The sequence below is a fragment of the Dehalococcoidia bacterium genome, assembly GCA_030648205.1.
Lineage (GTDB): Bacteria > Chloroflexota > Dehalococcoidia > JAUSIH01 > JAUSIH01 > JAUSIH01.
This window is the reverse complement of sequence record JAUSIH010000006.1, coordinates 1-57,671: the sequence shown is the minus strand read 5'-3', so window position 1 is coordinate 57,671 and position 57,671 is coordinate 1. Positions and strand designations below refer to the sequence as shown.

General features: G+C 65.8%; 46 protein-coding genes, 2 tRNA genes and 1 pseudogene (1 of these 49 running past the window's edge). 30 read left to right on the top strand and 19 right to left on the bottom strand.

Going from position 1 to position 57,671, the window contains the following annotated elements; translation table 11 throughout:
* Positions 1-647, bottom strand: partial view of a VIT domain-containing protein gene (locus Q7T26_00915; protein MDO8530720.1) — the start only. 1,798 nt of this gene lie to the left of the window's left edge; the window shows 647 of its 2,445 coding nt (coding positions 1-647); it begins with the start codon at positions 645-647; its stop codon lies beyond the left edge, outside the window.
* A gap of 313 nt (positions 648-960) precedes the next feature.
* On the opposite strand from Q7T26_00915, the gene Q7T26_00910 reads away from it, so the two are divergent.
* The 16 genes from Q7T26_00910 to Q7T26_00835 all read left to right on the top strand — a co-directional run bounded on the left by Q7T26_00910 (position 961) and on the right by Q7T26_00835 (position 26,246).
* On the top strand, positions 961-2,586 hold the full coding sequence (locus Q7T26_00910; protein MDO8530719.1) for an HD domain-containing phosphohydrolase: 1,626 nt from the start codon (positions 961-963) through the stop codon (positions 2,584-2,586).
* A 212-nt stretch (positions 2,587-2,798) separates the two neighbouring features.
* The gene (locus Q7T26_00905) at positions 2,799-6,116 is read left to right on the top strand and encodes an FtsX-like permease family protein (GenBank protein ID MDO8530718.1); all 3,318 of its coding nucleotides are present in this window, start codon (positions 2,799-2,801) and stop codon (positions 6,114-6,116) included.
* Positions 6,117-9,473 (top strand): ABC transporter permease, encoded by a 3,357-nt coding sequence (locus Q7T26_00900; protein MDO8530717.1) that lies wholly within the window; start codon positions 6,117-6,119, stop codon positions 9,471-9,473.
* Between the two features lie 4 nt (positions 9,474-9,477).
* Complete coding sequence (locus tag Q7T26_00895; protein MDO8530716.1) at positions 9,478-10,398, top strand: ABC transporter ATP-binding protein; 921 nt, start codon at positions 9,478-9,480, stop codon at positions 10,396-10,398.
* Complete coding sequence (locus Q7T26_00890; GenBank protein MDO8530715.1) at positions 10,395-11,162, top strand: ABC transporter ATP-binding protein; 768 nt, start codon at positions 10,395-10,397, stop codon at positions 11,160-11,162. Before Q7T26_00895 ends, Q7T26_00890 begins: the two co-directional genes overlap by 4 nt.
* Entirely contained in the window at positions 11,162-12,583 is a 1,422-nt protein-coding gene (locus Q7T26_00885; protein MDO8530714.1) for a M20/M25/M40 family metallo-hydrolase, read from the top strand. The genes Q7T26_00890 and Q7T26_00885 overlap by 1 nt, the downstream gene beginning before the upstream one ends.
* A 155-nt stretch (positions 12,584-12,738) precedes the next feature.
* Positions 12,739-14,487 (top strand): ABC transporter substrate-binding protein, encoded by a 1,749-nt coding sequence (locus tag Q7T26_00880; protein MDO8530713.1) that lies wholly within the window; start codon positions 12,739-12,741, stop codon positions 14,485-14,487.
* Between the two features lie 49 nt (positions 14,488-14,536).
* On the top strand, positions 14,537-16,285 hold the full coding sequence (locus Q7T26_00875) for an ABC transporter substrate-binding protein (GenBank protein MDO8530712.1): 1,749 nt from the start codon (positions 14,537-14,539) through the stop codon (positions 16,283-16,285).
* A gap of 86 nt (positions 16,286-16,371) precedes the next feature.
* On the top strand, positions 16,372-17,331 hold the full coding sequence (locus Q7T26_00870; GenBank protein ID MDO8530711.1) for an ABC transporter permease: 960 nt from the start codon (positions 16,372-16,374) through the stop codon (positions 17,329-17,331).
* An 8-nt stretch (positions 17,332-17,339) separates the two neighbouring features.
* Positions 17,340-18,242, top strand: a complete 903-nt coding sequence (locus Q7T26_00865) for an ABC transporter permease (protein ID MDO8530710.1) — start codon at positions 17,340-17,342, stop codon at positions 18,240-18,242.
* Positions 18,243-18,291: 49 nt separating this feature from the next.
* On the top strand, positions 18,292-20,277 hold the full coding sequence (locus Q7T26_00860; GenBank protein MDO8530709.1) for an alpha/beta fold hydrolase: 1,986 nt from the start codon (positions 18,292-18,294) through the stop codon (positions 20,275-20,277).
* Between the two features lie 403 nt (positions 20,278-20,680).
* On the top strand, positions 20,681-23,023 hold the full coding sequence (locus Q7T26_00855; protein MDO8530708.1) for a hypothetical protein: 2,343 nt from the start codon (positions 20,681-20,683) through the stop codon (positions 23,021-23,023).
* 505 nt (positions 23,024-23,528) lie between these two features.
* Positions 23,529-23,930 carry a hypothetical protein gene (locus tag Q7T26_00850; GenBank protein ID MDO8530707.1) on the top strand — a complete coding sequence of 134 codons (402 nt, stop codon included), beginning with the start codon at positions 23,529-23,531 and terminating at the stop codon, positions 23,928-23,930.
* 82 nt (positions 23,931-24,012) lie between these two features.
* Complete coding sequence (locus tag Q7T26_00845; GenBank protein ID MDO8530706.1) at positions 24,013-24,522, top strand: hypothetical protein; 510 nt, start codon at positions 24,013-24,015, stop codon at positions 24,520-24,522.
* A gap of 46 nt (positions 24,523-24,568) precedes the next feature.
* Positions 24,569-25,549 carry a D-2-hydroxyacid dehydrogenase family protein gene (locus Q7T26_00840; protein ID MDO8530705.1) on the top strand — a complete coding sequence of 327 codons (981 nt, stop codon included), beginning with the start codon at positions 24,569-24,571 and terminating at the stop codon, positions 25,547-25,549.
* 115 nt (positions 25,550-25,664) lie between these two features.
* Positions 25,665-26,246 (top strand): hypothetical protein, encoded by a 582-nt coding sequence (locus tag Q7T26_00835; GenBank protein MDO8530704.1) that lies wholly within the window; start codon positions 25,665-25,667, stop codon positions 26,244-26,246.
* Between the two features lie 136 nt (positions 26,247-26,382).
* Here the strand turns inward: Q7T26_00835 and Q7T26_00830 are convergent, their stop codons facing one another.
* Positions 26,383-26,685 (bottom strand): hypothetical protein, encoded by a 303-nt coding sequence (locus Q7T26_00830; GenBank protein MDO8530703.1) that lies wholly within the window; start codon positions 26,683-26,685, stop codon positions 26,383-26,385.
* Positions 26,633-26,857 carry an excisionase family DNA-binding protein gene (locus tag Q7T26_00825; GenBank protein ID MDO8530702.1) on the bottom strand — a complete coding sequence of 75 codons (225 nt, stop codon included), beginning with the start codon at positions 26,855-26,857 and terminating at the stop codon, positions 26,633-26,635. The genes Q7T26_00830 and Q7T26_00825 overlap by 53 nt, the downstream gene beginning before the upstream one ends.
* 523 nt (positions 26,858-27,380) lie before the next feature.
* Between Q7T26_00825 and Q7T26_00820 the strand changes: the two genes are divergently transcribed.
* Complete coding sequence (locus Q7T26_00820) at positions 27,381-28,187, top strand: hypothetical protein (GenBank protein MDO8530701.1); 807 nt, start codon at positions 27,381-27,383, stop codon at positions 28,185-28,187.
* A 283-nt stretch (positions 28,188-28,470) separates the two neighbouring features.
* On the opposite strand, the gene Q7T26_00815 is transcribed toward Q7T26_00820, so the two are convergent.
* From Q7T26_00815 to Q7T26_00805, 3 genes are all read right to left on the bottom strand, one after another.
* A tRNA-Arg gene (locus Q7T26_00815) sits at positions 28,471-28,547 on the bottom strand.
* Positions 28,548-28,643: 96 nt separating this feature from the next.
* Positions 28,644-28,719 (bottom strand) — tRNA-His (locus Q7T26_00810).
* Between the two features lie 226 nt (positions 28,720-28,945).
* Positions 28,946-29,920, bottom strand: a complete 975-nt coding sequence (locus Q7T26_00805) for a response regulator (protein MDO8530700.1) — start codon at positions 29,918-29,920, stop codon at positions 28,946-28,948.
* Between the two features lie 273 nt (positions 29,921-30,193).
* On the opposite strand from Q7T26_00805, the gene Q7T26_00800 reads away from it, so the two are divergent.
* Positions 30,194-31,507, top strand: coding sequence for a (Fe-S)-binding protein (locus Q7T26_00800; GenBank protein ID MDO8530699.1), 1,314 nt, complete (start codon positions 30,194-30,196; stop codon positions 31,505-31,507).
* Positions 31,508-31,605: 98 nt separating this feature from the next.
* Positions 31,606-31,824: a hypothetical protein gene (locus Q7T26_00795; protein ID MDO8530698.1), complete on the top strand. Its 219-nt coding sequence runs from the start codon at positions 31,606-31,608 to the stop codon at positions 31,822-31,824.
* Positions 31,825-31,851: 27 nt separating this feature from the next.
* Here Q7T26_00795 and Q7T26_00790 read toward each other — a convergent pair whose 3' ends face one another.
* Complete coding sequence (locus tag Q7T26_00790) at positions 31,852-32,748, bottom strand: CoA ester lyase (GenBank protein MDO8530697.1); 897 nt, start codon at positions 32,746-32,748, stop codon at positions 31,852-31,854.
* A 640-nt stretch (positions 32,749-33,388) separates the two neighbouring features.
* On the opposite strand from Q7T26_00790, the gene Q7T26_00785 reads away from it, so the two are divergent.
* The 8 genes and pseudogenes from Q7T26_00785 to Q7T26_00750 all read left to right on the top strand — a co-directional run bounded on the left by Q7T26_00785 (position 33,389) and on the right by Q7T26_00750 (position 39,530).
* Positions 33,389-33,511, top strand: coding sequence for a hypothetical protein (locus Q7T26_00785; protein MDO8530696.1), 123 nt, complete (start codon positions 33,389-33,391; stop codon positions 33,509-33,511).
* 33 nt (positions 33,512-33,544) lie between these two features.
* The gene (locus tag Q7T26_00780) at positions 33,545-34,078 is read left to right on the top strand and encodes a thiamine pyrophosphate-binding protein (GenBank protein MDO8530695.1); all 534 of its coding nucleotides are present in this window, start codon (positions 33,545-33,547) and stop codon (positions 34,076-34,078) included.
* 10 nt (positions 34,079-34,088) lie between these two features.
* A complete protein-coding gene (locus Q7T26_00775; protein MDO8530694.1) occupies positions 34,089-34,691 on the top strand; it encodes a thiamine pyrophosphate-dependent enzyme in 603 nt (200 codons plus the stop codon).
* Positions 34,692-34,959: 268 nt separating this feature from the next.
* The gene (locus tag Q7T26_00770) at positions 34,960-35,997 is read left to right on the top strand and encodes a D-2-hydroxyacid dehydrogenase (GenBank protein MDO8530693.1); all 1,038 of its coding nucleotides are present in this window, start codon (positions 34,960-34,962) and stop codon (positions 35,995-35,997) included.
* A gap of 2 nt (positions 35,998-35,999) precedes the next feature.
* Positions 36,000-37,133, top strand: a complete 1,134-nt coding sequence (locus tag Q7T26_00765; protein ID MDO8530692.1) for a cobalamin biosynthesis protein — start codon at positions 36,000-36,002, stop codon at positions 37,131-37,133.
* A gap of 122 nt (positions 37,134-37,255) precedes the next feature.
* Positions 37,256-38,032, top strand: a pseudogene (gene cobJ, locus Q7T26_00760) (precorrin-3B C(17)-methyltransferase).
* Between the two features lie 756 nt (positions 38,033-38,788).
* Positions 38,789-39,016, top strand: a complete 228-nt coding sequence (locus Q7T26_00755; GenBank protein MDO8530691.1) for a ribbon-helix-helix domain-containing protein — start codon at positions 38,789-38,791, stop codon at positions 39,014-39,016.
* 286 nt (positions 39,017-39,302) lie between these two features.
* Positions 39,303-39,530 (top strand): type II toxin-antitoxin system RelE/ParE family toxin, encoded by a 228-nt coding sequence (locus tag Q7T26_00750; GenBank protein ID MDO8530690.1) that lies wholly within the window; start codon positions 39,303-39,305, stop codon positions 39,528-39,530.
* A gap of 574 nt (positions 39,531-40,104) precedes the next feature.
* Here the strand turns inward: Q7T26_00750 and rmuC are convergent.
* Entirely contained in the window at positions 40,105-41,442 is a 1,338-nt protein-coding gene (rmuC, locus tag Q7T26_00745; GenBank protein ID MDO8530689.1) for a DNA recombination protein RmuC, read from the bottom strand.
* 141 nt (positions 41,443-41,583) lie between these two features.
* On the opposite strand from rmuC, the gene Q7T26_00740 reads away from it, so the two are divergent.
* From Q7T26_00740 to Q7T26_00730, 3 genes are all read left to right on the top strand, one after another.
* The gene (locus Q7T26_00740; GenBank protein MDO8530688.1) at positions 41,584-42,483 is read left to right on the top strand and encodes an amidohydrolase family protein; all 900 of its coding nucleotides are present in this window, start codon (positions 41,584-41,586) and stop codon (positions 42,481-42,483) included.
* 390 nt (positions 42,484-42,873) lie between these two features.
* On the top strand, positions 42,874-43,476 hold the full coding sequence (gene thpR / locus Q7T26_00735) for an RNA 2',3'-cyclic phosphodiesterase (protein ID MDO8530687.1): 603 nt from the start codon (positions 42,874-42,876) through the stop codon (positions 43,474-43,476).
* Positions 43,477-43,639: 163 nt separating this feature from the next.
* Positions 43,640-43,852, top strand: coding sequence for a hypothetical protein (locus tag Q7T26_00730; protein ID MDO8530686.1), 213 nt, complete (start codon positions 43,640-43,642; stop codon positions 43,850-43,852).
* A gap of 265 nt (positions 43,853-44,117) precedes the next feature.
* Here the strand turns inward: Q7T26_00730 and Q7T26_00725 are convergent, their stop codons facing one another.
* The 11 genes from Q7T26_00725 to Q7T26_00675 all read right to left on the bottom strand — a co-directional run bounded on the left by Q7T26_00725 (position 44,118) and on the right by Q7T26_00675 (position 57,393).
* Entirely contained in the window at positions 44,118-45,194 is a 1,077-nt protein-coding gene (locus Q7T26_00725; protein ID MDO8530685.1) for a Gfo/Idh/MocA family oxidoreductase, read from the bottom strand.
* Positions 45,191-46,303 (bottom strand): Gfo/Idh/MocA family oxidoreductase, encoded by a 1,113-nt coding sequence (locus Q7T26_00720; protein MDO8530684.1) that lies wholly within the window; start codon positions 46,301-46,303, stop codon positions 45,191-45,193. The genes Q7T26_00725 and Q7T26_00720 overlap by 4 nt, the downstream gene beginning before the upstream one ends.
* A 4-nt stretch (positions 46,304-46,307) precedes the next feature.
* On the bottom strand, positions 46,308-46,970 hold the full coding sequence (locus Q7T26_00715; GenBank protein MDO8530683.1) for an SRPBCC family protein: 663 nt from the start codon (positions 46,968-46,970) through the stop codon (positions 46,308-46,310).
* Between the two features lie 133 nt (positions 46,971-47,103).
* Positions 47,104-47,832, bottom strand: a complete 729-nt coding sequence (locus tag Q7T26_00710) for an HAD-IA family hydrolase (GenBank protein ID MDO8530682.1) — start codon at positions 47,830-47,832, stop codon at positions 47,104-47,106.
* Positions 47,833-47,880: 48 nt separating this feature from the next.
* On the bottom strand, positions 47,881-48,390 hold the full coding sequence (locus Q7T26_00705; GenBank protein ID MDO8530681.1) for an HNH endonuclease: 510 nt from the start codon (positions 48,388-48,390) through the stop codon (positions 47,881-47,883).
* Between the two features lie 4 nt (positions 48,391-48,394).
* On the bottom strand, positions 48,395-48,892 hold the full coding sequence (locus tag Q7T26_00700; GenBank protein ID MDO8530680.1) for a CvpA family protein: 498 nt from the start codon (positions 48,890-48,892) through the stop codon (positions 48,395-48,397).
* Positions 48,889-51,273 (bottom strand): endopeptidase La, encoded by a 2,385-nt coding sequence (gene lon / locus Q7T26_00695; protein MDO8530679.1) that lies wholly within the window; start codon positions 51,271-51,273, stop codon positions 48,889-48,891. The genes Q7T26_00700 and lon overlap by 4 nt, the downstream gene beginning before the upstream one ends.
* Positions 51,274-51,347: 74 nt before the next feature.
* Entirely contained in the window at positions 51,348-52,172 is an 825-nt protein-coding gene (locus Q7T26_00690; GenBank protein MDO8530678.1) for an inositol monophosphatase family protein, read from the bottom strand.
* 3 nt (positions 52,173-52,175) lie between these two features.
* Positions 52,176-53,165, bottom strand: a complete 990-nt coding sequence (trpS, locus tag Q7T26_00685) for a tryptophan--tRNA ligase (protein MDO8530677.1) — start codon at positions 53,163-53,165, stop codon at positions 52,176-52,178.
* A 171-nt stretch (positions 53,166-53,336) separates the two neighbouring features.
* Positions 53,337-54,347, bottom strand: a complete 1,011-nt coding sequence (locus Q7T26_00680; protein ID MDO8530676.1) for an LLM class flavin-dependent oxidoreductase — start codon at positions 54,345-54,347, stop codon at positions 53,337-53,339.
* A gap of 304 nt (positions 54,348-54,651) precedes the next feature.
* On the bottom strand, positions 54,652-57,393 hold the full coding sequence (locus Q7T26_00675; GenBank protein ID MDO8530675.1) for a CARDB domain-containing protein: 2,742 nt from the start codon (positions 57,391-57,393) through the stop codon (positions 54,652-54,654).
* Positions 57,394-57,671: the final 278 nt, after the last annotated feature.

Sequence of the window (57,671 nt, the reverse complement as noted above, 5' to 3'; positions counted from 1 at the left end):
GGCAGGGGGAAAGCCTGCGGAGCGCAGCCCAGACAGGGCCCCGGCTCCATGACCTCCCGAGGTAGAATGCGCGGCGACTTCAGCGGGTACACGTAGTGCGCCACGCCCGCGTCGGCGGGCAGCACCTGGGCGTACTCAAGCTGGATGCGGCGCTCCCCCTTCGGCGGTATGGGGAAGATGCGCGCCTGGAACGCACTGCGGCCCACGTACTCAAGCAGAGCGGGGTCGCGCTGCTGTCGGACGATGCTCTCGTATATCTGGCGCGCCTTCTCCTTGGGCAATAGCTCGCCCTGCCAGCGCTGGCCGTCCACGTACATGTCGAACGAGGAGATGGCGGCGTCCTCCGGCAGGGGGAAGAGATAGACCCCCTCCACGGGAAAGGAGCCGGTGTTGACGAAGAGCTGGTCAATTCGGGTTGTGGCGACCTGGCCGTCAATACTTACCTCGACGCGCTGGTACTTGACCTCCGGCGTCGGCAGGATGACCGGCATGCGTATCGGCGGCATGGGCGGCTGCGGCGGAAGCGGACGCACGGGCGTCACGCCCACGGGCGGCTCAAAGCCCTGCGCGAAGGCGGGACCAGCGGGACCCGCCAGCGTCCCCAGTCCAACGAGGAGAATGAGCAGCAAACGCGCTATCGTGTTCATGGCGTCCTCCAGTAATGACGTCCCGTGTTCCGGCCGTCACTATGAAGACGCCGACGGCGCGGGTTTTGTTCCCGAAGCCGCGGGCGACTGAGCGACACATAGCAAGTTGACAATAAACGAGGGGGGGGGGTAAAATGGTACTGCTGCAATCGGACGCATTCATTTCTGTTCATCTTTAGGCGCTCTGATTGAGGGAGGGGACGCCGCGCGGCGCGTGGCGTCCCCGTTTGTTGTGCGCCGCGCCGTGCGGCGACCGAACTGGTCACGACAGAGCGACCGTGAAGCGCCGCCGGACAGACGCAGGAGGCTGACTATGGGTGAGACTGGGGTTCTGGACACGCTTGACAGGCTGACCGCACGTGTTTTCACGTCCGCGGAGCCAGGTCGTACCGCGCGGATGGCCGCAGTGGGCGGCGCTTTCCTGGCGGTGGTGGCGCTGCAACTGGCGCATATGCTTGGCTTTGCCCCTGTGGCAGACGAGGCCTGGGCTGCCGCATCCATGCTGGCGGCCGCATTGCCTATTGCGCTGGCTGCGGCATATCTTGGCTGGAAGGCGGCGGCGATTCCAGGCCTCACCCTTGCACTCCTACATCTGATGGAGTATTTGTACACAGATATGGGAGTCGAACATCTCATTCATGCGATAGCGATCCTATTCGTGGGGTTCCTGATGAGTTGGGCTGTTGCACACCAGCGCTCGCGTTTTCTGGAGACGCATCGGCTGCTTGACGAAACGACCCGCCTCAATACGCAGTTAGATGCCCAGCGCAAAACGGCGGAGGCTCGGGCGCAGCGCCTGGAAGCCCTGAGAACGATCACGCAGGCTATCGCGTCAAACACAGAGGTGTCGGACGCCATGCGCGCCGCCCTGGAGAGCACCGCAAAGGCTCTCGGAATGGACGGCGGGTTCATCTACCGGTTTTCGCCGGAGACACAGACACTTCTGCTCATGCACTTCTACGGCGTATCTCCGGAAGCACTGGCGCGCATCCGGACTATTGCGCTGGGCGAAGGGTTGGTCGGGCACGTCGCGGCCACCAGGGAGCCTTACAGTATAGAAAACGTTGACACGCATACCGGTCAGGTCAAGCCGCTCCAGAACACACCCCTGGCGACGGGCGTGCGCGCCATTTCCCGCCTCAGTATCCCTCTTGTAACGGCAAGCGCTGAATTGCTGGGGGTCGTGACGCTGCTCAGCGCTCGTCCGCATCCATTCGCCAGCGAAGACATGAGTTTCCTGGAAATGGTGGGAAGCGAAATAGCATCCGCAATAGAACACGCGGGGCTTCTGGAGACGGCCACGCGAGAGGCGCGGCAGGCCGAGGCCCTGAGCCGCGCGAACAGGGAGACCGAGGAGCAAGTGGATGCTTCTCTCGCCAACTGGGCGCTAGAATACGGCCACGATCGCGTGGAGGCCCGTTTTCCCTTCCTGGCAGGCAGCACGAAACGGATACAAACCCTCGCAGACCGTCTCGCCGGAGACCTCTTCCTTTCCGAAGTCCACAGGAATGCGCTGGCGCTCGCGGTGAATTCAAGGGACGCCGGCCTCCTTGCTATTCCCGACGGAATTATCTCCAAGACCGGGCCTCTCACCGCCGAGGAGTGCGTCCAGATGCAGAAGCACCCCCAACTTAGCCTTCGGTTCCTCGCTTGCCTGCACCTGCTACGCAACCCAGCCCCGTCAGATGTCCTGCCGCTCATCGCGCACCACCACGAGCGCTGGGATGGAACGGGCTATCCAGACGGACTGCGCGGAGAGCAAATTCCACTGGGCGCTCGTATCATCGCCGTCACGGAGGCGTATGAAGCGCTGACGCACGACCGTCCCTACCGGCGCTGCTACTCCCATCAAGAGGCCCTGGCTATTCTGCATGAGGGCGCGGGAAGCCAGTGGGACCCGGCGGTCGTCAAGGCCCTGATTGACTCCTTCGGCGCATAGTCCTCTCCTTCGCCCTTGTCCTTTCGGTCCGCGCAGGCTTTCTGGCATGGGCCGCCATAGCCACCCACTCCCCACTCCGCGCGCGCACGCGTTGACACCCGCCTGTCACCGCCGATACACTAGACCGCACTCTCCGTCGTCTTTCGTTCGCTTTGCTTCGTTAAGTGGCAGCGCCCGCCGCCCGGACCGGACGGGCGAGAGGGAAACCCACCGTGGTGAAAACGCCGCGCCTGCCCTCTCTGGCCTACCTGGCCTTTCGACAGAGCCGCGCCCATGCCCGGCTGGTCGTGGGCGTCGCCCTGGGCATGCTGCTGGCCGCCACCGTCCTGGCCGCCATCCCGCTTTACCTGCGGGCCATCAGCGACCTGGGCCTGGCGTACGCCATTGACGAGCGCGGCGCCACCTTCCTGGACTTCGAGGCCGTCTCCTACAGCCGGCCCATCGCCCGCCGCGACTACGAGAAGGCGTTGGCCCAGGTGCGCCAGGCCATTCGGTCGCGTATCGGCGCGTTCCAGCGGGAGGAGCGACGCGCGGCCTATACCCCCAACTTCGTCATGGCGCAGCGCGACCCCCAGGGGCGCGAGACCGGCCCGGGCGAGCGCAGCCCCCGCGCCTTTTTTTTCTTCCTGACGGACATGCAGCGCCACATCCTGCTTCTGGAAGGGCGACCACCGGCGAACCCGCCCGCGCCCGGCGCGGACCTGGAGGCGCTGCTGGGCGTGTGGGCGGCCGGCGACATGCGCCTCCGCGCGGGCGATGTGGTCACCTTCCACCCCTTCGTCACGGACCCCCTGCCGAGCGTCCGGGTGCGGATAGCGGGCATCATCCAGCCGCGCGATATGAAGGAGGACTTCTGGCTGGGGCACCAGGAGTACTTCGTCGCCACTCGAGACTCGGGCGGACAATCGCGGACGTTCGCGCTCTACGTGCCAGAGGACCAGTTCTTCTCCGTGCTGAACGACCGCTTCCCGGTGCTGCTGGTCAACTACTGGTGGATCGCCACCGTCGAGCCGTCCAGAATCAAGGCGTCGGACGCCTCCCGCATCCGGCAGTCCATCACGGACCTGGAGGGAGACCTGAATCGCGCGCTCCCGCGCACCCTGGTGTTCACCGGCCTCAATCGGCTCCTGGATGACTACGAGCGCAAGCTGGTTTTCGCGCGCGTCCCGCTCGTCATTTTCGCCCTGCTGATGCTGGGAGCGGTCGTCTATTACCTGACGATGACCGCGTCCTTCCTGCTCCAGCGCCAGGCGCCCGACCAAGCGGTCCTGCGCGCCCGCGGCGCGAGCACCGGGCAACTGGTGGGAATCTTTGCGCTCCAGGGAGCGTTCGTCGCCATACCCTCCGCCCTGCTGGGGCCGGCGTACGCATACCTGCTCGTCGCGCCGCTGGGCCGGTTCAGCCCGCTGGCGGCGCGCACGGACGGACGGTGGCTCTCCCTGCCCTTCGCGCCCGAAATGTACGTGTGGGCGGCGGCGGGAGCGGCCATCGCATGGGCGGCCCTGCTGGCGCCCGCCGTCATCGCCGCGCGGCGCACCGTCGTGGACCAGCGCCAGGCCGCCGCCCGGCCCGAGACTCGCTCACCCGTGCACCGCGCCTACATAGACCTGCTGCTGGCCGCCGTGGCGCTGGTGATGTGGCTGGACCTGTCCCAGCGCGGCTCCTTCCTCGCCCAGCGCCTCTTCGGCCAGGGCCCGCTCGCCGACGGCGTGCTGCTCCTTACCCCCGTCGTCGCCCTCGCCGCCGGCCTCCTCCTGGCCCTGCGCCTGCTGCCGCTGCTGCTTGGCGTCATGGCGTCCCTCGCCCAGCGTTTGCCGTCGCCCGCTCTGCTTCTGGCCCTGCGCCACATGGCCCGCGAGCCGCTGCTGGCCGCGGGGCCTCTCGCTCTGCTGGCCCTGGTCACCGCGCTGGCCGTCTTCGCCGCATCCTTCGGCGCCACGCTGGAGCGCTCCTACAAAGAACGCGCGGCTTACGCGGCCGGCGCCGACCTCCGCGTGACCGCCTCCGCGGGCCAGGCCGACGCCCTTGCGCAGGCCCTGCCGCAAATGCCGTCCGTCCAGGCGTCCAGCCTCGTTCTGAGGGAGACGGGCCGCGTAGGCCCGGGCCAGAGCGCCCCCGACTACACGCTGCTGGCGGTGGAGCCGGACAAGATTCAGCAGGTAGCGTGGACGCGCCCGGACTTCTCCGCGAGTCCCCTCTCCGACCAGATGTGGCTTATCCGAGCGCCATTCGGGCGGCAGACGCCCAAGACGCTGCCCGGCGAGCCCCAGCGCATCGGCGTGTGGGTGCGACCGGACCGCGCCTACAACGGCCTGGGCCTGTCGCTGCGGCTGCGGGACGCGGGCGGGGACTACTACACGTACTTCCTGGGCCAGTTGGACTTTGACGACTGGCGGTTCCTGGAAGCCGACCTGGTGTCGCGCGGGCCGCCGTTCCCGCGCTACCCCGTATCCATCAACGCCCTCTACATGGCGGGTGGCCGCTTCAGCGCCATTGGCCCAACAGGCCGGGTCGTCTTCGACGAACTGCATGTGCAGCAGGCATCTGACATGCCCTCCGAGGTACTGGACAGCTTCGAGAACCCGGTCGGCTGGAGAACGCTGCCCATCGGAAACTTCATCCAGGACCAGGTGCGGGCCACGGAGGACGCCCGCCTTGACAAGGCGGCCATCGCCTTCGCCTGGACGACGTCCATCAGCAGCACGCCGCGCGGCATTTTCGTCGAGGACATGGACCTGCCAATCCCCGTCCTGGCCAGCCGCTCCTTCCTGCGCGCTTCCACCTACCGCGGCGGCGAGGAGGGCCTGGTGAGCATTGGCGGACAACTGGCGCCCGTAACAGTGCGCGGAACGCTGGACTACTTCCCCACGCTCGACCCAGCCCGCGAGCGCTTCATCATCGCCGACAGGGAGAAGCTGGCGGCCTACCTGCGGGCCGTCCCGGGCGCCGAGCCTCTGCCGCCCAACGAGGCCTGGCTGGCGCTGCGCCCCGGCGCCGACGCCCAGGAAGCGGACCGCCGCATGAGCGCCAATCTGCCGCCGGGCTTTACCATTTCGTCCGCCACCAGCTCCTACACCGTGCTGCGGAACGATCCCCTGGCCGCGGCGGGCTGGCGCGCATTCCTGATCATCGCTTACGAGGCGATGGCCGCGCTGGCGCTGCTGAGCTTTGCGCTGTACGCCCTGGTGTACACCCAGCGCCGCATGACGGAGTACGCCATCCTGCGGGCCTCCGGCTTCTCCCGAGGACAGGTGGCCGCAACCGCCGCCGTGGAGAGCAGCATTATGGTGACGCTGGGGCTAGCCCTGGGCATCGGCCTGGGACACCTGACCAGCGCGCTGGTGGTGACCTACCTGGATGTCACCGAGCGCGGCGCGCGCATCCTGCCGCCTTTCATCCCCACGGTGGACTGGGTACAGGTGGGCATAGTGGCGGCGGCAGCGGCGTTACTGGTGGCCGGGGCAACGGCGTCCGTGGTGCGCGCTCTGATACGCGCGCGGCTCCACCGGGTGCTCCGGGCGGGTGAGTAGATGTCCACCGTAAGCTTTGTGCTGGGCTTCCTCGCCAGGCGCATGCGCGCCCAGTGGCCTCTGGCCCTGGCCATCCTCATGGGCTGCCTCGTCGTGATCACGGCTATGGCCGGGGCCGTCCTCTACCCGGACGCGGTGGACCAGGTGGGACTGCAGCATACCCTGGCCCAGCGCAAGCCGGAGGACCTTCACATCCAGGTCAGCGCCTACTACTTCCCGCCCCAGCGCGACGCCTTCAATCAGACCAGCCGCCTGGTGGAAAGCGCCCTTCGCCGGGACGTCCCGTGGTTCTATTCAGGCGCCGTCCGCTCTGGAATCTCCGCTACCTTCTACGTGTCCCAGCCCGACGCCTCCGCGCCCCCGGACCAGAGGCCACGCGCCACTGTCGCGTACATAGCCGAGCCGACGCGCTACATCAGGGTCATCCGCGGCGCGGCGCCGGAGGTCGTCCGCGCCCCAGCCCGCCGCGGTGAGCCGAGCCCTTCCGTTGAAGGGGAGGTGCAAGCCCTGGCGTTCCAGGATGCAGCGGGGCGTTTCGGCCTGGACGCAGGGTCCGAGGTGACGCTGCTGCCCACCTGGGGATCGAACGAGCCGCCGCTGCGCGTCCGCATCACGGGCATCGCCGAGCGGCAGTCGCCCACGGACCCGTTCTGGACAAGCGCCGCGGCGAGCGCGGCGCTCCAGCCCCAGGCAAGCTACCCGCACCTGGCGCTGCTGACGCCGCAGGACACGTTCTTTGACACACTGGGGCCGAGCTATCCGGACATGACCGCCGACTACTGGTGGTTCCTGCCCGTGGACAGGGCGCAGGTGCGCCCGGCCAGCGCCCCGCGCATCCGCGACGGCCTGGAGACCCTGAACACGGAGTTGTCCGTGCGGGTGCGCCGCTCGCGGGTGGTTACGTCGCTGGACCGCGCCCTGACCGACTATTCCACCAAGCGGGAGTTCGCGCGCGTGCCGCTTGCCCTGTTCGCGGCGCTCGTCGTGGGCGCAGCCATGTTCTACCTGATTCTGGCGGCGTCCGTCTTCCTGGAGCGCCAGTCCGCCGAGATGGCCCTGCTCCGCTCGCGCGGCGCGGGCATCGGGCAGCTCATGGCGCTGCTGGCCGCGCAGGCCGCGATTATCGTCCTGCCCGCCGGACTGCTGGGGCCGCCCCTGGCGCTGGCCCTTGTGTCGGTGCTGGGCATGGCCGGCCCCCTGGCGGAGCAGACGGGAGGACAGCCGCTGCCCGTCGCCATGTCGTCCCAGGTACTGACAGTGGCCGAGGTGGGCGCAGCCCTGGTGTTCATGGTCGTGCTCATCCCTGGCATCAGCGCCGCGCGTCGCACCGCGCCCTCCCTGCGCGCCGCCCAGACCAGGCCGGGCGGCCGGTTCATCCATCACATATCCCTGGACCTGCTGCTGGCCGCCGTCGCGCTGGTGCTGTGGCTGGACCTCTCGCAGCGCGGCTCCTTCCTGGCCCGCCGCCTGTTCGGCCAGGGCCCCGTGGCCGACGCGCTGCTGCTTCTGGCGCCCGCCCTCGCCCTGGCGGCGGCGCTGGCGCTGGCCCTTCGACTCCTGCCGGTGCTGCTCAGCGCCCTGGCGTCCCTCGCCCAGCGCCTGCAGTCGCCCGCACTGCTCCTGGCCCTGCGCCACATGGCCCGCGAGCCGCTTCTGGCCGCGGGGCCTCTGGCGCTGCTGGCCCTGGCCGCCGCCATGCTGGTGTTCGCCGCGTCCTTCGGCGCAACGCTGGAGCGCTCGTACCGCGACCGTGCCGCGTACGAGGCCGGCGCCGACCTCCGCGTCGTCGGCCTGCGTGGCCCCTCCAGCGGCCCGTCGCAGCCGATTATGGCCGACATGGAACGTCTGGATGGCGCGGAGGCCACCTCCCCCGCCCTGCGCGAGCGGGGCGCCGTCCTGTCGGGTGGACTGGGCGCGTCGTTCAACATCCTCGGCGTGGACCCGCAGAGCTTTGCGAGCGCGGCGTACTTCCGGACTGACTTCTCGCCCTCCTCCCTGCAAGAGACCCTTGCCCCACTGGCGGCTGCGCCCACCGTGCAGGGGCGTTCGCTCCCGCAGGACGCGCGACGCCTGGGGCTGTGGGTGCGGCCCGCCGTGGCGCGAGCCGACCTCTCGCTATTCGTCCGCCTGTCCGACGCCAACGGCCACATCTTCAGCTTCCCGCTGGGCAGCTTGGGCTTCCGCGATTGGCGCTTCCTGGATACGGACATGACTCCCCGCCAGAGAGAGGATGCACGCCGTCCGCCACTGACGCCCGTGCAGCCCCTGTCGCTTCAGGCTATCTACATCGCAGCGCTGCGGGAGCCAGGGCTGGCCGAGCCGGGCGCCCTGTTCCTGGACGACCTGCGCGTCACAACGGGCGACGGGCAGGAGCTTGTGGTGGAGAGATTTGAGGATGTCTCACCCTGGCGGACGCTGGAGAACCCGAGCGTCCCGCAGAAGGACACCCTCACCGGCGCCGAGTCCGTCGTCCGCGAAGGGCGGGCCGCCGCCCTGCTGACGTGGGGGCCGGGCAGCCCCATATACGCCCGCGGCATCTACCTCGGCGGGGACGAGGCCCCTCTGCCGGTGGTCGCCAGCGACACCTTCCTGCGCAGCACAGGCTTCCGCGTCGGCGACGAGCCTGTCCTGGCGATCCGCGACGCTCCCATCCGCGCGCGCATCGTCGGGCGGACGCTCCTCTTCCCCACCATGTACCCGGGAGAGGACGGCTTCCTGGTGGCGGGACTCGCGCCGCTGGTGGAGCGGATGAACATGAAGACCACGAGCGGGGAGGCCCAGCCCGACGAGTTATGGGTGCGCGCATCAGACCCGGCCCGCGTCCGGGCATCTCTTCAGGCGCTGCGCCAGAGCGGCAAGGCGGAGTTCAGCGACATCAGAGAGAGAGAGAAGCTCGTGACCTCGTACAGAGCGGACCCGCTCATTGTCGCGGGATGGGCAGGCATGCTGGTCATCGCCTTCGCGGCGGTGCTGCTCATCGGCGCCACGGGCTTCGTCATCTACGCGGCGGCCACGGCGGAGCGTCGGAGCACCCTCTTCGGCGTGCTGCGCGCCCTGGGCTTCAGCCCCGGGCAGGTCCGCGCCATGGTCTGGGTGGACCACGGCCTGGTGGGCCTGCTGGGCGTGGCGCTCGGCACAGCGCTGGGCGCGGGCCTCGGCAGCTTCTTCCTGCGATTCATGGAGGTGACGGAGCGCGGCGAGCAGGTGGTGCCGCCCTTCGTCCTTCAAGTGGACTGGGCGGCCCTGGGCGCCGCCTATGTTATACTCGGGGCGGTCATAGGAACAGCCGTAGGCGTGGCCTCCGCGGCCTTCATGCGACAGGCCGTGGGACGCGCCCTCCGCTGGACCGGGGGATAGGCCAATGGGAGAACCGGCAGTGGCGGAGAAGCGCGCGGAAGGCCGGGCCTTCATCCTGTGCAACGACGTCTTCAAGATTTACAAGCGCGCCAACATTGAAGTGGTGGCCTTGCGCGGCATGGACCTGGCCGTCCAGCGGGGCGAGGTCGTAGCCCTTGTTGGCCCGTCAGGCTCCGGCAAGACCAGCCTCCTCAACATCCTCGCGGGCCTGGACAAGCCGTCCGCGGGCCAGGTCTCCGTCAACGGGCGCGACCTGCTCTCCGTAACGGAAGCCGATCTGGTCCGCTATCGCCGGGAGGACGTGGGCTTCGTCTGGCAGGACGTGGGGCGCAACCTCTTGCCCTATCTGTCCGCCGTGGAAAACGTGGCGCTCCCCATGGCCATCCAGGGCACGCCTCCGGTGGAGCGGCTGGAGCGGGCGCGGGGGCTGCTGGAGGCAATGGGCCTCGGCCCCAAGACTGGCCGGCGCCCGGCGGAGCTATCAGGCGGCGAGCAACAGCGCGTCGCCATCGCGGTGGCCCTGGCCAACCGCCCGCCCCTGCTGCTGGCGGACGAGCCCACGGGCGAGCTGGACGAGCGCACCGCCATTGACATCTTCGGGCTTTACAGCGAGCTGCGGAGGTCCTTCGGCGTCACCGTGGTCATCGTCACCCACTACCCCCGTATCGCCGAATACGTGGACCGGGTGGTGGCCATGCGGGACGGCCGCGCCAGCACCGAAACGATGCGCGTGCTCACCTTCCGCCCCGCGGAGCAGGCAGGCAGGGAGGAGGAGTTCGTGGTGGTGGACCGGGCGGGCCGCCTCCAGCTTCCCGCCGAGTACGTGGAGAAGCTTGGCCTGGGCGGGCGCGCGAAGCTCCGTCTCAAAGGCGACAGTATTGAAGTGCGGCGCTGGGAGCCACGTCAGGACGGCGAAAGGCCATGACCACGGGAGATAGCGGGCCGCTTCTTCTTGCTCAGGGCCTGGAACGCGCCTTCGAGAGTGGAGGCCAGCGCGTCCTCGCGCTCCGCGGGGTGGACGTGGCCGTCTATCCGGGCGACCGGCTCGCGCTGATGGGCCGCTCCGGCTCGGGCAAGACCACCCTCCTGAACCTCTTGGGCGGCCTGGACAGGCCCACGTCGGGCACGGTCTTGTTTCAACAACAAGACCTGGGGAGACTGCCCGAAGCGCATCTCACGAAACTGCGCCGCACAAGCATCGGCTTCGTCTTCCAGTCCTTCGGCCTCATCCCGCTGCTCTCCGCCTACGAGAACGTGGAGCTGGCGCTGCGCATCGCGGGGGGGCCCGCCAGGGAACGCGACGGGCGCGCGAAGGAGTGCCTGGAGCTGGTGGGCCTGGCCCATCGCATGAAGCACCGGCCCTATGAGATGTCCGGCGGCGAGCAGCAGCGCGTCGCCATCGCTCGCGCCATCGCCAACCGCCCTCGCCTCATCCTGGCCGACGAGCCGACCGGCGAGCTGGACTCCACCAACGCCGCCGCCGTGTTCGCCCTGCTGCGGGACATCGCCCTGCGCGACGGCGCAGCAGTGGTCGTGGCGACCCATGACCCGCTTGTGAAGGATGCGGGGTTCACCGTGCGCGAGCTGGTGGACGGCGCGTTCACCGACGGCTGGCGGCTGCCCCCGGCCTCCGAAGTTCCGCCAAACGCACCCGCGGCCCAAGCGGCGCCCGGATTCCGCAGGCGCTGATGTCCTGGCTACTGCCACCCCTCCGGGCACGGACCTTCGCCGCGCTGGGCCTGGCGCTGAGCGTGGCGCTGGCCGCCTGCGCGGTCCCTCAACCTCCTCCGCCTTCGTCGCCCACGTCTGCGCAGACGGCGCCACCCGCGCGGACACCCACCGTCGCGCCTCCGCCATCCGCCGCGCACGCCCTTCCCGCCACACCCCCAGCCTCCACCGCGCAACCAGTGGCGCCGCCGACTACGGTTTCCGCGCCTCTCTCCCAAGCCGACGCCGCGACTGGCGAGACGCTCGGCCAGTGGGCTTACGACTACGTGCGACATCTGAGCGTTGAGCTGGGCCCCCGGACATCCGGCACCGAGAGGGAGAAACGCGCCGCCGACTACATAGCCGCCGAACTGCGTTCCCTGGGCTACCAAGTGGAAATACCCCCGTTTCCAGTGCAGGACTACTCGGAGGCGTCCAGGCAGGTCGTTCAGGACGCGCCTGACCCGGCCTCCTACCGCGCCAGCCCTATCATCCTGTCAGGCCACGGCGCTGTCACCACGCCGCTGGTGCAAGCCGGACTGGGCCGGCCCGACGACTTCCCATCGAACATCACGGGCAAGGTGGCCCTGATGGAGCGCGGCGCGCTCACCTTCCAGGACAAGGTAGCGAACGCCGCGAAGGCGGGTGCGGCGGCGGCCATGATCTATAACAACGCGCCGGGACCGTTCCAGGGGAGCATGCAGTCCCGCAGCGCCATTCCCGCCGTCGCCGTATCCCGCGAGGACGGCGCGCGTCTTCTGGAGCTTCTGGACAGGGGCGGTGTGACGGTGACCGTCACCGTGCAGGTGGTCGAGTCTCCCAGCCAGAACGTCATTGGCGAAAAGCCGGGCGGCGACAGGGTCATCATCATTGGCGGCCACTATGACACGGTGGCCGCCTCCCCTGGCGCCAACGATAACGGCTCCGGTACTGCCGTGATGCTGGCCGTCGCCCGATACTTCGCCCAGCGACAGTTGCCGGTCACGTTGCGGTTCATGGGGTTCGGCGCGGAGGAAGCGGGGCTGGTGGGCAGCCGCGCGTACGTCCGGGCGCTTCCGGAGGCCGAGAGGAAGCGCATCGTCGGAGTGCTGAACCTGGACGCGCTGGGCACGGGCGCGCCGCTCCAGATGTACGGAAGCACAGCGCTGACGGAGCTGATGCAGCGCGTGGCCGACCGCATGGGGATCACCCTGCGCAGCGAGTCCCGCCCCACGGGCGGCAGCGACCACCTCAGCTTCATGCAGGCGGACATCCCCGCGGTGCACATTTCCAGCAGCGACCTGAGCCGCATCCACACGTCCAACGACCGCATTGAGTTCGTCGAGAGGGCCTTGCTGCGGGATGCCGCTCTGCTGGCCGTGGCCGCGGTGCAGGAATTGGCGACGGGCCCTCAATTACGCTAGCGTGAGAGGACCACCGCGCGCCGCCCGTCCGTGGGCCGTCACCCCGTCGTTTCCTTGACAATAGCCAATATCCGCCATATACTATCGCTACTTTTCCGACACGCCACGACGAATCACAAACTCTGGGCCACGTTAGCATTGACAGGAGTCTTGCCATGAACATAGTCCGGCCTCTGTCCTCCGCGGCCACGGTTCTTGCCTTGGCGCTGTCGGCCTGCGCCCCCGTTTCCGCGCCGCCTCCCCCTTCCGCACCCCAGGCGGCGCCCACCGCAGCGCCCCAGCCCGCGGCGCAACCCACAGTCTCCTCGCAACAGTTGCGCCCCACGCCGGTCCCCGCTACGCCCCGTCCGGCGCAGGCGACCCCTGCTCCAGCAGCCGCATCGGACGAGCCCAAACGCGGCGGCTGGCTGATCGCGTATGGGGCGAGTACGGAGCGCACGCTGGACCCCAACCAGGAGACCAGCATCTTCCCAAGCCAGTTCCTGACCGGCGCCTTCCATAGACTGGTCACGATTGACCCGGAGCAGCTCCCCAAGGAACGCGTCATGATAGGCCAACTGGCCGAGCGGTGGGAGGTGGACAAGAGCGCCCAGAAGTGGACGTTCTATCTGAAAAGCGGCTACACCTTCCACGACGGCCAGCCGCTGACGTCCGCGGACGTGAAGGCGACCCTTGAACGGATGCGCGACGCGCCGGGCGGCATCATCAGCCCCTTTAAGCAGGTAGCCTCCGCAATCGAGAAGGTGGAAACTCCGGACGCCACGACTGTCGTCATCACCACCAAGCGTCCGGCGGCATGGATGCTCACGTTCCTGGCCCAACCCACAACGTCCATCGTCCCGGCGCACATCGTCTCCAAGGACCAGAAGGCGCTGGAGAAGAGGCCGATTGGCAGCGGCCCCTTCAAGTTCAGCGTCCGAGAACCCGATGTTAAAGCCGAGTTCGTCCGGAACGACAAGAACAGAGACCCCAAGCTACCCTACCTGGATGGCATACGCTGGCTGACCATCCGAGAAGCGACGACGCAGTTCGCCGCCATCCGCACGGGCCGGGTCAACTTCACAGGCTTCGGCACGCGCGGCCTCAGCAAGTCAGAGGCTGACCTGCTGACCCAGCGGACTCCCGGAGTCAGGATATCGCGCTACGGGACCACCACCGTCCAGTTCCTGTGGCTCAACACGCGCGCCGGCCCATTCAAGGACGTCCGCGTCCGCCAGGCCGCGGCCAAGGTCATCGGACAGCAGGAAATCATTGACGTTGCTCATGAAGGCGCCGGTTTCAAAGGAGACTTCACCGGGCCCGCGGGGTTGACCTGGTCACTGCCGGAGGACAAGCTCAACACTCTTCCCGCGTACAAGGGCCCGACAGCAGCGGACGCCGCCGACGCCAAGAAACTCCTGGCCCAGGCGGGTTACCCGGACGGGTTCAAGGTTGAATGGCTTCTGCCGGATACGCCGGGCTACGAGTTCCGCCTGGCTGTGGAGACCAAGCAGCTTGCCAAGATAGGCATCACGGTGAACGCCAAGATATCCCGCTACCCTGTGGAGTGGGTGCCCGCGTTGCGTGAGGGCCGATTCACCCTGGGCGAAGGCCCCGGCGCGGACGTGTTCTACGACCCGGACGCCCTCCTCGCCATGTGGACCACGGGCGCGCTGGACAACCGGCCCGGCCTCAGCGACGCCCAGGTGGACGATCTGTACAACAAGCAAGGCCTCACCGTTGACCCGGTGGAGCGCAAGAAGCTCGTTGACCAGTTGCAGCTCCGCCTGTGGGAGCTGGCGCCCGCCATCCCCACGTACAACGGCATGTACCATCACGCCACGCTCCCTGAGATCAGAGGCTGGACACACCCTGGCATTCTGCGCGACAATTTCTGGTACGAGAAGGTCTGGATAGCCCCGTAGGCGCGCGGAGAGCGCCGTTAGATATCTGGGACACGGAAAGGGCCATCGTATGAAAGTCACGCGCCGTCTCCTGTCCGCGGTCGCAGCCGTGGGCCTGCTCGCCGTATCCTGCGCGCCCACACCCGCGAAGCCGCCCTCCGCCGCACCCCAGGCGGCGCCCACCGTGGCGGTCGCGCAGCCGTCGCCGTCTCCCACGGCCACCGCACGCGAGGTATTCCCGACTCCGGCCCCCGCCACCCGGCCTCCACCCGCCACGCCCACGCCGGCGTCCAGGGCGGATGCGCCAAAGCGCGGCGGCTGGATGGTGGCCTACATGACCAGCATTGGGCGCACGCTGGACCCCAACCAGGAGACCAGCGTCCTCCCCAGCGAGGCCCTGGCCAGCACGTTCCACCGGCTTACCGCGATTGACTCGCAGCGCCTGCCGAAAGAGCGCGTCCTCATCGGGCAGCTCGCCGAGAAATGGGAGTCGGACGCTACGGCCCAGAAGTGGACGTTCCGGCTGAAGACCGGCTTCCAGTTCCACGACGGCCAGCCCGTGACCTCCGCGGACGTGAAGGCGACGATCGAGCGCATGCGGGACGCGCCCGGCGGCATCATCAGCCCCTACAAGCGCGTGATGTCCGCCGTCGAGAGGGTGGAGACGCCCGACGAACGGACAGTGGTGATCATCACGAAGCAGCCGTCGCCGTGGATGCTGTCCTTCCTCGCTCTTCCCACCACGTCCATTGTTCCCGCGCACATCGTCTCCAAGGACCAGAAGGCGCTGGAGAAAAAGCCCGTTGGCAGCGGCCCCTTCAAGTTCAGCGCCCGCGAAGACGACGTAAAGCTTGAGTTCGTCCGCAATGACAAATACTACGACCCCCAGCTTCCCTATTTGGACGGCCACCGCTGGCTCGTCATCCGCGAGGCTGCGACGCAGTTCGCGGCGCTGCGGACGGGACGTGTGAACTTCACCGGCTTCGGGACGCGCGGTCTTACCAAGTCGGAGGCGGACCTCCTTGCGCAACGCGTACCGGGAGTGTCCATCGAACGCCACGGGACGACTGCAATCCAGTACCTGTGGTTGAATACGCGGTCAGGCCCGTTCAAGGACCTGCGGGTCCGCCAGGCGGCGGCCATGGTACTGAATCAGCAGGAGATTGTCGACATCGCGCACGAGGGTATTGGATTCAAGGGGGACTTCACCGGGCCCGCCGGCCTGACGTGGTCCCTGCCGGAAGATACGCTCAAGAAAATCCCCGCGTACCGCGGCTCCACGGATGCGGACATCGCCGCCGCAAAGAGCCTCATGAAGGAGGCGGGATATCCCGACGGCTTCCGTGCCGAATCCCTGCTGCCCGACCTCACCGGCTATGAGTTCCGTCTGGCGGTGGAAACCAAGCAGCTCGCCAAGATAGGCATCATCGTTACCGCAAAACTCACTCGTTACCCCGTCGAGTGGCTGCCCGCCATGCGCGAAGGGCGGTTCACGTTGACGGAGGGGCCCACGCAACCGGTCCTCTACGACCCCCAGGCGCTTCTGTCCGTCTGGACAACGGGTGATGAGGGCAACTACACGGGCCTCAGCGACCCGAAGGTAGACGAGCTCTACCAGAAACAGGGCTTGATCGTGGACCCCGTCGAGCGCAAGAAGGTCGTTGACCAGCTCCAGGAGCGCCTGTGGGAGATGGCTCCCGCCATTCCAGTCTACCAATCCATGTACATCCACGCCACTTTGCCGGAGGTCCGGGGCTGGACGCATCCCGGCATCGTAGGGGACAACTTCTGGTATGAACGGCTCTGGATCGCGCAGTAGGACCCACCCGGAGGCAGACTAGCAAGCTAATCTGCCTCCGGACGCTTCTCCCACTGACGCGCTCATGAAATGCTTCTGAGGACTCAATGCCGCAGTATCTGGCCCGGCGCTTCCTGCTCTTTATCCCCACCCTGTTGCTGGTGTCCGCCGTCATTTTCACCGTCCTCCGCGTGCTGCCCGGGGACGTGGCCGTGCTCATCCTTGCGGGACCGGAGGGCCAGGGCCGGTACACCCAGGCCGACCTGGAGAACGTGCGCACCCGACTGGGGCTGAACCAGCCTATCCATGTCCAGTACCTGTCGTGGATAAGCAACGCAGTGCGGCTGGACCTGGGCGATTCCCTTTTCACCGGCCTCTCCGTCCGCGATGAGATGGTCCGCCGCCTACCCGTGACGTTTGAGCTGGCGATGGTCACCCTGGCCGCGTCGCTGCTCATCGCGCTGCCTCTGGGCATGATCATGGCGCTGCGCCAGGACACGCCGCTGGACTATTTCCTGCGCATCTTCACCATCGGCGGGCTTACCATGCCTCCCTTCTGGATAGGCAGCATCATCATCCTCGCGCTGGTCCTCTTCTTCGAATGGATGCCCCCCATCGGCTGGAAAAGCATCTTCGCCGACCCCTGGGGCAACCTTCAGATCATCATCTTCCCCTCAGTGGCAATGGGCTACTTCTACGCCGCCGTGGTGAGCCGCATGACCCGCTCCACCATGCTGGAGGTGCTGCGCCAGGACTACGTGCGCACCGCGTGGGCCAAGGGCCTGCGCGAGCGGGTGGTCGTGTTGCGCCACATGCTGCGCAACGCCCTGCTGCCGGTCATCACCATCAGCGCGTTCCAGTTCGGCGGCCTGCTGGGCGGAACTGTGGTCATGGAGTGGCTTTTCGCCCTCCCCGGCCTGGGCACCGCGCTGGTCAGCAGCATACTGGACAGGGACTATCCCATGGTCCAGGCTATTATCCTGCTCATTGCGTTGTGGTTCATGCTCATTAACCTTGGGGTTGACCTGCTGTACGGGTGGCTTGACCCGCGCATCCGGTACAGGTAGCGACGCACATGCGCCTGGACAACGCGACAACCCGCACGACCGTCCCCGCCAACCCGCTCAGGCTGGCCGCCCGCGTACTGAGGAGCATCGCGTCCTTCGTCCGGCGAAAGCCCCTCGGCGGCGTGGGCGCGCTGCTGGTCATTGCGTCCCTGGCCACGGCCCTGCTCGCGCCCCTGCTTGCGCCGTACGACCCCTCCGACATCTTGCCGGGCAAGCTCTTCCTCTCGCCGCGGACCGGGTTTCCCGCCGGGACCGACAACCTGGGCCGCGACCAGCTCAGCCGCATCATCTGGGGCTCGCAGGTTTCCGTCTACGTGGGTCTCACGGCCGTCGCCCTCGGCACGACATTCGGCTCGCTGCTCGGACTCGTGAGCGCCTATCTAGGCGGCGGCTTCGACACCCTGTTGCAACGGCTCGTGGACGCGCTCATGGCGTTCCCTACTCTGGTGCTGGCGCTGATTATCGCGGCCACCCTCGGCGCGTCGGTGAATAACGTAGTGCTTGCCATCGCCGTGGTGCTCATACCCCAGTCCAGCCGCGTGGTGAGATCGGTGGCGCTCTCGGTCAAGGAGGCGCAGTACGTGGATGCGGCCCGCGCCGTGGGCGCCAGCCACGCCCGCGTCCTCTTCCTGCACATCCTGCCTCAGTGCACCGCTCCCTATCTGATTATCGCTACGGCGGGGATAGGATTCGCCATTGTCGTAGAGGCGTCCATCAGCTTCCTGGGCGCAGGCCCGCCGCCGCCGACGGCGACGTGGGGCAACATGCTCTCCGGAGCGGCCCGGCAGTTCGCGGAGCGCGCGCCGTGGATGGTGCTCTTCCCCGGCATCGCCATCAGCCTGACGGTCTTCGGGTTCAACCTGCTGGGCGACGCCCTGCGCGACGTGCTGGACCCGCGCCTGCGGAACTAGCCGCCGGAAGGGGCACTGGCCCCGCGCCAGCTTGTAGTACACTGGGCGTATGCCCACCACGCGCGTCACCTTCCCCAACCTTCGCGGCCAGACACTCGTGGGCCTTCTGGAGAAGCCCGACGCGTCCACCGGCAAGCTTCCCGCCGTCGTCCTCTGCCACGGCTTCACCGGCTTCAAAGAGGTCAAGTATCTGGTCCGGCTTGCCCAGGCCCTGCGCGACGCCGGTTTCGCATGCCTGCGCTTCGACTACGCGGACGGCATCGGCGAGAGCGATGGAAGCTGTGAGGACATGCTGCTCACCCATCAGATTGAGGACACCTTCGCGGCGATCAACTTCCTAGAGGCCGACCCGAACGTTGACGGACAGCGCATCGGCCTGGCGGGCCACTCGCTGGGAGGCGTGGCCTGCATCGCCGTCGCCGCGTCGGACACGCGCGTGAAGGCGCTGATGACCATCGCCGCACCCGCGCACCCGGACTTGCAGCACCTCTTCGAGCCCGACATGGTGAAGCGCTGGAAACGCCAGGGGGTCGCCGATATCCCCCTGTACCCCAAGGGCCACGTCCGCGTCCGCTACAACTTCCTGGAGGACTTCCGCAAGTACGACGCGACGGAGATCATCCGCCAGGTCCGCGTGCCCGCGCTCTTCGTCCAGGGCGCGCGGGACGATGTCGTCCCTCCGCGCAACACGCAGGCCCTGTACGACAACGCGGGCGGCCCCCGGAAGCTGGAGCTAGTACCGGGCGCGGAGCACCTCTTCCTGGACAACGCGAGCATCCAGCACATGGTCCGCACAGGCGTGGAGTGGTTCCGGCAGCGCCTGGCCCGTGTCCTTGCGCCACACCCACGGGCGGTGCTAGACTCCGAGCGGCCCATATACCCAACCCCAAGGAGGCACACCATGGAAGCCGAGGTCAAGCAAGGCACAGAGGCCAAAATCACTCAGGAGATGGTTAACGAGCTTCTCGCCGTCAAGGGTAAGGAGTTCTCCACCAAGGGACAGTGGAACGCCGAGGCGGGCAAAGACTCGATCCGCCACTGGGTTGAGGGCATCGGCGACATGAATCCGCTGTACCAGGACGAGGAGTATGGGAAGAAGACGCGCTTCGGCGGCGTCACCGCGCCGTTCAGCTTCCTGCTGAGCTGCGAGGGCAGGGCCGGCCGCGTGGGCATGCCGGGTATCCACGCCCTGCACGCGGGCGTCCGCTTCGTCAACTATAAGCCCATCCGCGCGGGCGAAACCATCGTCACCACCGGAGGACTGCATGACCTGGTGGAGAAGAAGAGCAGCAGCTTCGCGGGGCGGACATTCATCCAGACATGGTTCAAGAACTTCCGCAATCAAAAAGGCGATCTGCTTTCGACGCTGTATGAGTTCTTTGTTCGATCGGAGCGCAAGACGGCCAGCGATAAGGGAAAGTACCAAGGAGTCACCAAGCACAAGTGGACCGAGGCGGAGCTGCAGGAGATATGGAAGGGCATTGAGGCGGAGGAGGTCCGCGGCGCGACGCCCCGCTACTGGGAGGACGTCAAAGTGGGAGACGATCTGAGGCCGGTGGTCAAAGGCCCGCTCACCATGTCGGACGTCGTCGCCTTCAAAATGGGCTGGGGCAGCCAGCTTGTACACCATATTCGCGCCAACGAGGTACGCTACTGGATGATGAAGCGCCACCCGGGCATCCCCATCCGGAACAAGCTCAACGTGCCGGACTGCCCTGAGGCCGTGCACATGGACGACGATTTCGCCATCCGCATCGGATTCCCTGGCTGGTATGACTACGGCCCGCAGCGCGTCTCGTGGGTCGCCAACATCGTGACGAACTGGGTTGGCGACGACGGCTGGGTCAAGGAGTTCTACGCCGAGGTACGCCGCCCGAACATCGAAGGGGACGTGCAGTGGTGCAAGGGCAAGGTGACGCGCAAGTGGGTCGAGGGCAACGAGCACCTGGTGGCGTGCGACGTCTGGGCGGAGAACCAGCGGGGCGAGATCACCGCGCCGGGCAACTCGGTGGTCGTCCTGCCGTCGCGGGGCTAGGTAAGCGGAACGGTCCGCAAGGGGGGAGGCGTTGCGCTGGCTGCCATCGCCGTCCCTCAATCCTCGTGATAGAATTGGCCCCAGTCATGGGCAGGTCAGCGGGCTTGGGAGGGTGCGCCACGTCGTTGCGGGCGGGAGCGCCACGGAAAAGTCTCGCTCACGGTTCGACCCTTCGGCTCTGCTCAGGGCAGGCAGGCTCACCATGAGCGGAGCGTGACGACAAAAAGGAGGATGACAAAAGGCCGCCAGCAATAGGGAAGGGTGCGACCGGCCTCAGCGCCATAGTAGGTACTGCGTCGGGTAGAGTTAGCATCCATGCCGCGTCAAGGGCTGGTCTTAACAGCCCCGCGCGCACGGATGCGGGAAGCTGCCCAGGCAACATCGCCTTAAGAAGGAGGACGTCATGAGGTCGCACCACGTAGCCCTTCCCGCTCTTCTCGTGGTCCCGCTCCTGGTTCTGCTCGTCTCCGGCTGTAACCTTATCAAAATCGAATTCGGGGACGAGACCCCCGTGCCCGTGTCCCGCCCTGCGACTTCTGCGTCGCCCGCGCTGGCGCCAACCCCGACGCCTGCGCCTCCACCCACGCCTCGGCCCGCGCCCACTGCGGCTCCTGCGGCGCTTGTCCCACCAGCCCCTGCGCCCACCGCGGCCCCCGTGGCCCGCGCCCCAACGCCACAGCCTGCGCCGTCACCATCGTCAGGTCTCTCCCTGCCCGCGGCGAACGACCCTCTGCCCTCCTGGCCTGTTTCCCGCCCGCCCAAGCCACCGCCGCCCCCGCCCGGCACCCGCCAGTCCGCTACGGGCAAGATTACCGTCGGTCAGACCGTCACCGTAGCCTCGACGGAGGTGCCCCCGGCCGGCGGGCAGATCGAGTACACCCGCCCCGGTGACTCCGTGAATGGTCTGAAGGTGACCGTACCAGCCAACGCATATCCGGACAAGCGCGCCTTCAAGGTCTCCTACGCTCCCGTGATCGGCGTCACTTTCAAGGACTTCAAGGCCGCCTCACCGCTCATCACGGTGGACAACGGCGGCGGCTATTCCGGCGAGATGATGAGGTTGACGGTGCCGGTGACGCTGGCCCCGGGCGAGTTCGCCATGGGCTTCCTCTATGACGACAAGACCGGCAAGCTGGAGGGCCTGCCGCTCCTGGCGATGAGCGCCAGTTCAGTGACCGTGGGGACCTACCATTACTCGAATGTCATCATCAGTGTCATTGATTCCATACCGCTGAAAAAGGACATTGACAGCGGATTCCGCCCAGGGATTGACGACTGGCAATTCGTCAATCGCGGCTCGTACATCGAGCCCGGCGGCCACTGCGCCGGCCAGGCTCTCACCGCCCTCTGGTACTATGTGACCCAGCCGGACGGCAAGGACTTGACACTGTACGACCGCTATGACAACAACCGTCTCACCCCCGCTACGCCGGAGATATGGGAGGACGACAGCTACGGCTATCGTTTCGCCTCGGTCATTCAGAAGGACATCAACTGGGACAGCTTCGCCAACAAGCTCCAAGAAAACCTGGCTGGCGTGGATGACGAGTTGACCTTCAAGGCGTTCGCCTACTCCATGCAGCTCACCGGCGAGCCGCAGGAGGTAGGCCTCTTTTCCAGCAAGGGCGGCGGGCACGACATGATTGGCTACTGTATCAAGGACAACCAGATTTACATCGCCGACCCCAACTATCCGGGCGACAACGACCGGCGCATCGAGTTTGTGAACGGCAAGTTCAAGCCGTACAACTCGGGGGCGAACGAAAAGGAGATCAAGGCTGGCAGAGGCAAGGCCTATGAGACCATCCAGTACGCCGCCAAGACGGCCACCGTGGACTGGAGCCTCATCGCGCGCCGCTGGGCGGAGGTCAAGAGCGGTACCATCGGCAACGACCGCTTCCCGAAGTACACCCTGGGTTACGTTGACAAGGATGGCAACGTGCAGCCGCTGAATAACGGCACGGTGATCGCCATCAGCCCAGTGAGGATCGGCAACCTCGAAGAAGGTATAAGGATTGCTATCTATCGCGACGGGCAGAAGCTCAATCCGGATGCCTCGGGGCGCTTCACCCTCGTACCCGGCGATAACAAACTGGGGTTCGCTGTCTACGGCAAGGTCGGAAAGGACTGGGAATACGTGGACTTCCGGTACGTGACAGTCCGTTACGAATCGGGCACGCCAACGCCAACGCCAACCGCTACCCCCACGCCAACCACCGGCAGGGGCCCGCCCTGGGTGCTCAAGAAAACAGAAGCAAGCGTCGAAAAATTCCCCGAAGGTTACCGTGGACTTTCCGGTTTCCAGGTGAGCGGCGGGCTAACGGCAACGGGCAGCGCGAAGCAGGCAGATTTCTGCAATGGAAAGAATACCGAGATCGTGTATCAAAGCTCTCACTCCTTTTCCGCCGCGCCCCCTGGACGTCTGACGCCTGGTCAGATGGTACCGGTTACCGGAACTGCCAGTGTAAAGGCCGCGGGGGGGTGCATAGGGGTGCCAGGAAACCTGGAGTACACAGGCTATGTCTACACCGGCATATCGCTCCAATTGGCGTTCCAAAGCGCTAGTCCGTACGGGACCGTGGAGGTGCGCTACAACACAGCCACGCAACCCTCACCGCCCCCGAAATCACAAGCGATAGACTGGAAAGTGCCCAATGGCTCCAGAGGCCAGGAGATGGTCGTCACCTACAGTGCAGGGACGATTGGCGGCAATAGTAGCACGATGTACACGTACGCGTGGGAGTAGCTGGCCCGGTAGGACGGGGCCGCAAGGGGCGCACGTTGAAGGGCAGGCCGCGCCGAGTCAGGGGCTGGTCTCACAGCCCCGCGCGCCCGGACGCTGGAAGCTGCCCAGGCAACATCGCCTTAAGAAGGAGGACGCCGTGAGGTCGCACCACGTAGCCCTTCCCGCTCTTCTCGTGGTCACGCTTCTGGTTCTGCTCGCCTCCGGCTGTGACCGTATCAGAATCACAATTGGGGACGAGACCCCCGTGCCCGTGTCCCGCCCCGCGGCGACTGCGTCAGCGCCAACCCCGACGCCTGCGCGGCCAGCCGTGTCACCAACGCCCGCGCCCGCCGTTGCCCCGGCACTCCCAAACCGCTTGGCCGAGCTGCAGAAGGCTACGAGGTTCGCTGCTGTTGTCAGTGGCGCCAGCGGGCTCGGTGATGCTGTTATTGGTGGTGACGGCGCCTCCGATAGCATCTCAACACCCTTCGGCTATAGTGAAGCCGAGGTGAGGGGCGGGCGTTACTTGCAGACCATGCCTGCCATTACCTGGAGCGGGGCTACTTTCTCGTTCAAGGACTCCGTGCGCCAGGGGGAGTTCGGGTATACCCAGGACTTGACGGGCACGGTCTCCGCGGATGGCCAGACGCTCCTGTCCGCCACGTACACCTGGTGGCGACTTGACCGGCAGGGCTTTGATGACAACACGCGTAAACTCATCACCGCAAGGATGGTGCTGTCAAACGTTCCACTCCCGTCTTTCGCCAAGGACGGTCCCGACGTGCAGAAGTACGTCACCAGCATCGAGTACAAATACAAGTACACGAACCTCAAAGACCCCAGCAAGAATAGCGAGAAGACCTACGTTTCCGGCGACTGGTCCGCGCCCAAGACCAGGCTGTTTGTGGCGTTCACCGGGTACCCTTGAGGCTGTGGGGAAGCGACGACGGAAAGGCCGCTAGGAGACGAGGACCGCCGCTATCCCAATAGTCTGACATGAAGGTGAGATATTGGCCCCAAAGCAGACACCCGCGCGCTATGCGGGCGTTCGCAAGGCGCGCCGCGACCGCCCGCACGCGGGGCTGGGCACGCGGGATTTCCTGCGGCTCGTGGAATCGGCGGCGCTGGCCGCGCTCCCGCCCGGACTGGCGCGCAAGGCCGACTCCCGCATCCGCTTCAGCCTGCTTCAGCTCCACTTCGGCGACACGACGGTCCACTACGAGGTCTGGGTGCAGCGCCGCGGCCAACCCGCCGGACAGGGCGTCATCGAAGTCGGCCTCCACTTCGAGGGCCGGGACGGCGAGCGGAACCGCGCCCTGCTCGCGGGCCTCGTGGCGCACGCGGGCGAGCTGATGCAGGCGCTGGGGCCGCGCATTGAGCCGGAGGAGTGGACGAAGAGCTGGACGCGCCTCCACGAGACGCTGCCGCTGGACGCGCCGCTGGACGCGCGCCTGGCCGACGCCCTGGGCAGGCGCGTCGCGCGGTGGGTTGACGTCTGCGAGCCGCTTCTGCCAAAATAGGGGACGCCGCGGGGCCTGCGGCGCTAACGACCGAAGGAGTAACGCAATGGCGCGCATAGCTGTGCTCGACGACTACCAGAATGTCGCGCGGCGGATAGCCGACTGGAGCCTGCTGCGCGCCCACGAGGTCGTGTTCTTCCGCGACCACCTGGAGGACGAGGGCGCGGTCGCGAAGCGGCTCCACGACTTTGATTTCGTCATCGCCATGCGCGAGCGGACGCCGTTCCCCGACTCGCTCCTGAGGCAACTGCCGTCGCTGCGGCTGCTCGTGACCACGGGCCGCCGCAACGCTTCCTTTGACACGGATGCGGCGACGAAGCTGGGTATTGTCGTAAGCTACACCGGAGGGACGAGCACGAGCACCGCCGATCTGACTATCGGCCTGATGATTGCGGTGATGCGGCACATCACGAAGGAAGACCGCACCGTGCGGGAGGGCCACTGGCAGCGGACGGTGGGCGTGGCGCTCGGTGGAAAAACCCTTGGGGTCATCGGCCTCGGCACCATTGGCTCACACATCGCGCAAATAGCGCAAGCGCTGCGGATGCACGTCGTGGCGTGGAGCCAGAACCTCACGGCGGCGCGCGCCGCGGAGTGCGGCGCGAGGTTCGTGTCCAAGCTGGAGCTGCTTCAGACGTCAGACGTGGTCACCATCCACCTCCGGCTGAGTCCGCGCACGCGGGGCCTGCTGGGCGCGGACGACCTGGCGCTGATGAAGCGGACCGCCTACCTCATCAACACGTCGCGCGGGCCAATCGTTGACGAGGCCGCGCTGGTGAGCGCGCTGAACGACGGGACGATAGCGGGCGCGGGGCTCGACACCTTCGACCAGGAGCCGTTGCCCAAGGGGCATCCGCTGCTGACGGCGCGGAACACTGTCCTGACACCACACCTCGGCTACGTGACCGAGGATTCCTACCACACCTACTACACGGATGCGATCGAGAGCATCCTGTCGTTCGTGGACGGCAAGCCGCTGCGGGTGCTCAATCCGGAGGTGCTGGACTCACCCGCAAGGCGGCGGTAGGCGCGAGAGGCCGGTGAAGCCGAGATGTGAACTCACGACCGTCGGCTCCGAAAGGGACGCCAATCCCAGGCCTATTTGATTTCAGAAGCGGAGAAGACCAAAGGAGGAGAGAATCATGGCAAAGCCCGTCGCCAACGTTCCAGCGGACGCCAGGAAAGCCATCGGAAAGGCGTTTCCGGCGCTGGCGAAAATCAAGGACGCCAGCCTGCGAGAGGGAGTCGTCAAGACCTGGTACATGGCCTGGAAGGAAAGCTCCTACAAGCGCCTGGAGGACGCCCCCATGGGCGTCGGCAGGCCGGAGGACTCCCTGCTGAAGCACGTCAACGCGGTGACCGGCTCCGCCTACGCAATAGGCCAGCAGCTCCAGCAGGTGTACGGGACAAAGCTCAATTTCGACTACGTCATCGCCGGCGCTCTGCTGCACGACGTGGACAAGATAGTCATGTACGAAGGGACGGGCGACAAGGCCAAGCACTCCGCGCTGTCGGAGAAGATCGTCCACGGCGCATACGGGGGACACCTTGCGTTGCTGGCGGGGCTGCCAATGGACATCGTCTTTATCATCATGGCCCACAGCCCCAAGGTGGATGTGGAGCCGGACAGTCCCGAAGGCCAGCTCATCTGCCACGCCGACCTGGCCGTCGCGAGGACACCCAAAGGTGTCACAGACAAGCCGAGGGCCGGTTCGCCTCATTAGGGCCGCGCCAAGCCGGGACGGGAACCGGGCGTTGGAGAGACCGCGCATGAAGATGGTAGAGCGCGCTTCATGATGGAGCAGGCCTTGGCCGACACCTTGGCCGCACCGCAAGGCGACCATGAGCCGTTCGGCGTAACTAACGAGTGGCATCGGCATCATCGCCCGCCTTTGCAGACTCCGCCTGCCCCGTCCCGCCCTCCATAAGCCGCTCCACCTCGCGCCGCAACTCGCGCAGGTGCTCCCACGCCGGAGAGTCCGGCGGCAACAGGCCAGGCAGATACTCATCCAGCCACAAGAGGCAGTCCAGCGCCACGCTTAGGCGCTTGCGCGGCGTCATCCCGCCCAGTCGCGGCTCGTTGGCGGCCTCCTGCGCTGGAGCGGCCTCGTTAGGAGCGCCCATCGCTCCGCGCACCTTCCGCCCCGCTGCCCTGCGCCGCACCGCCGCCCGCCAACTTCGCCAGGAGGGCCGCCCTTGGGATAAGTATTCTGCGACCTACTTTGATTGAAGGTATTTGCCCGTTTTTTACCCCAGCGTAGGCTGAAGAGCGGCTCAGAGCGAGCAACTTGGCTGCTTCGTCCACGCTGATAACCAACTTCTCGGTATCTTCCATCACGACGGCCTCCTTAGGTGAGCTTCACTCGCTTCCAGTATCGCACCGTGTAACGGAGTGTGCTATACTTGTAGTGTCACGAAACGTAACAACAGAGGCGACGAGGAAGAACTTGCCTGCATTACCAGGATTTGTCAGAGGCCAATTCTCTTGCTCAGTGTTCGTGCCTAGAGCCGGTTTCGAGTGGACCGAGGAAGGCGTTCATCCATGGACACACGAGCATGCGGTGACTCTGTATTGTCCTTCGTGCTATCTATACGCGCCTCTCTACCCCAGAACCCCAGGTCATCCCCCGCTCGTCACGTACAAATCGCCACTTGGCGCAATAAACCTGGCCCCTCTTGGGAAGGACATATCAGACCCTACGGCACCCGGAGATTCCTGGAACCCAGTTTTCCCTCTCAGGGTCACGGACCTACATCATCGGTTTGCCGCACTCAGAACCGATGACTCCATCCTTCAATTTGCGAACCAATGGGGCTATCTCAGACACCTATTTCCGCTACACCGTAAAGAAGGCACAGTGGGAACTCACGAACCCGCACAACTCTGGCGAGTGGAAATCATGCGCATGCGTGAATTGCTGAAGTTGTGGAACATTGCTAGGGAGGCAAGCCAGGGAGACACGTCTAAACAAAGACAACTGATGCGGTACGTGACCTGGCCTTCCGAGAATGAAGTGCTTATATCTGACTCGCAGGGTCAGCAACAAGATAAGATTACATCAATATATCCGGCGAACAGGAATTTGCTTATCCCTTTCTATGAAATTAGCGACAAGCTTTCCTTAATGGAAAGGCTCGCTAAAAAAGGTGAGAACGCAGTAAGGTCTCCCGTGAGCGCAGTTTGGCAAAAAGGCGATGTTACGGGCCCGGCTTTGTACTACATATATGACATGATCAATATGCGCTTAGGAGGTGTGTGGGACCAGCTTGACCAAATCTCCGATGGGCACGTCAAACCCAGGCTTTTGCGATTCAGGGACGGGGAAATCTTGTTGGTTGCCGACTGCCTGTTAGCTGCTCTATATTGCCTGTTCGCTCTAGAAATAAGTGGTAAGACTCCACTGGCTCGAACGTGCGCGGCATGTGGCGAGCTGTTCAAACCGGAACATCGTCGCGATGCCCGGACCTGTTCACCAAGATGCCGGATGGCTTTTTCGCGGGCTACTCAAAGGGGTATTGACAAAGCGGCGAAGACGTTTCGTACGATTCAGACCGACAAACTTTTGAGCTTTGTCGCAAAGGGGATCAAAGACAGCATTGGAGAAGACCCCGCAAAGCTCAAGGAAGCCGGAGAGAAGTTGATGCATCTGCTCAACGAGCGTTAGCACAAACATGACCACCTCGTCGAGACGGACTACCGGAAAGCCAAGCCCTACGGCAACAGGACTTCACGCAGGTTCAAGAACTGGAGGGTGGGCACCATGACAGACAAGCTGAAGGAGGCCTGACCATGCGTGGCCACATTTGCAAACGGAGCAAGGCTACCCAAGGTCGCCGCAGGCAAGCCGCGGGCCAGTTCGCCTCATTAGGGCCGCGCCAGGCTGGGACGGGGTCCGCGCGGCGGAGAGACTCAGCATGGGGAGGTCTGGACAAGTTCCGTGGGGAGAATGGCGCGCCCGGTGGGATTCGAACCCACGACCATCGGATTCGAAGTCCGACGCTCTGTTCCGCTGAGCTACGGGCGCACGCCGTCATTATAGGCGCTGGGGTAGTCACGAGGCAAACCGCCCGGTGGCGATCAGCGGTCTGTGGGGTAGCTTGGATGGGAGTTGCGGTGAGGATGGGGTGAGCGGAGGGGTTCGAACCCTCGATCTCCTGGGCCACAGCCAGGCGCCTTAACCACTAGGCAACGCTCACCGCGTTTTCAGGACAGTGCCCAGTGTAGCATCCAGGCCACATACGGTCAAGGTAAGAGCCTATCCGAAAACCGGGGGTACTCATTCGCTCGCCCTTCGACGGGCTCAGGACGAGCGGCTTCGACTCGTCGCTCATGGTGAGCATGCCTGCCCTGAGCGAAGCCGAAGGGTCGAACCAGGGCGGCGAGTATCGGACAGGCTCCAGGCCACGCCCCGGCGGCTGCCCGCTACCGCTTCTGTTGCTCTATCGCACGGCGGAAGGCGTCAACGAGCGCCGGGTCAAACTGGCGGCCCGCCTGGCTGCGGAGTTCCGCCAGCGCCAGGCCCTGTGTTCGGGCCTGCTGGTACGAGCGGTCGCTGGTCATGGCATCATACGAGTCCACGACGGTCGTGATTCGGGCAACCATCGGAATGGCATCGCCCTTCAAACCGTCCGGATAGCCCTTGCCGTCCCATCGCTCGTGGTGATGCCGGATGGCGTCCAGCACCAGCGGATTGTCCACCAGAGGCCGGCAGATGTCGAAGCCCACGGCAGGATGCCGCTTGACCACCTCATACTCCTCCGGCGTGAGGGCGCCCGCCTTCTCCAGAATGGCATCGGGGACACCAATCTTCCCGATGTCGTGCAGCAACATTCCGAAGCGCATCTCCCGGAGCGAACGCCCGGAGAGGCCCACCTCCCGGCCCAGCATCTCGGCATAGGAGGCGATCCGCTCCAGATGTCCCTGGATATCCGGAGTCTTCGCCTCGACGGCGCGCGCCAGGACGAGGACGATGCGCTCCGTGCGCGTCAGGTCCTCTCGCAGACGGCGGAGCCGCAGGAGCGACCGTACGCGCGCCACCAGTTCGACCGCGTCCACGGGCTTGGTCAGCAGGTCGTCGCAGTCCGCCTCAATGCTTTCGACCTTGCTCACCGGTCCGTAGCGGGGTGTGACAAGCACGACAGGGGTCTCGCGGAACTGGGGCGCCTGGCGGAGCCGCTTGCAGACCTCCAGGCCGGACAGCCGGGGCATGGCCACGTCCAGAAGGACGAGGTCGGGAGTCCTGCTGAACGCCAGGTCCAGGGCCTCCTGGCCGTCCCGCGCGGTCAGGACCTGGTATCCCGCCAACGTCAGAATGCTCTGAAGACGCGTCCGATGGGCGGCGCTATCGTCGGCCACGATGATCGTGGCGCCGTCTCCTTCGGCGGGCAACTTCCCCATCTGACGCACAAGCCCTCCCCACTAATCATTCGCGATTATCCGGCAGTGTGGCAAATCCTACCAAAAGACTGGTGATAGCACAAGGCCGGATTCCGAGTCTTCCGGCGAACACTTCACGACTTATAGTACGATTTCACTCTTCAAATGCATGTGAACGCCTTCAGCGCTTTGCAAAATTGATGTTTTTGGTTGGTATCAGCTCCCTCACTGCGCGCGGTCTTCTCTATCAATGCATCGCCAGACGCCCTGAGCGTGCTATCATGAGACTATCGTATGGAGATAGCGCAACAGGCCCACGCCTCCGCAAGGCGGAGCACACAGGACGCGTTGACAGGCCAGTACGACAACATGCTGGCCTGCATCCGGTGTGGCCTCTGTCTCTCCGTGTGCCCCACGTATCAGGCGACCATGCTGGAAGAGGAGTCGCCGCGCGGACGCATCGCCATGGCCCGCGCTCTGGCTGAAGGCCACCTGCCGGTCACGTCCGACCTGCGCCGCCACGAGGCGAGCTGCCTGGTCTGCGAGGCGTGTACCGCCATCTGTCCCACCGGCGTCCGCATGGAGGAGATACAAATCGCGTTGCGCTCGGATGCGCCGCGAGTCTCCCGTCCGCCCGTGGCGGGCCGTCTTGCCCTGGCATGGGTGTTCCCCCGCATGGGACTCTTCCGCGCCGCCGCAGGGCTGCTGCGCTTCTACCAGCGCTCGGGCATCCAGACCGCAGCGCGCGCCACGGGACTCCTGCGACTCCTGGGCCTGGCCGCCGCCGACGCCCTGACGCCGCCCGTCCCCACGCACTTCCTCGTGCCGCGAGGGCAAGAGTGGGGCCAGGGGAAGCCCCGGGCCGCCCTCTTCGCCGGGTGCGTCATGAGCACCCTGTTCGCCGACACCGACCGTCGCACAGTCGACGTGCTGATGCGGTGCGGGCGCAGCGTGGAGGCGACCGACGGCCAGGGCTGCTGCGGCGCGCTGCACGCCCACGCCGGCGACGTGGCGCGCGCGCGACGCCTGGCGCAACGGAACATCGCCGCATTCGAGCGTTCGCCCGCCGACGCCATCGTTGTGAATGCGGCGGGATGCGGCAACATGCTGAAGAAGTACCCCGAGCTGTTCGAGGACGACGCGGCCTGGCGTGAGCGGGCGCGGCGTTTCAGCGCGCGGGTGCGGGACGTGACGGAGTACCTGGACTCCCTGCCGGACCGGCCAGCGCCGGAGCGCATGGACATACGCGCCGCCTACCAGGACGCCTGCCATCTGGCCAGCGCCCAGCGCATCACGGCGGCGCCGCGGCGGCTGCTCCAGAGCATTCCCGGGCTGGAGTTGGTGGAGATGCGAGAGAGCGCCCTGTGCTGCGGCAGCGCGGGCATCTACAACCTGACTCAGCCCCGAATGGGGTCCACTCTGCGCGAGCGCAAGCTGGACTGCGCGCTGGACACGCGCCCCGATGTGATCGTCACCGCGAATCCGGGGTGTCTCCTGCACATGCAGGCGGGCCTGGCGGAACGTAAATCGATCGTCCGCGTCATGCACATCATCGACCTGCTTGCGAAGGCGTATGAAAACAGTGAAGCACCTAAACAACCGCCCTGAGCGGAGCCGAAGGGAGAAGGGGGTGAGGTATCCACGCAAGCAAGCGCCGCCATCCATAGAATATCGCCCGTCCTGTGCGGGCTATTGAGGTGAACGCCATGGGAACATACAACTCGGCCATCAAGTGCATCGAGATGGACGCGTCCGACGAGGCGGTCATGCCCGCCCACTTCAAGAACGCCCGCAAGGCGTGGGCCGCCAGGCAGAACGTGCTGGACGGGCGCATGGTGTACCACGTGGACGACAAGGGCGTCTGGGCACGCATCCAGGACTGGCAGAAGAACGAGTATTTCTGGCCGAAGGCGCTGTTCAGGTAACAGGCCCCGCGCATGGGTGTCCTGGGGCTACTTGATCAGCCCCAGCTTCCGCGCCAACTCCAGCGTCTGCGTGCCCGTGCGGACCATCGCCGTGTCCACCATGTCGCCCTTGTACGTGATGGCCGTGGTGCCGCGCTTCTCCGCCTCGGAAAGCGCCTCCACCAGCCCCCGCCAGTAGGCGATCTCCTCCGGGGTGGGCGAGAAGACCTCGTTCACCACGGCCACATGCGAGGGATGGATGAGCCGCAGCCCCGTGTAGCCGATGTGCCGCATCTCCGTGGCGAAGGCGCGCAGGCCGTCCAGGTCCTTGATGTCCGTCCAGAGGCCGCCCATGGGGTAGCGTGTCCCCGCGGCGCGGGCGTCCAGCAGGATCTTGGAGCGCAGGAAGAGGCTCTCCTTCGCGTCCCGCGTCCACATGAGGCTCAGCGCCTTCGCGATGTCGCCGCCGTTCGAGACGACGGCCCCGCAGTTCTCCACCCGTTTGGACGCCGTGAACACCTCGTAGGCTTCGCGCATGGCTCGCGCCGTCTCCAGCCCCGGCACGATGATCGTCCGGCCCACCTCGACGCCCGCGCGCCGCTCGAAGGTGGACAGTAGCACGTCCAGCTCCACCACGTCCTCCGGCCCGCGCGCCTTGGGCAGGAAGACCGCGTACAGGCCCTTGCAGACCACGGCCTCAAGGTCGTCGGCGGTCGTGCCCGTGTCAATGCCGTTCACCCGCACGAGCAGCGTGTGCTCCGCGCCCATCTCCCGCAGGGCCTCCCGCACGAACTTGCGGGCGGCGGGCCGTTCGACGGGCGGGACCGAGTCCTCCAGGTCGAAGACAAGCCCGTCGGCGCCGTACTTGGGCGCCTTGCGCATCCATTCCGGCTTGTTGCCGGGGACGTACAGCACGGAGCGGAGCGGCTTGGGATCAATGGGCATGACAGCCTCCTTAAGTGTAGGGTGCGCCCGGCGCACCCTACACTACTATCGGGGGCCGCGTGCGTCAAGGGCCTGTACTCGTCCACTACATACCTGAGTTCCCCACCGCGGCAAGACGCGGCTCACCTCGTCGCATCGTCACGTCCCGACGGCACGCTCGCGACGCACGCCTCCAGCCAGACCTACCCATTTCGACAGAGAGCGCTAAGCCATGCCCTGGTCTTGGGATAACCGGTCAGACGGACGCGGGCACACGGGCCGGGCGGTACGAAGCCCAACGCGAAAAGGACCCGGCCCCGCGCGCCGTGCTGAGGCCATAGATACGAAGCGGCGCCTTGGGCCGCAACCCAGGGCGCCGCTGGAGGAAAGGGAGCCGGAGCACCCACACCAATGTATGCGCTATCATTCCCGGAAGCCAACAACGCCAGCCATCACTTTCGGTAAATGTTTGATCGTGAGACACCCCCAGCCCTCGTCGCCGCCACGCCTGTTGCACAGTCACGGCACAGCTTCACGGCGTTTCATGCACCCACATTGGACTCGTCAGCAGCCACGTCCGGCGGCCCGCGTACGTCCCGCTTGACCGCACAGCACGCATCGCGCTACCATCTACCCATTAGCCTGCTTTTCGAGGAAATGCATGAATCAACGCACGCTCGTCTTGGGCACACGCCTGAGCATCAGCGACGCCACAGTCGAACGGATACGGCGGGACCACCCGGCCCTGCGCGACGTCATAGACCCGCGGCCGCGGACACGGTAGGAAGCGCACGATAATTGCGGAAGGAGGTACACGTTGTCCATACCTTCGAAAGACCTGGCCCGCCTGGTGTACCAAGAGCTACGCGCCTGCGGCATCCGCCACGTGGTCGGCGTGCCGGACCGAGAGACTGCCGCTCTCTGGCAATGCTTCGTCGAGGCCAAGGACGCGAAGGTGATTACGGCCTGTCGCGAGGGAGAGGCGGTGGGCATTTGCGCGGGGCTGCACCTGACAGGACACCAGCCGCTCTACTGCGTTAAGAACTTCGGCTTCTTCGAGTCCCTGGACACATTTCGTGTTCTGGCGGTGGACCTGCGAACACCTCTGCTCATGTTCATCGGCTATGCTGGTAGAGCGCGGCCCGGCTTCGAGGAGGAACTGCGGGCCCGCCGGGGCGACGCGGCCTCGCAGATCATACTGGCGGGCCAGTGGACAGAGAAGATACTGCAGGCCATTGACGTTCCGCACTACACGATAGACAAACCGGACGACGTGCAATTCGTACGCCGCGCGGTGCAGCAGGCCACCGCCGAGTCGCGGCCCGTGGCCCTGCTCGGCGAACTGCCCTAGGAGGCGCAACATGTCACGCATGACCACGGCCCAGGCGCTGGAGATCATCGATCGTCACAGGACTGATGAGGTCGTCATCGCGACGATGACAGCGGGGAGTCTTTGGCCTCAATACAGCCGCTCGTCTCGCGACTTCACGCACACTGCGCCCATGGGCAGCGCGCCGAGCATCGGTCTTGGCGTCGCGCTTGGGCGGCCTGATCTGCGCGTCATCGTTTTGGACGGCGACGGCAGCCTGCGCATGAACCTGGGCGTGCTGGTGACGGTGGGGCAGGAGGCGCCTCCGAACCTTGTCCACGTGGTGTTCGAGAACGGCGTTTACAACCTGACGGGCGGACAGCCGGTCTCCGGCAGCGACCGTCCGAATACGCTGGTGGACATTGCGCGCGCAACGGGATACCGGAACGTACACGCATTCGAGGATGTGGAGTCGCTGGACCTGGCGATGAACGACCTCCTGCTCGCGCCTGGGCCGACGTTCGTTTCTCTGCGAGTGTCACCTGCGCTCGACATCGAGCAAGCTCGCGCGGTGAGCCGAAGTCCGGCGGCGCAGGCCAAGCAGTCGCGCCGAGGTTGGAAGAATCTGCACACCTTGCTGAATTCGCCTACCTAGCGGACGCTTTGGGCGCATGCGCTACGCGTGCCTAAGGCCCTGTGACGACAGAGGGCAAGGCGGGGTTCCGCAGCCTTAGGCGGAATGCGATCGCCTCGATGGCGCTCCGAATGCTCACGCCACCATCACTTTCAGTACGTGTTTGGCCGTGCAACACCCCCAAGTTCTCGCGATGCGCCCGCTTCTGCCCGTGTCCGGCGGACCCGCTTGACCGCACAGCACGCATCGCGCTACCCTCTACCCATTAGCCTGCTTTTCGAGGAAATGCATGAAGCAACGCACGCTCGTCCTGGGCACACGCCTGAGCATCAGCGACGCGACCATCGAACGGATACGACGAGACCACCCGGCCCTGCGCGTCGTGGACGCCAGCGCCGACTGGACGCTGGTGGCGGGATTCAAGACCATTCCCCCCGTTGCGGGGGCGGCATGGGAGGCGGCAAGCCAGCGGCTCAACAAGAGCCTGGCCGAGGCGGAGATTATCTATTCCCTGCAGTACATCCCCCTCGACCTGAAGGCGCACGCGCCGAAGCTGCGCTGGATACACTTTGGCGGGACGGGCATTGACCTGACGCAGGGCAGCGACATCCACGACGGCAGCCTGCTGCTGACGAACAGTCGCGGCGCGCTGGCCGTGCCCATCGCCGAGTGGGTGGTCACGCTGATGCTGATGCTCGCCAAGCAGACCCGCGCGCTGGAGGAGAACCAGCGGCGGAAGCGGTGGGAACGACGTGACGTGGGAGACCTGGCGGGCAGGACTATCGGCGTCCTGGGGCTGGGGAACATCGGCTCGGCGACGGCGCGCCTGTGCAAGGCATTCGGGATGCGCGTGCTGGCGACGCGCCGCTCCTGCGCGCGCCGCGGGCCAGGCGACGACGGCTTTACCGACGAGATGTTCCCGCCAGACCAACTCCATGAGATGCTGGCCCAATGCGACTTCGTGGCGATCACGCTGCCGTCCACGCCGGAGACGCGCCACATCATCGGCGAGCGGGAGCTGCGCGCGCTCAAGCCGACCGCTTACATCGTGAACGTGGGGCGCGGCTCGCTCATTGACGAACCTGCGCTCATTCGCGCCCTGCAGGAGGGACGAATAGTCGGAGCAGGGCTGGACGTTTTTGAAGAGGAGCCGCCCGCGCCGGACAATCCGCTCTGGAGCATGCCCAACGTGATTGTGACGCCGCACATGGCGGGGGCCACGGTGAGCCACGACGACCTTGTGGCGGCCATCCTTCTGGACAACATCCGCCGCTATATGGCGGGCGAGCCGCTGCGGAACCCCGTGCGGCCCGACATGGGGTACTGATTGTGACTACGAGCGAGCCACAGCAAGCCGCGCATGCGAGCGGCGGGCCGCGCGTCGCGGTGATGGCAATTACGAAGCACAGCGCCGCGCTCTCCCAGAGGCTCCGCGACCTGCTGCCCGGCGCCGACCTCTTCATCCCGGACAAGTTCGCCTCGCAGGTGAGCGGCGACCGCGCCACGCTGTTCAATGAGAAGGTAAGCGAGAAGCTCGGCGAGCTTTTCACCAGCTACGATAACCTGGTCCTGTTCATCTCCCTGGGCGCGGTCGTGCGCATGCTGGCGGGCCACCTCAAGGACAAGCGCTACGACCCGGGCGTCGTCGTCGTGGACGACCGCGGGCGCTTCGCCATCAGCGTGCTGTCCGGCCACATGGGCGGCGCCAACGCCTTGGCCCGGCGCGTCGCCGACCTGCTGGGCGCGCAGCCCGTGATTACCACCGCGTCGGACGTGGGCGGGACCATCGCCGTGGACCTCTTCGGGCGCGACCTCGGCTGGCGCATGGAGAGCGATGCCCACGTGACGCAGGTGAGCGCGGCGGTGGTCAACGAGGAGCCGGTGGGCGTGCTCGTGGAGACGGGCGAGTCCGACTGGTGGCCCGCGGGCAAGCCGCTGCCCGCCAGCATCCGCGTGTACGCCACGCTCGACGAGCTGGCCGCGGCCAACCCGAACGCGGCGCTCATCGTCACCGACCGGCTATTGGACGAAAGCTACGCCGCGCTTTTCAAAAAGGCGGTTGTGTACCGGCCCCGGAGCCTGGCCGTCGGCGTCGGGTGCAAGAAGGGCGCTGCCGCCGACGACATCGAGCGCCTCGTCCGGCAGACGCTTCAAGACGCGGGCCTGTCGGTCAAGAGCGTGCGCAACCTGGCGAGCATTGACGCCAAGCGCGGCGAGCCGGGCCTAGAGGAGGTCGCGCGACGCCTGGGCGTGCCCATCGTTTACTACACCGCTGAGCAGTTGAACGCCGTCGAGGGCGTGGAGAGCGAGTCGAAGGCGGCGCTGGCGGCCGTGGGCGCCAAGGGCGTCTGCGAGCCCGCCGCGCTGCTGAGCGCAGGCGCGCGGCGTCTGCTGGTGAGCAAGCGCAAGACAACCAGCGTCACCGTGGCCGTCGCGCGGATGGAGTTCAGCAAAGGCAAATAGCCCGACGGATCACGCGGGCGATTACGCCAACGGGATAGAATGGCATCAGGAGGGTGCGGGGAACCCAGGTTCCCCGCCGGGGGGCCGGGGGATGAGGCAATCCATATCATGGGAGGGAGCATATGTCAGACACACACGCCGCGCCCAAAAAGCGCGGTAAGCTATACATCGTCGGGTTCGGGCCGGGCGCTCCCGAGCACATGACCTATCGCGCGCGCCAGGCCATCGTGGAGGCCGACGCCGTCGTCGGCTACGACACGTACATCAACCTTGTGGCCGACCTGCTGGAGGGCAAGGAGGTCATCCGCACGGGGATGCAGGAGGAGATGGCCCGCGCCAGCACCACCATTGACCTGGCGGAGCAGGGCAAGACCGTCGCCATCGTCTCCAGCGGCGACTCGGGCATCTACGGCATGGCGGGCCTTGTCTGGGAGGTGCTGCAACAGCGCGGATGGACCCCGGAGCGTGGCATCGAGATCGAGGTGGTGCCGGGCGTGACGGCCCTCAGCGCATGCGCCGCGCTGCTGGGCGCGCCGCTGGTCCACGACTTCGCCGCCATCAGCCTCAGCACCCTGCTGACGCCGTGGCCGGTCATCGCGCGGCGCATCGAGGCCGTAGCCGCCGCCGACTTCGTCATCGGCCTGTACAACCCCAAGAGCGGGCGGCGCACGCAGGAGATTATTGAGACGCAGAAGATCGTGCGGACGTACCGCGCGGGCGCGACGCCGGTGGGCGTCATCAAGAGCGCCTACCGGGCGGGACAGCGCATCGTGCTGACCGACCTGGACCACATGCTCGACCACGAGATAGGGATGCTGACGACGCTGGTCATCGGCAACTCGAACACGTTCACGTTCGAGGGGAAGATGGTGACGCCGCGCGGCTACACGGCCAAGTACACGTGGGACGGTCGGCTGAAGAACCCGCAGGCGGCGCCCGGCGCGGAGCAGGAGAAGGCCCCCGCGAGGCCGGCGTAAGGGAGCGTACCTCACCCCCTCGGTCCCCCTCTCCGCATGCGGAGAGGGGGAGGTGCGGCAGACAGGGATTTGAATTGTTTCGTATTTTTCGAGGGGCCTCCCCTATCTGGTGCTGCTATCTGTCGGGTCGGGTTACGGGTATTTGTTCTTGTTATGTTACGTCGGGGGCCGTGAGATGCTCAATGTAGATGCGCCGGGCTTCGCGGATGCGTCGTCGAGCGGCGGGCGCGAGGTGGCCGCTGCGGGCGGACACATCGGTCCGCCCCTCCAGGGCCGGTCACGGCGATTCCGACGAAGGTGCGCGGTGTAACACAAGTGTTCTTTTGACAGGATAGCGCGTGGTTTCAGGGTGGAGCAATGGGCGGGTGGCGGGGCTTGGGGGTTGGAGGTTGGAGGTTGGGGACGCAGGATCTCACGGTCTGTCACCCCGAGTGGAACGAGGGGTCTTTCATGCCGGTTGCGATCGGCACCACGTATGAAATTCCCGATTCCTTGTAGGGGCGGCCCTGCGTGGCCGCCCTAGCTTGGGGCAATCACACAGGATTGCCCCTACAGGACCGACACCGCTATTCCCCTAGCAATGACATCGGCCTTGCCGTCACATGGGTCATGCGTTGACCCGCCGTGGGACGGGGCGTTATACTTGTCTTACGTGCATTACACACAGAGGGTGATACCGTGACGACGTCCGTCTCCATCCGGCTGCCCGTGGAGACCGCCCGCGCGCTGGAGGAGCTTGCCAGAGCGACGGAGCGGCCCAAGACCTACCTCATCGTTAAAGCGTTGCAGGCGTATCTGGCGGAGCAGGCCGACTATCAGGTGGCGCTCGACCGCCTGCGCGACAAGGACGACCCCGTGATCTCCGCGTCCGAGCTGCGGAAGCGCCTTGGCCGCAAAACGAATTAGTGTAGCGTCTCATAAACAGATCTACAGTGTCCGTCATTCCGGACTTGATCCGGAATCCAGGCCTTACAATCTGGATTCCTGCTTTCGCAGGAATGACAACATGCGTTGGGTCGCTGTGAAGGGGTCAGCGAGGCAGCACATTAGCTACAAGGCGTCCGTCGCCAGTGACCTCGGCAGGCTGAGTCCGGCGACCGTGGCGCGCGTCCTCGCCAGACAAGGTTCTGTTGACATTCCCGCTCACCCTGAGCCTGTCGAAGGGCGAGCGAGGGGTGTTCCCTTCCCGCTCATGGTTCGACAAGCTCACCACGAGCGGGAAAATACCAATTGTCAACAGAGCCTGGAGTCCGCGCTTGCGTCCGAGGGCCACGCGGGAGAGGCGTTGAAGGGCGACTTCGCGGGGCTGTTCAGGCTGCGCGTCGGCGACTACCGCGTCATCTACGCGCGCACGAACGAAGGCTACCTGGTGCTCCGCATCGGCCACCGGCGGGAGGTGTATAGACAAGGCAGGCCGTAACGCATGCCTCACCCCTGTCTCCCCTCTCCGCATTGTGTGTCTCCGAAGCCCGCTACGAATGTCATTGCGAGGCCCGACGAAGGAGGGCCGTGGCAATCTGGCGGTGGGGTCCGCCCCTCTTCCAGATTGCTTCGTCCTCCGGCAAGCCGGAGTCCTCGCAATGACAACTTTGTACGCGCATTTCAGGAACAAGACATTACAAGTGGACGGACGAGGAGAGGTCTGCAACCGTCGCGAAGGTGCTGAACGCATCGGTCTTGCGGTCTGTCACCCCGAGTGCAACGAGGGGTCTCCCCCGCGGGGGGCGTACCTCACCCCTGTTTCCCCTCTCCGCATGCGGAGAGGGGACGCAAGAGGAGAGGTTACACTGTGCATCGGCCACCGGCGGGACGTGTACAGACGGGACAGGCTGTAACCCGTACCTCACCTCCTTCGACTTCGCTCAGGACAAGCTCTGTTTCCCCTCTCCGTCCTTCCGGTATCGGAAGGAGAGAGGGGACGGAAGAGGAGAGGTCACACGTGCGAAGGACGGCAGGCGCGGAGCCGGGCATGCCGTTCATTGCTTGTCCCTTCCTCATTCCTGTTTGGCCTCCGTGGCCTCTTCTTCGCCTTCCGCGTCTTCTGCCTCCACTTCCTCGACTGCTGCGGGCAATGCAAGAATCTCCGATGCTTCCGCCCCTGGCAATTGCTCGACTGAACGGAGCCTTCGCTCGATGGCCCGGCTCCGCACGCCAGTCTGTTCAATCGTCCGGCTCGCGGTGTTGAGCTGGCGCTTGACCTTGTCCAGCACATCACCGAACTTTCCGAATTCTGTCTTTATCGCTCCCAAGACTCTCCACACCTCAGATGCCCGCTGCTCGATCGCCAGGGTCTGGAAGCCCATGCGAAGGCCACTCAGAATCGCCGCCAACGTGGTGGGACCGGCCACGACAACCCGATACTGCCGTTGGAGTTCCTCGACAAGGGCAGGCTGCCGAAGCACCTCCGCATAGAGCCCCTCCGTAGCGAGGAACATGATCCCAAAGTCGGTCGTGCTGGGTGGGTTTACGTACTTATCGTGGATGTCCTTTGCAGCGGCCCGAACTGTCCGCGCCAAGGCATCCGTTGCCCTCTGAACTGCGTCCAGATCGGCTTTCTCCGCGGCTTCCTGAAGGCGAAGGTAGTCCTCCTGAGGAAACTTCGAGTCAATAGGAAGCCAAACGCAGGCCTCAGGATCGTCCTTCGGACCCGGCAGTTTAATGGCATACTCGACTCTTTCGGACGAGTCGACCTTCACCCCGACGTTCTTCTCGTACTGCTCGGGAGTGAGAATCTGCTCCAAGATCGCGCCAAGTTGAACCTCCCCCCACGTGCCACGCGCCTTCACGTTGGTCAGAACCCGCTTGAGGTCTCCCACGCCTGTGGCCAGATTCCGCATCTCTCCGAGACCCTTGTGTACCGCCTCCAACCTATCACTCACAAGTTTGAACGACTCTCCGAGCCGTTTCTCAAGAGTATCGTGCAGCTTCTCGTCCACGGTCTTGCGCATCTCGTCGAGCTTCTTCTCGTTACCCTCCTGAAGCTCCTTGACACGAGAGTCAAATGTCTTGCGAATGCGATCCAGTGCGTCCTGGTTGGAATCCGCGAGCTCCTTCAGCTGCTTCGTCATCCCTTCAAGCTGCGTCTGCTGAATCTTGCCCATGACTTCCAGAGTCTTGGACAACGTGTCGTTGGTTGATTTCAGGCCAGCCGACACTTCTTCACGAAGTTCCTTTCCCGCAGTCCGCGCTTCCTCGCGGCCCGTTCGGAGGTCGTCGCGCACCTCCTTTCCGGCACCCTGGAAACCCCTTGACCCACGAACCAGCAGGACAATCGCCGAGACCGCAGTCAGGGTGGTCACGAGCAGGATCAGCCATGGGAGAGCCTCATTCATCATTCGCTCCAGGCCACATAACAGTGTCTTTTATCCGTGTTCTGTTTCGGTAGCATACGATTCTCCCGCATTATGGCGCGTTAAGGGCGACATATCAAGCCAGGTCAACCATCTGGCTCCCATAGGAGCGTTCGTGACGGCATGACCGGCGCCGACCTTTCCATCGGCATCATGCTGAGCTACATCGGGTGCTATAATCCGCCCATGATTATTGACTCACACGTCCACCTCTTCCCGCCGGAGGCCGTCGCGCACCGCGAGCGCTTCCTGGCCGCCGACCGCACCTTCGGCGCGCTCTACGCCAACCCCAAGGCCAGGCTCGCGACGCCGGTGGAGCTTGTCGAGCGGATGGACGCAGCGGGCATAGACCTGTCCGTGGCCGTCGGCATCGGCTGGGAGAAGCCGGAGCACTGCGCCCTCGCGAACGACGCCATCGCGGACGCGGTGCGCCGCTATCCCGCGCGGCTGGCGGGCTTCGGCGTCGTGAACCCCCGACACGCCGGGGCGGTCGCGGAGGTCGAGCGCATCGCGAAGCTGGGGCTGCGCGGCGTCGGCGAGCTGCACCCGGACAGCCAGGGCTACGCGCTCGACGACGCGCGGGTGATGGCGCCGGTCATGGACGCAGCGCGGCGACTGGGGCTGGCCGTGCTGGTCCACGCGTCGGAGCCTGTGGGGCACGCCTACGCGGGCAAGGGGACCGTGACGCCCGACGTGCTCACCCGCTTCATCGCCCGCTTCCCGGAGAACGACATCATCTGCGCCCACTGGGGCGGCGGCCTGCCGTTCTACGCCCTGATGCCGGAGATCAGGCGGCTGCTGCCGCGCGTGTACTTCGACTCGGCGGCGACGCCCTTCCTGTACCAGCCCCAGGTCTTCCGCGCGGCGACGGAGCTGGTGGGAGCGGAGCGCGTGCTCTTCGGCAGCGACTACCCCCTGCTCGGACAGGAGCGGGCGCTGGCGCAAGCGCTGGAGGCGGGCCTGCCTGCCAGGGCACGGCGGCTGGTGCTGGGCGAAAACGCAAGGAAGCTCCTCGGGCAGTAGTGTCTCAGTTTGACGTGGTAGGGATGGGGGCTTTATCCGTCACACCGGCGGAAGCCGGTGTCCAGAAACAGGCGAGAGGGAGACGCTCTCTGGATTCCGGCCCCGTATCAGGTACGGGGCAAGCTCTTCGCCGGAATGACAAGGACCTAACTGATACACTACCGCTCGGGCTGGAGAAACAGAGAAGGGGCACGCACAAGATGCGAGCCCCTTCTGAAACAGCGCGCTAAAGGGGAGGGTGTTTTAGCGCGCTTAGGAAAACCTTGTTTGCTGCACCTCTCTTAGTCTAAAGCACGCGACAAGACCTGACATGATGCATTCACACTATTCCGTGGGGAGAGTTTGCACCATATCCGGCAGCGGCGCGGCCCCACGCAAGGAGGGCGCGCCGTGACGGAGCCCCTGCGCGCATTCATCGCCATCGAGCTGCCGCGGAGCGTGCTGGACTACATCCAGACCATCCAGGACGCCCTGCGCAAGGCGCGGTTCTCCTCCATCGCATGGGCGCGGCCTCAGGGCATCCACCTGACCCTCAAGTTCCTGGGCAATATCCTGCCGGACCAGGTCCCGCCAGTCATCGAGGCGATGGAGGCGTCGGCCAGCGACTGCGGCCAGCTCCGGCTGACGACGAAGGAGATAGGCGCGTTCCCCGGCATGGACAGGGCGCGTGTCCTGTGGGTAGGCGTCCACGGCGACGTGCGGGCCCTGACGGCGCTGCAGGCCCGGCTGGACGGCGAGCTTGCCGCGCTCGGCTTCCCGCGGGAGGACAGGCCCTTCTCGCCGCACCTGACGCTGGGCCGCGTCCGCGACGGCATGCCTCCCGCCGAGCGACGGCGCCTTGGCCCCACGGCGGCGTCCGTGCGCACGGACAGCGGCGTCACCTTCACCGCGACCGCGCTGAGCCTGATGCGGAGCACACTCACGCCGTCCGGCGCCATTTACTCCCGGCTGGCGGACGCGCCCCTGAGGGGAAATGCGCTCTCGCAGCCCTGACAATCGGTGTTCGAATGTCGGCGGCGATGCGACGTTATCCGGCGTGCGCAAGGGCGTCCGCGCTTGCGTACAGGAACACGCAATGCTATACTGAGCGACGGCCTTTCAAAGGGCCAGGAAGTTCCGCAACACAAGCGGGCGAAGTGTAGGGAGGTGGGTTTCCGTGGACCAGAACCAGTTCCCCAAGTGTCAGAAGTGCAAGGTGGGCGACCTTGTGCCATTGTCTGACTTCGGCAGCCAGGGCGCTCCTATTCAGTACAAGGCGTGGGTCTGCACAAGCCCGGAATGCGGCTTCAACATCAAGATCCGCAACGGCGACCTCTACGTGAACGAGCCTGTGACAAGCGGCGCCATGCACGTCCCCCGAGTGCGGTAGTGGCGAGGCGGCCCTCTCCCTAGTCTCTGTTGACAATTGGTATTTTCCCGCTCATGGTTCGACAGGCTCACCACGAGCGGGAAGGGAACATCCCCCGCTCGCCCTTCGACAAGCTCAGGGTGAGCGGAAATGTCACCAGAACCTAGTCTCCTCTCCAGCGCATCGTCCAACGTCTGGCAAGCGCGCTCCGCTCCGACAAGCCTCAGAGCGGGAGTTGCTGTTTGCCCGTTGGGCTGGTATCTAAAGGGCCCGACGCAAAGCTGCCCTACGGCTCCAGAGGCAGGCTGACCCAACGCCGCTCGGCGCTCGAGCGGACGATGGCGTCCGTGACCTCCTGGGCGCGCAGCCCGTCCTCCAGGTCGGGCGCGACGCGCACGCCCTCGCGGACGGCGCGCGCCATCTCCCGCGCCAGGCGTGGGAACGCCACCTGCGGCCCTGCGCCCGTGACGCCCGCCTGGGGCATCTGATCCGGCGTCAGCAGCGGCTCCTGGTGTTTGTCGCCGCGGCGCGCGCCGGTGAGCACCCCTTCATCGGTCAGTATCAGCGTGCCCTCGCTGCCATAGACCATGATGCGCCCGCCGGCGCCGTGCCGAACCACGCGGCTGACGCAGATGGTGCCCTGCACGCCGCCCTTCATGCGCAGCATGACGATGAAGCAGTCCTCCGTCTCCACGGGCCGCCACTGCTCCGCGCCCGCGACCTTTCGGAGCGGCTCCTTTGTCTCCAGCGTGGCGTACACGCCCGTCACCTCGCCAAACCACCAGCGGTACAAGTCAACGTAGTGGCAGCCCTTCGCGCCGAAAAAGCCCCCGCCGAGGCTGCGCACGGCCAGCCAGTCCCACGGCACGTCCCGTCCGTTCATGCCCTTGAACGGCCCGAAGAACTCGCCGACGACCATGCGCGGCTCGCCCACGTAGCCCGCCGCCAGCAGCTCCTTGACCTTCTGACGCCAGGGCAGGAAACGCAGCTCGTAGTTGACCATGTGCGCCTTGCCAGAGGCCCGCGCCGCCGCCAGCATCTCCGCACCCTGCCGCCGGTCCAGGGCCAGGGGCTTCTCGCACAGCACGTGCTTGCCCGCGGCGAAGGCGTCCACCACGATGGGGTGGTGCAGGTACACCGGAGTCGCCACGCTGACCATGTCAACGTCGTCGCGCGCCAGGAGCTCCCGATAGTCGTCCGTGGCGAACGGAATACCGAACTGCCGCGCCGTGGCTTCCGCGCGCTCGCGGCGGCCCGACGCGACGGCGACGACCTGGTACTCCGGCAGCGACTGGAAGCCGGGAATGTGGACCTCGGCGCCGAAGCTGGAGCCGATGACCCCCACGCGAATGCGTCCGCTCATGTTGCGCCTCCTACCTGGCCGGAGCCGCGGCGCGATTCCAGCGGCAGGCCGACCCAGCGCCGCGTCTCCGACGAGCGATGGATGGCGTCCATGACCTCCTGGCACCGCGCGCCGTCATGGAAGTCGGGCGTAATCTGCTGCTGCTGGCGCACGGCGTCCACGACGCGACGCGCCCAGGGAATGAAGGCGCGCAATCGCCGGTCCTCCCCCTCCGCCGGGGAGAGCAGGCGCGCGGGGAGCGGCAATTCGGTCAGCCGGGCGTCGCCTGCGCGCGCGCCGAAAAGCGGGCCGTCGTTCTCCAGCACCAGCGTCCCCTCGCTGCCATACGCCTCGATGCGGGCGCCGGAACCGTGGCGCACCGCCGTGCTCACGACCAGCGTCGCCATCGCGCCGTTGTCCAGCTTCATGCTGCACCAGATGGTGTCGTCCGAGTCCGCCTCGCGCGTGCCGGAGCCGTCCGGCAAGGGGCGCGCCTTCGCCCGCGTGTCCAGCTCAGCGTACAGGCCGGTGACCTCGCCGAACCACCAGCGGAAGGCGTCAACGTAGTGGCAGCCCATGGCGCCCAGCATGCCGCCCGCGTACTTTTTCTGCGCCAGCCAGTCATATGGCACGTCGTCCATCGCCTTGCCGCGGAAACCGCCGAAGTGCGTCGCGTGGACCCAGAACAGCACGCCGAGATAGCCACCCGCGATCAGCTCCTTCATGTATGCACGCGTCGGCATGCACCGCAGCTCGAAGTCAATCAGCCCGATGCGTCCCGTCTCACGGACGCGCCGCTCCATCTCCCACGCCTGCCAGCGATCCGCCGCCATGGGCTTCTCGCACAGCACGTGCTTGCCCGCGGCCAGGGCGGCCAGGGTCATCTCGTGGTGCAGGTACGGAGGCGCGGAGACGCACACCAGGTCAACGTCGTCGCGCGCCAGGAGCGCCCGATAGTCGTCCGTGGCGAACGGTATGCCAAGCTGCCGCGCCGCGGCCTCCGCGCGCTCACGGTGGCCCGACGCGATGGCGACGACCTTGCACCCGGGCGCGCGACTGAATCCCGGCGCCTGGACGATGCTGCCGAAGCCCGTGCCTATGACGCCGACGCCCACAACTCCGTTGCGCATTATGTCACCTGCCTGCCTTCGCCTGTTTCTTCGCGGCAAAGCGCCCCTTGATGACGCCCAGGTAATACGCATCCCAGCCGGCGGCAATCCCGTCCAGCTCTTTCGCGGGGATGTCCGTGTGGACAAGCTCCACGTCGGTCTCGGTCGTCTCCCCGTCCTTCCGCTCGCGAAGGTTGAACGTGACCGTGGACGGCGACTTCCAACCCTTCACCCGCCACTTCTGGACCAGCTTGCGCGGCGGCGCGACCTCCAGGTTCTCCCCGAAGATGTCGCCGCCCCATAGCGAGAACTTCGCACCCGCTTTCGCGTCCATAATGGCGGGCGCACCCGACCAATCAGCGACTTTTTTCGCGTCCACCAGCATGGCCCACACCTCTCGGGCGGACGCTTTCATCCGGTAGGTCTGCCGCAGATTGCGCAGCGGGCCGCCGGAGAGTCTCCACCGGAGGGGGTCCGCAACTCGCTCCAGCTTGCCCTGGTTCTCCAGCTCAAGCTGAACGGCCTTGGCGTACCAGCTCAACCGGCCGATCGTGAGCGAGGGCGCGCGCTTGCCTGCGGCGTCCCGCATCTCATCGAACGTCAGCGGCTTTTTCGCCTTCCCCAGCGCATCCAGGACCGCGGCCACAATAGTCTTGCAAGGCTCATTGTCCATGTTGGGCCTGGGCATAAAGCGTCCCTCCCGAAGAGGCTAGGGTGGACCGACGCTCCAACCTTATGCGCCGTTGCAGACGTTGTCAAGTACGCACCACGGCATGGGTGGATGGCCCAACCTTGCGCCGAATCGTGCCGCGCGCCGCACCCTACTCCGGAAGCGACTCCGGCCCCGGCTCTCCCAGGTGGTCCTGGACTTCCATCAGGCTGCGGATAACGGGGACATCGTACTGGGCGGGGTCCAGCAGGCCCGTCCTGTCCAGCAGCAGCGGCTTGATGCCAACTCCGCGCGCTCCAACCACGTCCGAGTGGTACTGGTCTCCCACGTGCAGCGCCTCGGCTGGGGCGCAGTCCGCCCGCCGCAACGCCTCCAGGAATATGGGCGGATGCGGCTTCTCCGCGCCCGCCTCCGCGGGTGTAATGGCGAAGTCCAGGTAGGGCGTCAGGCGGAGAGCGTCCGTCAACTGCCGGATGTCCCGATTGATGTTGGAGAGCAGGCCCAGGACGAGAGCGCGCTGCCGGAGCACGAACATGGCCGGCAGCACGTCGTCGAAGAGCGCGAGGTCGTAGTGCTGCCGCCGGACACGCGCGAAGATCTCCCCGCTCAGCTCCAGCGACGCATTGACCCCCGCCCCCTCCAGCACCAGCCGCTCGTACTCCGCCCAGAAGGCCGCAAGGCGTTCGTTTGGCCGCTTGAACACCGGGTCACGGCCGTTCTCCCGCGCCAGGTAGTCGTCCGCGCGCACGTACCCGCGCTCGATGCCCTCAGCGGTCACCGTCATGCCCATCTCGCGGCACACCGCGACTTGCAGCTCCTCCCGGGGAGGGTCGAAGCGCGCGACGGTGTTGTAGAGGTCGAAGAAGACCGCTCTAATCATCGGGCCAGAGCCTCACGCGGTAACAGGCGGGGAGCCTCTATCCGGCGTTCAGACGAAGGGGATGAACTTGCGCCACTCCTGCCGCGAGGCCAGGTGGTTAGAGAACAGGTGGTACGGTCCCAGAGGCGGCGCCTTGGGTTGTACGCGGAGGCGCATCCCCGCCTCCGCGGGAGTGTGGTTCGCCTTATGATGATTGCACTGCACGCATGCCGCCACAACGTTGTCCCAGGTGTGCTGTCCGCCACGGTAGCGCGGCGTGACGTGGTCAATGGTGAGATCGCGCCCCTCTTTGCCGCAATACTGACACGCGAAGCGGTCGCGCAGGAAGATCTCCCGTCGCGTCAGCTTCCGCTTGGGCAGCGGACGGCGCACCATGTACACGAGGCGAATGACCGACGGGAGCGGGATGACAATCCGCACGGTGCGCAGATAGCCGTTCCCGTTCTCCAGGGTCTCCGCCTTCCCCTTGTCCAGCAGGATCAATGCCCGGTGAACGTGGCAAACGTTCAGAGGCTCATAGTTCTGGTTCAGGACAAGGACGAGTCTACTCGGAGGCATAGGCTTACCGCAGCAGGTTCTGGACCGCCCCGAACTCCGGCGGCAACAGGCCCAGCGCCACCGGCACATAGCTAATAAGAACAGGGGCCAGCCGCGACTCGCGAATGACCCCCTCAATACCCAGCACGGGGAACTTGCCCAGCGCGATTAAGAGAAAGCCAGTGGTTACGAATCCCATGACGAGGCCCATGAACCCGCCCAGGAGCGTATCCAGCCAGCCCAGCAGAGTCATGTGCAATATCTGCCGCACGATGTTACCCACAAACGATGCGGCGATGAACACGGCCAGGAATATGAGGACAAAGGCCGCTATCCTGGACACGTTTCCCGCGCCCAGGGCGGACTCCAGCACAGGCGCGACCTGTGGCGAGAACTGCCCCGCCAAGACCACGCCCGCCGCGGCGCCCAGCGTCGTGAACAGGGTGCGCACGAAACCGGTGCGCAGACCCTGAAAGACCGCCATGACCACCAGAAACAGGACAACGATATCGAGCCAGTTCATGGCTGCACCACCTCAACGCCTCCGGATCGGCCCTCCCTGAGGGCCGACTCGAGCACTTCATCCATTGTCTCGACAAATACGAATTTGAGGTCGCGGCGGACCTTGGCGGGCACGTCCAATATGTCGTTCTGGTTCTTCTTGGGCAAGACGAACGTCCGGATGCCCGCTCGGTGCGCCGCCAGTATCTTCTCCTTCAGGCCGCCCACGGGGAGCACCCGACCCCGAAGGGTGATCTCGCCGGTCATGGCGCCGTCTTTGCGCACGGGTTTGCGCGTCAGCGCAGAGATGAGCGCGGTCGCAATAGTGATACCGGCGGAAGGCCCGTCCTTGGGCACGGCGCCGGCGGGCACGTGAATGTGGATGTCCGTCTTGTCGAATTGGTTGGGAAAGAACTTCATGTCCTTGGCCCGGGAGCGCGCATAGCTGAGCGCCGCCTGCGCCGATTCCTTCATGACGTCGCCGAGCTGACCTGTCAACATCAGCTTGCCCGTGCCCTTCATCAGCGTCACCTCCACGCCCAGGACCTCGCCGCCCGTCTCCGTCCGCGCAACGCCGGTCGCCACACCCACCTGGTCCTCCTCCTCCGCCATACCCCAGAAGAACTGTTGCGGCCCCAGGTAGTGCGTGACCGTCTGGGCGGTGACGCGAGCGGGCGCCTTCTCGCCCTCCGCCACGGAGCGCGTGATCTTCCGCGCGATGCCCCCTATCTGCCGCTCCAGGCTGCGCACGCCAGCCTCGCGCGTGTACTCGCGAATGATACGCAGGAGTGCGCCCTCCGTGAATTGAAGATGCTCCGGCGCCAGTCCATGCTCCTTGAGCTGCTTGGACACCAGGAAGCGCTTGGCTATCTGGAGCTTCTCGTCCTCCGTATAGCCCGGCAGCTCGATGATCTCCAGCCTGTCGCGCAGGGCAGGCAGGATGGGGTCAAGCACGTTGGCGGTGCAGATGAACATCACCTTCGACAGATTGTAGGGCACTTCCAGGTAGTGGTCGGAGAAGGCGTGGTTCTGCTCCGGGTCCAGCACCTCCAGCAGCGCAGACGAAGGATCGCCACGGAAGTCCATGCCCACTTTGTCCACCTCGTCCAGCATGAACACGGGGTTGATCGTCGCGGCGTTGCGCATAATCTGGATGACGCGGCCGGGAAGCGCGCCCACGTAGGTACGCCGGTGCCCGCGGATTTCGGCTTCGTCCCGAATGCCGCCGAGGCTGACGCGCACGAACTGACGGCCCAGCGCCTGAGCGATGGACTTGCCCAGGCTCGTCTTGCCCACGCCGGGCGGCCCCACAAAGCACAGGATGGGGCTGCGACTCCCCTCCGGCTTCATCTTGCGCACCGCAATGTACTCCAGGATGCGCTCTTTCACCTTGGGCAGGCCATAGTGGTTCTCGTCCAGGACAAGGGCCGCCCGTTTGACGTCCAGGTTGTCCTCGGTGAACTTGGCCCAGGGCAAAGTCACCAGCCAGTCCAAGTACGTGCGGACCACCGAGGTCTCCGGAGACGCCGGCGGGATGCTCGTGAGGCGTTCCAGCTCCTCCAGCGCGCGCTTGCGCGCCGCTTCCGGCATGCCCACCTTGTCAATTTTCTCCCGCAGGTCGTTGACCTCCCGCTGATGCGGGTCCACCTCCCCCAGCTCTTTCTGGATGGCCTTCATCTGCTCGCGCAGGAAGTACTCCCTGTGCGACTTGTCCACCTCGCTCTGGACCTGGGACTGAATCTTGCTCTGAAGCTCCAGTACGTCCACTTCCTTGGCGAGGAGAAGGCTGACGCGCTGCAAGCGTTCCAGGGAGTTCACAGTTTCCAGCACCTGCTGCCGGTTGGACACGCTCAGGTTGATGCAGGAGGCCACCGCGTCCGCCAGCCTGCCAGGCGAGTCCGCGTTCATGGCCGTCACGTACACGTCTTCGTTCAGGCTGGGCGAGAGCTTGACGCATTTCTCGAACAGGGCAAGGACGGCGCGCATGAGCGCCTCGGAGGAGAGTCCCTTCTGGTCCACCTCACGGACAGGCACCGCCCGGACGATGAAGTAGGGCTCCGCTGTGACCAGCTTCTTGATAAGCATGCGCCGCTGGCCCTGGAGCCAGACCGTGGTAGAGCCGTCCGGCATCTTCAGCACGCGGATGATGCCGGCCTCGACCCCCATCGAGTAGAGGTCATCAAAGGAGACCTGGGCCTGGTCCGTGTTTTTGCGGGCGACCACGAGGATGGGCTTGTTGGCCTCCATCGCCGATTCAACAGCGTTCACGGATGCGCGGCGCATCATGACGAGTTGCGCCAGCATGCCGGGGAACAGCACGGTGTCCCGGCGCGGCAACGCCGCTATTTCAACAACGACGCCCGCCCGGCGCTTGCTAAGGACTTTTCGAGTGGGACGAGGCATTCCCGTCACCTCCGGGGGCAGTCATAAGTCTAGCACATGCTCTGGGCGCATTCAAAGAGGCGAAGCGAAAGGGGCTAGGGGGCGCGCCACGGGTGTCCCACGGTGCGCCGCATGAAGTCGTCGTGCACCGCGTGACAGGCGGCCACGAGGCTGCGGCTTCCCCAAGCTGCCGGCTGGCCTGTCTGGTCGGTCACCGTTCCACCAGCCTCCCGTATCTGCAGAATGCCGCTGGCGATGTCCCAGGGGTACAGGTGATGGTGGAAATAGATGTCCACACGCCCGGCGGCGGCGTACGCCAGGCCCAGGGCCGCCGAACCCATGATACGCAGGCTCTGCATGCCGGGCCACAGGGCCGTGACCATCTCCAGCGCCTCGCGGGCCTTACCGTCGTTGTAGCCCATGTCCATGCCCAGAATGGAGTCCTGGACAGTCCGCTGCGGTGAGACGCGAATGGGCGCGCCGTTCAGGTAGGCGCCACCCCCCTTCTCGGCGTGGAACATCTCGTCGCGCAAGGGGTCGTAGGTGAGGCCGAGCAGCACGTCCTGACCGCGGACGAGGGCCAGTGTGGTACAGAAGTGGGGGATGCCGGATGCGTAGTTGCGCGTCCCATCAAGCGGGTCGGTAATCCATGTGTATTCGCCGAGGCCTTTCTCCTGGACGGACTCCTCGGAGAGGATGCCGAAGCCCGGAAATTCCCGCCGGAGGACCTCCGCCAGCCCGGACTCCACCATATAGTCCACGCTGGTGACGATGTTGCCCCGGCCCTTGACGCGCACCGTTTTCTCCCGCTGGAAGTTCTCCATCACGGTGCGTCCGGCCTCCCGGATGGCCCGTGTGGCGACCTCCATCGCGGCAAGCCCGCTGCGCGAGCGCGGCGTGTCGTTCCGAATCTCTGTCATGGCCTACCTGAGACCCATGCGCTGCCGCACCTCGGCCATGGTCTGGATGGCGATGGCCCTGGCCCGGCGCGCGCCGTCCGCCAGGGTGCCGTCAATCGTGGCCGGGTGGCGCGCCAGCTCGGCGCGGCGCTCACGGAACTGCGCGAAGTAGCGGTTGATGCCGTCCGCCAGCAGCCCCTTGCAGTCCACGCAGCCCAGGGCCGCCGAGCGACAGTCGCGGGCGACAGTGTCCACCCTGTCCGAGTTGAAGTAGTGGTGCTGTTTCCACACGTTGCATATCTCCGGATTTCCGGGATCGTTCCGGCGCTTCCGCTGGGGGTCGGTGACCATGGTCATGACCCGCTTGCGCGTCTCGTCCGGCGTCAGCGCCAGTTCAATGTGGTTGTTCAGGCTCTTGCTCATCTTCTGCTGGCCGTCCGTGCCCAGGATAAGGGGCGCCGGTGTGAGCTTGGCCTGCGGCTCGGGAAAAGTGGGCCCGAAGAGGTGGTTGAACCGTCGCACTATCTCCCGCGCCAGCTCCAGATGCGGGAGCTGGTCTTCGCCCACGGGGACGGAGTCCGCCTTGTAGAGGATGATGTCGGCAGTCTGGAGGATGGGGTAGCCTACCAGACCGTAGTTAACCGACGCCTCGGTCTCCTGCATCTGCCGTACCTTCTCCTTGAACGTGGGCACGCGCAGGAGCCAGCCCAACGGCGTCACCATGCTCAGCAGGGTGTTCAGCTCCGTGACCTCCGGAACGTAGGATTGGACGAAGAGGATGCTCCGCTGGGGGTCAATCCCCGCGCTCAGCAGGTCCAGCGCCATGTCCCGAATGAGCGGCTGGAGTTCGCGGGCCTCCTGGGGCGTAAGCGTGGTCAGGGCGTGGATGTCCACGATGCAGTAAATGCATTCGTAGTCCTGCTGGAGAGCGGCCCAGTTCTGCACGGCGCCCATGTAGTTGCCCATGTGCATGCGCCCCGTGGGACGCATGCCTGAAAAGACCCGCCCCTTCATTGCGGACTGGCCCCCTTCCAATTGCGAATGTCGAAATTGGAGTGTAGCACAACGAGCGATGGGAAGCTAGGATGTTTCTTTATGTCAAGAATGGACGAGGGGAAACAGGGGGTGAGGGTCTCTGATTCGGCCCTTAGCCTGACAAGTCCAACAATATGCTGGGGCGTCGCGCTACAGCTTCGCCATGACCTGGCTCGACCAGTCGCGCATGAAGCGGGTGTTGTCCGGGAAGTTGATGCTGAAGAAAAACTTGCCAGCCCCTAGCTTGGCCGCGCGCTGGACCTGCTCGATACATTCCTCCGCCGTGCCGGTGAACGCGAAGCGCTCCGCCAGGTAGTCCTCCAGGCCCAGCTTCTCCACCAGCAGGCTGTTGCGGGACTCCTCGCCGGGCAGGACGTGCTCGTCGAAGGCGTACTGCTCGGCCAGTCGCAGCAGCGGCTTCTTGTACTGCTCCGGCACCTCCTTCCCTTCCGGGGACGGACGGGCCATGATGTTGGCGATTGCGGCCAGGAACGGACGGATCTCCCGCCGCGCCTGCTTCTTCGTTGGCCGGATGTTGGCGAGCGCCCACCACCAGATGTCTATGTCCTTCATGTCGCGGCCTGCCTCTTTGGCGCCCGCCCGGATGTGCGCCAGGCTCTCCCGCACCGCGTCCGGCGCGAGGCCGGTCTGCACGATGACGCCATCGGCGATCTCCCCCGCCATGCGCAGCGCCTTCGGCCCCTGGGCCGCGATGTAGATGGGCACGCGCCCCCGGTACCACGCCAGGCGCAGCTTCCTGCCCTGATAGACCGCCTCCCCCGTCGCGTGCAGGCTGCGGACGGCCAGCACGTACTCGCGCAGCGTGTCGAGCTTCGCCGCGCGCATGCTCAGGTTATGCACGGCGCTGTCCCCCGTGCCGATGCCCAGGTACGCGCGCCCGCCGGACACGTCGTCCACGGTGGCGATGGCGCTGGCCGTGACCGCCGGGTGCCGCGTGAGCGGGTTGGTGACGCCCGGCCCCAGCTTGACGCGCTTCGTGTTGAGCGCGGCGATGGTGAGGGTGCAGTAGACCTCGCGATAGACCGACTGGGAGTCGCCCACGCGAATGCGGTCGAAGCCGGCGGATTCCGCCGCCTGAACGTGCTCGATGAGCTTGTCGGTGGCATTGGGCATGACCAAGACGCCGAACTGAACGGCCATGCGTCCCCCTTTTTCATCGCGTGGTACCTGGGGCTGGCGTGGCGCGATCAGAATCTCGGCACCTGAGACCTTCCGCAACCCTGATGCACCTGTGGAACCATCCCCCTCGGTCCCCCTTCCTCGCAGGAAGGGGGAGAAAAGAAAGCTGGGGGGTCCCCCAGTGCCCCCGCCAGAGGGAGCCAAGCTCCCTCTGGACACCCTCGTACCGGCCATTCCAGTGAACGATTTCGCAGCGGCGCCTGACGGCGCGACGCACAGGTACGGGGACTTGGCAGGCTGGTCCTATTTGTCGCGGAGACCTCACCTACCCCGCGCGGCAGGTGACGACCCGCTCCGCCTCCGCGGTGGGACCTCTGTAGTCGCGTGGCCCCTCAGAAAAGACCCTTACCGTCACCTTGTCGGTATCGCCGTTCACGACGACGTTCGTCCACACAATCTGCCCGCTCCATGAAGTTGACGAAGGGTCATTGGCGCCTCGTTTAACGTTGTAGTTGGTTTCGCGTTTCAACAACGTATCACCCCACGACGACGAGTAGGCGGAGCTTCCACTCGGCGGCCTGAAGATGGAACCGTACTGAGGGAACATGCTGATTCGCGCCTCTGTTCCTACCGGGCCCGAGGCAGTCCCCGAAGCTGTTACGCGGAACTGCCATAAGAAGGTTTCCCTCCTCAAGTCCCTTTCTCCGACGAAACTGCCCGTGCAGGATATTGATTGGATGGCGGCGCTTACCGCCTCCGGCACCGTGACGGTGATTCTGATCGGGTCGGAGCTGCCGATGTTGTTGTTTTCGTCGCCCTCGGAAACGGCCTGCAAGCCATCGGCGAAGACCGTCACCCAGTAGCTGCCCGGCGTCACCGTGGCGGGGATCGTGACATTCATCATGCTGGGCTGGGAAGCGCCAGCCGCCAGACTGGGCATGCTGAAGTTCCCCAGGGAGGTGGCCGTGCCGTATATGCTGGCGGCCAGGGATATCCGGTTCGAGAAGGAGCCTGACGCCGTTCCTCCCTGGTTCTTGACGGTGAAGCTGACCGATATGTTGTCTCCTGGCTTGGCTGAGGAGGGAGAAAAGGTCACGGGGAGCACCGTGAGGTCAGGCGCGGACGCGGACGCGTTGACGGTGAGCGACACGTCGCGGCAGACGAAGTCCGCCTTCAGGTCCACGGCACAGACGGTGAAGCGGTAGGTTTTGCCCACCGTCGCCTCACTCGGGGTGCCAGTGAGCTGCCCGTCCTTCCCGAGCGCCATCCCGAACGGCGGGAAGCCCCCCAGGGTGCCGTACTGGAAGTGGTACGGCGGGCTGCCTCCGGAGGGATTCCTCGTGGCGGGAATCGGACCGCAGGGTTGGGTGAACCCGACGGTCGGCGGATCGCAGAACGAGAAGGGCTGGCCGTTCGGCAGGTACGGCTTGCCCGCGTCCGCAGCGGGCAGCACGAGGGGCGCGGTGAACTGGAAGGGAGTTGCGCCGGAGGTCGAGGTCATGGCCGGGCCGGGCGGCGCGACCGCAGGTGCGGGCGCGGGTCCCACGGACGGCACGGCCGCAGGCGCGGGAGGCCCCGGCGGAGGCTTGACCACGAGCCGTGCGCCTGCGCCGGCGGCGTGCTGCTTCTGCGCCAGGACCAGCGCCTCGCCCTCGTCCACCTTGCCGTCGCCGTTGGCGTCCGCGCTCTTGTCTTTGGCGGCGAGGACGATCCTGTGCGTGAAGCTGGGGTCCGAGCCCAGGCCGACAGGGGTGTCCGTCTTGTCGTCGGCGGCGGGGACGACGGTGATGTTGGCCCTGCCCGCCAGGTACGGCACGGCGCCGCCGGACTTGCAGGCGTCTATCACGACGCGCACCCTGGCGCCGCCGTTAAGCCCTTTGACCAGCTCCCCCACGCGCTGGTAGGACAGGAACGACCGCTCCCCCTCCTTTGTGTACATGTCGAAGCCGCTCGGGTCGCCGTGCGCGCCCACGTACACGAGCACCTCGTCGCCGGGCCGCACTTCGTCCTTCAGGCGCTGGAGCTGTTTCTCCACCGAAGTCGCGTCGGCGGACGGGAGGATGTTGCCCTTGTAGCCGCTGTAACGCCGGACGTCATAGCCCTGAGCGCGGAGGGTGGACGCCATGTCGTCGGCGTCGTTGGCGAACTGACGCGCGGCAGGCTCGTACCATTTGTTCTGTCGCTCGTTGCCGTCAATGATGAGCGCGATCTTGGCGGGCTGCGCCTGCGGAGGCGCGGCCAGGTCCGGCGACGACTCCGGCAGGCTGAACGCGACGGGCGCGGTCAGGAGTGAGGCGCTTGTGGCGCGGCGGAGCGTCTTGATGGTGGCGCCCTGGCTGATGCCCAGGACGACGACGGGCGTGTCCAACTCCCACTCGATGCCGTTGACCACGGGCAGCCACTCGCGGTTGAAGACCTTCACGCTGTTGCCGTCCACCACGACGTAGCGGACGGGATGGGTGAACCGCATGCCCGGCGCGTCATCAATGAGGAAGAAGAACGCGGTGTCCGTGACGCGGACGGAGAGCGCGTCGCCCTTGTCGGGCTGGATGGTGAGCGTGGAGCCGGCCGGAAAGGGGTCACGCGCGCCGTAAACCTCGGAGCCTTGCAGCAGTTTGACGCGCGCCAGCAGCAGAGCGGCGGCGTCGGCGACGCTTGACGGGGAAGCGCTGCCCCCAAAGATTTGCGCGCACGCGGCGCGCGTGGCCGAGTCAATAATGCCCGCGCACGGGTCTGGCGTGGGCGCAAGCGTGGCGGTTGGTGCGGGGACCGGCGTGGCGGTCGGCGCGGGGAGCGGCGGCGCGGTCGGGACCGGCGCGGGTGTGTTCGTCGGTGCGGGCGTGTTGGTCGGCGCTGGCGTAGGCGTCGGAAGCGGGGCGGGCGTGGATGTTGCGGCGGGCGCGGAGACGGGGGACGCGGACGTCGCGGGCGGAACAGACGTGGCTATCGCTGTGGGCGCGGCGACAGGAGGCGAGAGCGGCGCAGGCGTGACGGCGGGCGGTGTGCAGGCGGCGAGGAGCGCCACGACGCCCAAGACGAGAGCGACGCTCCGCACAAGGGTACGCATACGATGGGCCTCCCTGCTTCCTGTCCAACGGTACGGGGCACGCGGTCGCCGGTCACGCTATGAGAAGACGCTCTTCCCAAAAAGAGTGAGTTTTATTATACAGCTATGCAGCATCACGTCAAGAAGATTGCCCAGAAGGTAGTGTATCAGTTTGCCGTGGTAGGGAATGGGACTCTACCCGTCACACCGGCGAAGGCCGGTGTCCAGAGACGTGCGTGGGGGAGACGCTCTGATGGATTCCGGCTTTCGCCGGAATGACGACGACCTAACTGATACAC

Excerpts from the sequence above, each read along its gene's own strand:
- Q7T26_00785 (MDO8530696.1), top strand. The coding sequence starts at position 33,389 with ATGAATCAACGCACGCTCGTCTTGGGCACACGCCTGAGCATCAGCGAC.
- Q7T26_00835 (MDO8530704.1), top strand. The coding sequence starts at position 25,665 with ATGGCAAAGCCCGTCGCCAACGTTCCAGCGGACGCCAGGAAAGCCATC.
- Q7T26_00700 (MDO8530680.1), bottom strand. The coding sequence starts at position 48,892 with ATGAACTGGCTCGATATCGTTGTCCTGTTTCTGGTGGTCATGGCGGTC.
- Q7T26_00885 (MDO8530714.1), top strand. The coding sequence starts at position 11,162 with ATGTCCTGGCTACTGCCACCCCTCCGGGCACGGACCTTCGCCGCGCTG.
- Q7T26_00895 (MDO8530716.1), top strand. The coding sequence starts at position 9,478 with ATGGGAGAACCGGCAGTGGCGGAGAAGCGCGCGGAAGGCCGGGCCTTC.
- Q7T26_00855 (MDO8530708.1), top strand. The coding sequence starts at position 20,681 with ATGAGGTCGCACCACGTAGCCCTTCCCGCTCTTCTCGTGGTCCCGCTC.
- Q7T26_00715 (MDO8530683.1), bottom strand. The coding sequence starts at position 46,970 with ATGCCCAGGCCCAACATGGACAATGAGCCTTGCAAGACTATTGTGGCC.
- Q7T26_00800 (MDO8530699.1), top strand. The coding sequence starts at position 30,194 with ATGGAGATAGCGCAACAGGCCCACGCCTCCGCAAGGCGGAGCACACAG.
- Q7T26_00880 (MDO8530713.1), top strand. The coding sequence starts at position 12,739 with ATGAACATAGTCCGGCCTCTGTCCTCCGCGGCCACGGTTCTTGCCTTG.
- Q7T26_00775 (MDO8530694.1), top strand. The coding sequence starts at position 34,089 with ATGTCACGCATGACCACGGCCCAGGCGCTGGAGATCATCGATCGTCAC.
- lon (MDO8530679.1), bottom strand. The coding sequence starts at position 51,273 with ATGCCTCGTCCCACTCGAAAAGTCCTTAGCAAGCGCCGGGCGGGCGTC.
- Q7T26_00860 (MDO8530709.1), top strand. The coding sequence starts at position 18,292 with ATGCCCACCACGCGCGTCACCTTCCCCAACCTTCGCGGCCAGACACTC.
- Q7T26_00870 (MDO8530711.1), top strand. The coding sequence starts at position 16,372 with ATGCCGCAGTATCTGGCCCGGCGCTTCCTGCTCTTTATCCCCACCCTG.
- Q7T26_00725 (MDO8530685.1), bottom strand. The coding sequence starts at position 45,194 with ATGAGCGGACGCATTCGCGTGGGGGTCATCGGCTCCAGCTTCGGCGCC.
- trpS (MDO8530677.1), bottom strand. The coding sequence starts at position 53,165 with ATGAAGGGGCGGGTCTTTTCAGGCATGCGTCCCACGGGGCGCATGCAC.
- Q7T26_00710 (MDO8530682.1), bottom strand. The coding sequence starts at position 47,832 with ATGATTAGAGCGGTCTTCTTCGACCTCTACAACACCGTCGCGCGCTTC.
- Q7T26_00910 (MDO8530719.1), top strand. The coding sequence starts at position 961 with ATGGGTGAGACTGGGGTTCTGGACACGCTTGACAGGCTGACCGCACGT.
- Q7T26_00805 (MDO8530700.1), bottom strand. The coding sequence starts at position 29,920 with ATGGGGAAGTTGCCCGCCGAAGGAGACGGCGCCACGATCATCGTGGCC.
- Q7T26_00840 (MDO8530705.1), top strand. The coding sequence starts at position 24,569 with ATGGCGCGCATAGCTGTGCTCGACGACTACCAGAATGTCGCGCGGCGG.
- Q7T26_00790 (MDO8530697.1), bottom strand. The coding sequence starts at position 32,748 with ATGCCCATTGATCCCAAGCCGCTCCGCTCCGTGCTGTACGTCCCCGGC.
- Q7T26_00690 (MDO8530678.1), bottom strand. The coding sequence starts at position 52,172 with ATGACAGAGATTCGGAACGACACGCCGCGCTCGCGCAGCGGGCTTGCC.
- Q7T26_00795 (MDO8530698.1), top strand. The coding sequence starts at position 31,606 with ATGGGAACATACAACTCGGCCATCAAGTGCATCGAGATGGACGCGTCC.
- Q7T26_00875 (MDO8530712.1), top strand. The coding sequence starts at position 14,537 with ATGAAAGTCACGCGCCGTCTCCTGTCCGCGGTCGCAGCCGTGGGCCTG.
- Q7T26_00890 (MDO8530715.1), top strand. The coding sequence starts at position 10,395 with ATGACCACGGGAGATAGCGGGCCGCTTCTTCTTGCTCAGGGCCTGGAA.
- Q7T26_00865 (MDO8530710.1), top strand. The coding sequence starts at position 17,340 with ATGCGCCTGGACAACGCGACAACCCGCACGACCGTCCCCGCCAACCCG.
- Q7T26_00750 (MDO8530690.1), top strand. The coding sequence starts at position 39,303 with ATGGTTCGACAAGCTCACCACGAGCGGGAAAATACCAATTGTCAACAG.
- Q7T26_00825 (MDO8530702.1), bottom strand. The coding sequence starts at position 26,857 with ATGGAAGATACCGAGAAGTTGGTTATCAGCGTGGACGAAGCAGCCAAG.
- rmuC (MDO8530689.1), bottom strand. The coding sequence starts at position 41,442 with ATGAATGAGGCTCTCCCATGGCTGATCCTGCTCGTGACCACCCTGACT.
- Q7T26_00900 (MDO8530717.1), top strand. The coding sequence starts at position 6,117 with ATGTCCACCGTAAGCTTTGTGCTGGGCTTCCTCGCCAGGCGCATGCGC.
- Q7T26_00680 (MDO8530676.1), bottom strand. The coding sequence starts at position 54,347 with ATGGCCGTTCAGTTCGGCGTCTTGGTCATGCCCAATGCCACCGACAAG.
- Q7T26_00720 (MDO8530684.1), bottom strand. The coding sequence starts at position 46,303 with ATGCGCAACGGAGTTGTGGGCGTCGGCGTCATAGGCACGGGCTTCGGC.
- Q7T26_00675 (MDO8530675.1), bottom strand. The coding sequence starts at position 57,393 with ATGCGTACCCTTGTGCGGAGCGTCGCTCTCGTCTTGGGCGTCGTGGCG.
- Q7T26_00740 (MDO8530688.1), top strand. The coding sequence starts at position 41,584 with ATGACCGGCGCCGACCTTTCCATCGGCATCATGCTGAGCTACATCGGG.
- Q7T26_00705 (MDO8530681.1), bottom strand. The coding sequence starts at position 48,390 with ATGCCTCCGAGTAGACTCGTCCTTGTCCTGAACCAGAACTATGAGCCT.
- Q7T26_00770 (MDO8530693.1), top strand. The coding sequence starts at position 34,960 with ATGAAGCAACGCACGCTCGTCCTGGGCACACGCCTGAGCATCAGCGAC.